This window comes from Agromyces bauzanensis, from assembly GCF_014645655.1.
GTDB classification, from domain to species: domain Bacteria; phylum Actinomycetota; class Actinomycetes; order Actinomycetales; family Microbacteriaceae; genus Agromyces; species Agromyces bauzanensis.
On sequence record NZ_BMMD01000004.1, the window covers coordinates 1 to 57,256 of the forward strand.

Here is a 57,256-nt window from a genome sequence, read left to right on the forward strand (position 1 = left end):
CTCCCGCTCCTCATCACTCAGAATCAACTCGGCCTTCGGGCGTCCCGTTCTCGGCATACCCCATTCTACAACTTAACCAGAGAATTTCAGGCGCACGACACTAGGTCGCTTGCGACATCCCCTCGGGACGCTCACCCGTCCGCGTGCGGGCTGCCGAGCGGCGTGGTCGGCGTGCCTCCGAACGGTCGATGACGAGCAGCGGGCCGAGCACGGAGGTCGCCGGGCTCACCACGACCAGCGCCTGACGGGCGGTCATCGCTAACCCATCCCTAGCAACCGCAGGCGACCGCCAATGATCCGATAGACTCGGTGATCGGCCGTCGCCGTAATCCCTGCTAACGCAAGGAAACCCAAGACAATCCGGGGCTGCCGGGGCCACTCGGTGATGGCTCGGTGGCTTCGGGAGGTCGCAGGTTCGAATCCTGTCGCCCCGACGAGTCGCCAGCGGCTCGACACGAACTTCCACACAACAGGAGATCTTCCACATGCCGACCACTTCGGTTGAGAAGCTGAGCCCCACGCGCGCCAAGCTCACCATCTCGGTGACGCCCGAGGAACTGGAGCCCAGCATCACCCACGCCTACGAGCACATCGCCGAGCAGATCAACGTGCCAGGCTTCCGCAAGGGCAAGGTGCCGCCGCCCATCATCGATCAGCGGGTCGGCAAGGCCGCCGTGCTCGAGCACGCGGTGAACGAGGGCCTCGACGGCTTCTACCGCGCGGCGGTCACCGAGCACGAGCTCCGCCCCCTCGGCCGTCCCGAGGCCGACATCGTCGAGTGGCCTGACGAGAAGGACTTCTCGGGCGACCTGCTGCTCGCCATCGAGGTCGACGTGCGCCCCGACGTGGAGCTCCCCGACTACGACGGCCTCGCGCTCACGGTCGACTCGGTCGAGGTCGGCGGCGACGAGGTCCAGGCCGAGCTCGAGCGCCTCCGCAGCCGCTTCGGCACCCTGATCACGGTCGACCGCCCCGCGACCACCGGCGACTTCGTGACCCTTGACCTGGTCGCCACCATCGACGGCACCGAGGTCGACACCGCGAGCGGCATCTCGTACGAGCTCGGCTCGGGCGAGCTGCTCGAGGGCATCGACGAGGCGCTCGAGTCGCTCACCGCCGGCGAGACCACGACGTTCGAGTCCAAGCTCCTGGGCGGCGACCACGAGGGCGAGACCGCCGAGATCACCGTCACCGTCACGGCCGTCAAGGAGCGCGAGCTCCCCGCGGCCGACGACGACTTCGCGCAGATCGCGAGCGAGTTCGACACCCTCGAGGAGCTCACGCAGAGCCTCACGGAGCAGGTCGCACGCAACAAGTCGTTCGGCCAGGGCACCCAGGCCCGCGATCTCCTCGTCGAGAAGCTCCTCGAGCTCGTCGACGTGCCCGTCGCCGACAGCGTCATCGAGGACGAGGTGCACCGCCACCTCGAGTCCGAGAGTCGCCTCGAGGACGACGAGCACCGCGCCGAGGTCACCGAGTCGAGCACCAAGGCGTTCAAGACGCAGATCGTGCTCGACAAGATCGCCGAGGCCGAGAAGGTGCAGGTGAGCCAGGACGAGCTCACCCAGTACCTCGTGCAGGGCGCGGCCCAGTACGGCATGGACCCCAACGAGTTCGTCCAGGTCCTCAGCCAGAACGGCCAGATCCCCGCCATGGTCGGCGAGGTCGCGCGCAACAAGGCGCTCGCGATCGCGCTCGGCAAGGCCAAGGTGACGGATGCCGCGGGCAACCCCGTCGACCTCTCCGAGTTCACGGCCGTGGCCGAGTCCGACGAGGCCGAGTCGGTAGCCGCCGCAGAGGCGCCCGTCGAGGAAGCCGCGACTGCGGCGCCCGCCGAGGAGAAGAAGCCCGCGAGCAAGCGCGCTGCGAAGAAGGCCGACGACGAGTAGGCACCATCGCAGGCGAGGGCCGGATGCCGCGGGGCATCCGGCCCTCCGTCGTCTCCACGGGGGATACCGTCGACTGACGAACCCGGAAGAACCACATGGACGACTGGCAGCGACGCATCGACGCCGTGTGGTCGGCCGACGATCCGCATCCTCGGCAGACCGATCGAATCCATCGCGCTCCTCGGCGCCGTCGGGTCTGAGGCGGGCGAGCTCCATGACGCGGTCGTCGCGTTCCGCGCGCGGCACCTGCCGCGGTACCGCGTGTCGATGTCTGCCTACGCGGCGGAGCTCGCGCCTCCGCCTAGGGCGAACAGCCCGGTTGGCACGTGTTGCACCGGATAGATTCGAGTGAACGCGACAACGGAAACGGAGCGACACATGGCCGAAGCGACACCCAGCCCCGGTGTTTTCGATCGACTGCTGAAGGACCGCATCATCTGGCTGGGTTCCGAGGTTCGTGACGATAACGCAAACGAGATCGCGGCGAAGCTGCTCCTCCTCGCCGCCGAGGACCCCAAGAAGGACATCTACCTCTACGTGAACTCGCCCGGCGGTTCGATCACGGCCGGCATGGCGATCTACGACACCATGCAGTTCGTTCCCAACGACATCGTCACGGTAGGCATCGGAATGGCCGCGTCGATGGGCCAGCTCCTGCTCACCGCGGGCACCAAGGGCAAGCGCTACATCACGCCCAACGCCCGCGTGCTGCTGCACCAGCCGCACGGAGGCTTCGGCGGCACCGCGAGCGACATCCAGACCCAGGCGCAGCTCATCCTCGACATGAAGCGCCGCCTCGCCGAGATCACCGCGGCGCAGACGGGCAAGACCGTCGAGCAGATCAACGCCGACGGCGACCGCGACCGCTGGTTCAACGCGCAGGAGGCCCTCGAGTACGGGTTCGTGGACCACATCCGCGAGTCGGCGCTCGACGTGTCCGGCGGCGGCGGAACCGAACAGGCGTAGGCATCGAGAGAAGAGAGAACCAGCGAATGAACATCCCTGCCTTCGGCGGCACCGCCTTCAGCGGCATGCAGGCGCCTGGCTCGCGCTACATCCTGCCGAGCTTCGAGGAGCGCACGGCCTACGGCTACAAGCGCCAGGATCCCTACGCCAAGCTCTTCGAGGACCGCATCATCTTCCTCGGCGTGCAGGTCGACGACGCATCGGCCGACGACATCATGGCCCAGCTCCTGGTGCTCGAGTCGATGGATCCCGATCGCGACATCATCCTCTACATCAACTCGCCCGGCGGCTCGTTCACGGCCATGACCGCGATCTACGACACCATGCAGTACATCCGTCCCGAGATCCAGACGGTCGTGCTCGGCCAGGCCGCGTCGGCGGCGGCGGTCATCGCCTCGGCAGGTACGCCCGGCAAGCGCCTCGCGCTGCCGAACGCTCGTGTGCTCATCCACCAGCCCGCCATGGGCGAGGCCGGTCACGGCCAGGCATCCGACATCGAGATCCAGGCGGCCGAGATCATGCGCATGCGCACGTGGCTCGAGGAGACGCTCTCGCGGCACTCGAACCGCACCAAGGAGCAGGTGAACGCCGACATCGACCGCGACAAGATCCTCTCCGCCGAGGAGTCGCTCGAGTACGGCCTCATCGACCAGGTGCTCTCGTCGCGCAAGAGCGTTCCGGCGCTCACGCGCTAGTCGACGCCCCATCGAGGCGGGCGACCGGTCCACGCAGGACGGGTCGCCCGCCTCGTCGCATGTACGGCCCGGTGCGTTGGGAGGCCCGCCGGATCGCGGCATCCGAGCCCGATCCGATGGTTCGCGGACTGCGAACCGCCTTCGGCTGCCAATCCGGGCGCGTCATGCCGCATGGCCCGATTCTCGGGCTAGGCTCGGAACAGACTGGTCGACAGGGAGGGTTCGATGGCACGCATCGGGGAGAGCGCCGATCTGCTCAAGTGCTCCTTCTGCGGAAAGAGCCAGAAGCAGGTCCAGCAGCTCATCGCCGGACCCGGCGTCTACATCTGCGACGAGTGCGTCGAACTCTGCAACGAGATCATCGAGGAGCGACTCGCCGAGGCGGGCGAGACCGAGGCCGGCGAGTTCGAGCTGCCGAAGCCCAAGGAGATCTTCGCCTTCCTCGAGGAGTACGTCATCGGCCAGGATGCCGCGAAGAAGGCACTCGCCGTCGCGGTCTACAACCACTACAAGCGCGTACGCGCCCGCACGACCCTCACCTCCGCCGACCGGGCGCATGACGACGTGGAGATCGCGAAGTCGAACATCCTGCTCATCGGCCCGACCGGGTGCGGCAAGACCTACCTCGCGCAGACCCTCGCGAAGCAGCTCAACGTGCCGTTCGCGGTCGCGGATGCCACGGCCCTCACCGAGGCCGGGTACGTCGGCGAGGACGTCGAGAACATCCTCCTGAAGCTCATCCAGGCTGCCGACTACGACGTCAAGCGAGCCGAGACCGGCATCATCTACATCGACGAGATCGACAAGATCGCCCGCAAGGCGGAGAACCCGTCGATCACGCGGGATGTCTCGGGCGAGGGCGTGCAGCAGGCGCTGCTGAAGATCCTCGAGGGCACCGTGGCTTCTGTGCCGCCGCAGGGCGGACGCAAGCATCCCCACCAGGAGTTCATCCAGATCGACACGACGAACGTGCTGTTCATCGTGGCGGGCGCATTCGCGGGCCTCGAGGACATCATCTCGTCGCGTGCCGGCAAACGCGGCATCGGCTTCGGTGCCCCCCTGCACAGCAAGGAGGACGAGGCCGACATCTTCAGTGAGGTGCTGCCCGAAGACCTGCACAAGTACGGTCTCATCCCCGAGTTCATCGGCCGACTGCCCGTGGTCGCCACCGTGCTGCCGCTCGACCGCGATGCCCTCATGGAGATCCTCACGGTGCCCCGCAATGCCCTGGTGCGCCAGTACCAGCGCATGTTCGAGCTCGACGGCGTGGAACTCGACTTCGAGCCGGCCGCGCTCGAGGCCATCGCCGACCTCGCGGTGCTGCGCCAGACCGGGGCCCGCGGCCTGCGCGCCATCATGGAGGAGGTGCTCGGGCCGATCATGTTCGAGGTGCCGTCCTCGATGGGGGTCGCGCGCGTCGTCGTCACGAAGGCCGCGGTGCTCGACAATGCGGCCCCGACCATCGTGCCGCACAAGCCCCGCCGCGCGGAGAAGTCCGCGTAGTCGATCGTCGGCGCGTCAGTCGTAGACGCGCACCAGCTGCCAGTGCGCGCCGTCGTGCTCGACGTCGAACACGTGGGTCTCGCCGTCGTCGGCGCTCGCCTGGAATCGCCAGCCTGAGAGCGACAGGGGCACGTATGTTCTGGGCATCTGTCTCGGTGAAGCGGCCGGCCTACGCGCTTGGTTCCTCATGATTCGGCGCCAATTCCGGTGGAGTCCGATGGATCCCCGCGCCCGCTTGCGCAAGATGCGGGATCTGACTCCGCACTTCACCGAGGCAGATGCCCAGAACGTATGTTCGAATGCCAGCACCGCACGGCGCGGCGCATGAAAGGTCGGGGCCAGCGGATACCTCGCGGCGGGCCGAAGTCGGGGAGCCGTCAGGCCAGGTCGTCGTCGCTGCGCGCGCCGAAGACGATCTCGTCCCAGCTCGGCATCGACGCGCGGCCCTTCTTCGCCGGACGGTTGGCCTGGGCGCTGGACGGCTTGCCGCCCCAGAGCGTGCGTGCCGCCGTTCCGGGCGTGTCGTCGGTAGTCGGCTTGGCCTCGGGCACCGACGGTGTCTCCGCGGCCGGCGCCGGCGCCTTGGGCTCCGGCGCGGCGGGCCGCTCGGCCTCGGCTCCGGCGGCTTCGCGTTCGCCGCGTCGCCGGCGGAGCGCCTCGAGCAGGTCGGCGGTCTCACTGAGCGTCGGCTTCGGCTCGTCCGCGCGCTTGATCGCCGCTCGCGCCGCCGCGGGGCTCGAGGCCGGGGCCGTCGTGCGTGCATACGGCAACGGCTCGAGATGCGGCGCGGTGTCGAACTCGGCGTGGTCGGGCTCCTCGAACGTGAACGCGCCGCTGTCGAACCGGCTGGGTTCGTCGGTGTCGGGCGCGACCGCGCGCAGCCGCGGGATCAGCCCGCCCTTGAGGTCGCCCTGCTGCGAGAGGGTGGTGGCCTCGGAGTTCAGCGGATGCAGCGCCCGGGTTCGCGGCTCGAAGCCCCAGCGCGCGTCGTGGTCGATGGTGTCGGCCGCGAACTCGAGCTTCACGATCCAGCCGCGCTCGTCGTCCTTCCAGCTGGCCCAGCGCTCGCCGTGCACGCCGAGCTTCGACAGGCGCTCGCGGATGACGCTGCCGAACGTTGCCGGGTCATCGGCGGGATCGACGTCGGCCGCGACGTGCACGGGCACGGCGAGTGCGCTCGTCACGACGTGCTCGCGCTCGGCCAGCACAGGTCCCTCGAACCGGCGGATGTAGTCGATCGACGCACCGGTGACCTGCGCGACATCCTCGCCCGACAGCCCTGAGCGGATGAGCGACTGCACCTCGCGAGGCGAGGGTTTGGGTCCGGTGGGGCTCTCGGGCTGCGCCTGCCGGATCCGGGACTGCAGCACCTCGTCGATCTCGATCCGGAAGCGTGCTCCATCGTCGGAGGCGGCGAGCAACGCGCCGTTCTCGACTCCGATTACCTTGAGTTCCTGCATAACGACAAAGCCCTTCCGTGCCATCGTCTCCGCCCAAGGATGCCATGCCGGGGAAGGCGCCGCCGGGAATAGCGCGGGCGCGCCGGAAGTTGAGCACGTAGCAGGTTGCCGGGTGGCGCGAGTGGTTTGCTTACGCACCCGAATTGATGCAGACTATGGCCGCCGAATCTTCGGCACCGAAGAAATGGATGGGAATGGCAACGGATTACGACGCACCGCGGAAGACCGAGGACGACTCCGAGTCGATCGAGGCCCTCAAGGAGCGCGTCCCCGACAAGATGTCGGGAGTGGTGGATGTCGACGACGCCGACAACCCTGGAGGCTTCGACCTGCCCGGTGCCGATCTCTCCGACGTCGAGCTCGACGTCGTCGTGCTCCCGCCCCAGGCTGATGAGTTCACGTGCGTGAACTGCTTCCTCGTGAAGCATCGCTCGCAGATCGACCACGAGACGAAGCTCGGCCCGATCTGCCTGGAGTGCGCCTCCTAGACGTCTCGCTCCGCATCGCCCGGCCGTCGTGATCCGTTGATCGCGACGGCCAGTTCGTCGGGTCGACGGCTCGAGATGAGCCAGTACGGCGTGGGGTCGCTCGGGTCGGAGATCGGCACCCGCACGACCGGCTGCACCCATCCTCGGATGACGAGGAACGCCCGCGCGTCGAGCCCGGTCCCTCGTTCGACCCGCGCGTCAGCGTCGAATGCAGCGACGGCCTCGCCCGTGTGGGCAAGCGAGATCTCGGCGCGGCCGGCGCGGAGCATCCCGTCCTGCACCTCGATGACGGGAGCCGTGAGCGTGAGCGATCCGGCCACTGCGAGGTAGAGGACGACGCCGGTGGCGATGCCGGCGGGCATCGAGACGGGCGCGAGCACCAGGATGCTCGCGGGCACGAGGAGCAGGGTCGCGATGTAGATCCAAGGCGTCGGCCACAGTCTCTCGTGGTAGTCGGGCATGGCTCTATTCGATCAGACTTCTGCACTACCCTCGAACAGTGACCGATTCCGTCGATGTGCTGATCACGGCCGACCGCCTCCCGACCTACGCCCATCCCGGCGACGCGGGTGCCGATCTGCATGCATCCGAGTCCGTCGTGCTCGCGCCCGGAGCGCGGGCCACGGTGGGCACCGGCGTCTCCATCGCCCTGCCCGACGGGTACGTCGCGTTCGTGGTGCCGAGGTCGGGCCTCGCCTTCAAGCACGGCATCACGATCGTGAACGCGCCGGGCACCGTCGACGCGGGCTACCGGGGCGAGATCAAGGTTGCGCTCCTCAATACCGACGCGGGCGAATCGTACACGATCGAGGCGGGCGACCGGATCGCGCAGCTCGTCGTGATGCCGGTGAGTCGCGCGCGGTTCGTGGAGGTCGAGCGGCTTCCCGGAAGCATGCGCGGCGAAGGGGGATTCGGTTCGACGGGATTCGGGGAGCACAGATCAGGAGTGAACGCGTGAGCGACATCGAGAACATCGACGACGTCCCCCTCGACCAGCCCAAGTCGGCGCCCGAAGACCGAGCGGTCGCCGGCCCGTTCGACGAGTCGGAGGCGAACCCGGTGCGCCCCTACGTCGACCTCGGCGGGGTCAAGGTGCTGCCTCGCGAGGGCCTGCACCTGCGGCTCGAGGTCGAGGAGGGCACGAAGCGCGTCGTGGCCGTGGGCCTCGACTACGCCAACTCCACGCTGCAGGTGCAGCCGTTCGCGGCGCCGCGCTCGAGCGGGCTGTGGCATGAGATCCGCGCGCAGATCGCCGAGCAGATCGCGCGCCAGGGCGGCACGACCACCGTCCGCGAGGGAACGTTCGGCCCCGAACTGCTCGCCCAGATCCCCGTCGCCGCAGGTGAGGGCCAGGCCGGGCACATGCGCCTCGCGCGCTTCATCGGCGTGGACGGCCCGCGCTGGTTCCTGCGTGGCGTCATCGCCGGCGAGGCAGCGGTCGACCCGACCGCTGCGGCCCAGGTCGAAGACCTCTTCCGGTCCATCGTCGTCGTGCGCGGAACCACGCCCATGCCGCCCCGCGACCTGATCCCGTTGCGCATGCCGGCCGCCGGCGCGCCCACGGCATAGCCCGATGGCCGATCCCGACGCCCGACGCGAGCCCGACGACCAGCCAGCGGATGCCGCAGGCCCCGAGCAGGACGGCGCGAACGAGTTCGGCCGGCAGCTCGCGGCCGCGGCCGAGCGCTCCGGGCTCGGCGGCATCGCCCGCGAGGAGACCCTGACGGGTCGCGACCTGCTCGGCGCACTCGGGGGCGTGCGCGGCCTCGCCGAGGCGATCCTGCCCGGCCTCGTGTTCCTCGTCGTCTACACGTTCACCAAGGAGCTCGTGCCCGCGCTCGCGGCCTCCATCGGCCTCGCCGTGATCTTCACGGTCGTGCGGCTCGTACGCCGGAGCGGACCGACGCAGGCCATCGCGGGACTCGTCGGGGTCGGGGCATCCGCTGCCCTCGCCCTCTGGACCGGGCGAGCCGAGGACAACTACGTGCTCGGCTTCTACACGAATGCCGCCTATGCCGTCGCGCTGCTCGTGTCGCTCCTCGTGGGGTGGCCGCTCATCGGCCTCATCGTCGGGTTCCTCGTCGGCGACGGCACCTCGTGGCGCACGGAACGTCGCAGGCTGCAGGCCATGCAGTTCCTCACGCTCGTCTGGATCGGACTCTTCGCGGCGCGACTCGTCGTGCAGGTGCCGTTCTATTTCGCCGGGAACGTGGAGGCGCTCGGGGCCACGCGCCTGCTGATGGGCGTGCCGCTGTACGCACTCGTGCTGGTGTTCACGTGGCTCGTCGTGCGGGCGGTGTACCCGTCGTCACCACGATCGCCTCAGTGATAGAGTTATCTCGACATCAAGATAAATACGCGTCATCCGCGAAGGAGAGGACATCGTGTCTGCAGTGAACAGTTTCGGGGCGAAGGACACGCTCCACGTCGGTGAGAAGTCCTACGAGATCTTCCGACTCGACACCGTGCCCGGCCACGACAAGCTGCCGTTCAGCCTCAAGGTCCTCCTCGAGAACCTCCTTCGCACCGAGGACGGTGCCAATGTCACGAAGGAGCAGATCGAGGCGCTGGGATCGTGGGTCCCGACGGCCGAGCCGGACACCGAGATCCAGTTCACGCCGGCCCGCGTGGTCATGCAGGACTTCACGGGCGTGCCCTGCATCGTCGACCTGGCCACGATGCGTGAGGCGGTCGCCGCCCTGGGCGGCGACCCCAACAAGATCAACCCGCTCTCGCCGGCCGAGATGGTCATCGACCACTCCGTCATCGCCGACCTCTTCGGCACCGAGAACGCCCTCGAGCGCAACGTCGAGATCGAGTACGAGCGCAACGGCGAGCGCTACCAGTTCCTGCGCTGGGGCCAGACCGCCTTCGACGACTTCAAGGTGGTCCCGCCGGGCACCGGCATCGTGCACCAGGTGAACATCGAGCACCTCGCAAAGGTCATCTACGACCGCCCTTCGACGAGCTCAGCGACCGGCGAGACCGTCATGCGCGCCTTCCCAGACACCTGCGTCGGCACCGACTCGCACACCACGATGGTCAACGGCCTCGGCGTGCTCGGCTGGGGCGTCGGCGGCATCGAGGCCGAGGCGGCCATGCTCGGCCAGCCCGTGTCGATGCTGATCCCGAAGGTCGTCGGCTTCAAGCTCTCCGGCGCCATCCCCACGGGCGTCACCGCGACCGACGTGGTCCTCACGATCACCGACATGCTGCGCAAGCACGGCGTGGTCGGCAAGTTCGTCGAGTTCTACGGTCCGGGTGTGGCCTCCGTGCCGCTCGCCAACCGCGCCACCATCGGCAACATGAGCCCCGAGTTCGGCTCGACCGCGGCGATGTTCCCCATCGACGACGTCACGATCGACTACCTGCGCCTCACGGGTCGCAGCGACGAGCAGCTCGCCCTCGTCGAGGCGTACGCGAAGGAGCAGAAGCTCTGGCACGACACCGAGCACGAGCCCGTGTTCTCGGAGTACCTCGAGCTCGACCTCGGCACGGTCGTGCCCTCGATCGCGGGCCCGAAGCGGCCGCAGGACCGCATCGAGCTCAGCCACTCGAAGGAGCAGTTCGAGGCGGACCTGGTCGACTACGCCGAGGTCACGCACGACCTCGTCGACCTCGAGTCCTCCGAGTCGTTCCCGGCGTCCGACCCGCCCAGCAACACGCCGGAGGACGAGCACAATCACTACTCCGATCACCGCCGTTCGCACGCGCCGAAGACCGCGTCCAAGCCGACGCCGGTGAAGACGCCCGACGGCAGTGGCTACACGCTCGACCACGGCGCCGTGACGATCGCGGCCATCACCTCGTGCACGAACACGTCGAACCCGTCGGTCATGCTCGCCGCGGGCCTGTTGGCCCGCAACGCGGCGCAGAAGGGCCTGAAGGTCAAGCCGTGGGTGAAGACCACCCTCGCCCCGGGCTCCAAGGTCGTCACCGAGTATTACGAGAAGGCCGGTCTCAACGACGACCTCGAGGCGCTCGGGTTCTACACCGTCGGCTACGGCTGCACGACGTGCATCGGCAACTCGGGTCCCCTCATCGAGGAGGTGTCGGCCGCGGTGCAGCAGAACGACCTCGCGGTCACCGCGGTGCTCTCCGGCAACCGCAACTTCGAGGGACGCATCAACCCCGACGTGAAGATGAACTACCTCGCGAGCCCGCCGCTCGTCATCGCGTACGCCCTCGCCGGATCGATGAACTTCGACTTCGAGGTCGACGCGCTCGGTCAGGACGCCGACGGCAACGACGTGTTCCTCAAGGACATCTGGCCCGACGCCGCCGAGGTGCAGGACACGATCGACTCGTCCATCAACAAGGACATGTTCACGCACCAGTACGCGAGCGTGTTCGAGGGCGACGTGCGGTGGCGCGGGCTCGAGACGCCGACGGGTGCGACATTCGAGTGGGACGCCGAGTCCACCTACGTGCGCAAGCCCCCGTACTTCGACGGTATGACCCTCGAGACCACGCCCGTGACCGACATCGTGGGCGCCCGAGTGCTCGCGAAGCTCGGCGACTCGGTCACCACCGACCACATCTCGCCTGCCGGCTCGATCAAGGCCGACAGCCCCGCGGGCAGGTATCTCACCGAGCACGGCGTCGACCGCACGGACTTCAACTCCTACGGATCGCGCCGCGGCAACCACGAGGTCATGATCCGCGGCACGTTCGCGAACATCCGCCTGAGGAACCAGCTCCTCGACGGCGTCGAGGGGGGCTACACGCGCGACTTCACGAAGACCGACGCGACGCCGTCGTTCATCTTCGACGCGAGCCAGAACTACCAGGCCGCCGGAACCCCGCTCGTCGTCTTCGGCGGCAAGGAGTACGGCTCCGGGTCAAGTCGCGACTGGGCGGCGAAGGGCACGAGCCTGCTCGGCGTCAAGGCGGTCATCACCGAGAGCTTCGAGCGCATCCACCGCTCGAACCTCATCGGCATGGGCGTCGTCCCGCTGCAGTTCCGGGCTGGTGAGTCGGCCGACTCGCTCGGCCTCGACGGCACCGAGATCGTCTCGATCACGGGTCTCGAGCAGCTGAACGAGGGCGTCACGCCGCGCACCGTGCACGTCGTCGCCGCGCCGAGCGAGCACTCGCCGGCCGGCAAGCAGGCCGTCGAGTTCGACGCGGTCGTGCGCATCGACACGCCGGGTGAGGCGGACTACTACCGCAATGGCGGCATCCTGCAGTACGTGCTGCGTTCGCTCGTGTAGCTCGTAGCTCGCAGCTCGCGAATCGGGGTGGTCGGCACTCGCCCACCGCCCCGGACTCTGCCCGGCCTCCCAGAATGCCCGGCGTAGACTCGATTCGATCCGCGGCACCCGCCGCGAGCACCCGGAGGCGCCACCCATGACCCTGCTCGAGACGATCTCAGGACCACGCGACCTCGACGCGCTGGACCAGGAGCAGCTCGAGCAGCTGGCCCGTGAGGTGCGCGAGTACCTCGTCGCATCCGTCTCGAAGACCGGGGGCCACCTCGGCCCGAACCTCGGCGTCGTGGAGATGACGATCGCCATCCACCGCGTCTTCGACTCGCCGCGCGACGCCATCGTGTTCGACACCGGTCACCAGTCGTACGTGCACAAGCTGCTCACGGGCCGCAAGGACCTCTCGACGCTCCGTCAGACCGGCGGGCTCGCGGGCTACCCGCAGCGCTCCGAGTCCGAGCACGACATCGTCGAGAGCTCGCACGCCTCCAGCTCGCTGTCGTGGGCCGACGGCATCTCGAAGGCGTTCGAGATGACCGGCCAGTACGACCGGCACGTGGTCGCCGTCGTCGGCGACGGCGCACTGACGGGCGGCATGACGTGGGAGGCGCTCAACAACATCTCCGACGACAACACACGCCGGCTCGTCGTGGTCGTGAACGACAACGGCCGGTCGTACGCGCCCACCATCGGCGGCATGGCCAGGTTCCTGAACTCCGTGCGCACCAAGCAGACCTACCGCGCCCTGCACCTGTCGAGCCGCCGTGCGTTCGACCGGATGGGCGGGCCCGCGCGAGCGTTCTATCGCGGCGTCCGCGGCGGCCTGCACGGGTTCCTCAGCCGGTTCACCAACAACGAGGCGCTGTACTCCAACCTCGACATCAAGTACATCGGGCCGATCGACGGACACGACGAGCGCGCCATGGAGGAGGCGCTCCGACAGGCCAAGGACTACGGGGCGCCCGTCATCGTACACGCCATCACCGACAAGGGCCGCGGTTACGAGCCCGCACGCAACGACATCGCCGACCAGTTCCACGCGGTCGGCCAGATCGACCCCGAGACGGGGGAGTCGCTCGAATCCTCGTCGGCCCCGTCATGGACGAGCGTGTTCGCCGACGAGCTCGTGCGCCTCGCCGAGCACGACGAGCGCCTGGTCGGCATCACCGCGGCGATGCTCCGCCCGACGGGACTGCACCGCATGGCCGAGCGGTTCCCGAGCCGAGTCTTCGACGTCGGCATCGCCGAGCAGCACGCCGCCACCTCTGCGGCCGGCCTCGCGTTCGGCGGCCTCCATCCCGTCGTCGCCGTCTACGCCACGTTCATCAACCGCGCCTTCGATCAGGTGCTCATGGATGTCGCGCTGCACAAGGCCGGCGTGACGTTCGTGCTCGACCGCGCCGGCGTCACGGGCCCCGACGGACCGAGTCACCACGGCGTCTGGGACCTCTCGATCCTGCAGGTCGTGCCCGGCATCCGCATCGCCGCGCCGCGCGACTCCGTGCGGCTCGCCGAGGAGCTGGCCGAGGCCGTGGCCGTCCAGGACGGCCCCACCGTGCTTCGGTTCCCGAAGGGCACGGTGGGCGTCGACTACGACGCCGCGCGTCGCACGCACGACGGCGTCGACGTGCTCGCCGAGTCGGGTCGCAGGGACGTTCTGCTCGTCACGGTCGGCCCCATGGCGGGCATCGGCCTCGAGGTCGCCGAGCGCCTCGAAGCCCACGGCATCGGCGCCACCGTCGTGGATCCGCGCTGGGTCGTCCCGGTGCCGGCGAGCGTCGTCGACCTCGCCCGCGAGCACCGCATCGTCGTGAGCCTCGAGGACGGCATCCGGGTGGGAGGCATCGGCACGCGCATCCGGCAGGACCTCCGCGAAGCGGGTGTCGACACGGCGGTCACCGAGATCGGCCTGCCCGACGAGTTCCTCGAGCACGGCTCGCGCAGCGACATCCTCGAGCGCGTCGGCCTCACGCCGCAGCACATCGCGCGCGACGTCACGGCCATGGTGCTCGGATCGAAGCTGCCGCATGCCCGTGCCGCGAGGCTCGAGCGCGTCTCGAGCGATACGCGACCGCAGCCCCGGGTCTGACGCGGGCGGTCGTCACGGCGTGAGCAGTTCGGCGTCGGGGAGCACGCGCAGCTCGAGCGTCAGGCTCGAAGGACGGTCGATGTCGATTCGGACGCCGCCGAACGGACCGTCGGGCTCGGCGACGTGGCCGTCTTCGGTGCTGACGCTCGACAGGACGAGGTTCTCGAAGTCGGGGGCGGCGATATTCGGGCGCGCCCGATCGAACGCCGAGGCGTCGAATCGGTAGGTTCCGCGCTGCACGCGCAGGGTGAGCTCGGGTGCGTCGAGTCCGCGGCGGAAGAAGAACGCGTCGACGGTGCCTGCGTCGCGTCGGCGCAGGAGCGGCTCGAACCGGTCCGGAACCCCGGAGAGGTGAAGTGGGTCGATCGTGATCGACATCTGCCGATGCGCGACGTCCGGTGCGACGACGCTGCAGGAGAGGGACACGAGATCGTCGGAGCGGATCACGAGCGCGGTGTCGCGGCCATCCGGGCGCACCTGCGCGTGCACCACGGCGAGCACATCGACGCTCACCCGGCCGACCGCCATCAGGGGACCCGATTGCCGGCCGACATCCACCTCGAACCGACCGTCGGTCGACGTGTCGGTGGCCCCGACCACCGGCGAACCCGTCTCCGGTACCACGAGGACGCGCTGTGCGGCGACGGGAACGTCGTCGAGCCGCAGCACACCCCGGACGCGCGTCATTGTACGTACGCGAACTTCGGATAGAGGGAGATGAGCACGGACTTGAAGTGGGCGGGCATGCCCGACACCTTACCCGGACCGCCGCCCTTGGTCGTTCTCGTGCTCGAGGTCTTCGACGTGTAGGCCCATTCGACGACGACCGTCGTGTGGTAGACCGTGTTGTAGTCCTGCACGAGGAACTGGTCGAAGTGGTCGCGTTCGACGACCTTCGTGGCACCGCCGTCGAACTGCGCCGAGACGATGGAGCCGAACTCCGACGGACGGTCGTAGATCACCGTCGAGGTCGGCGTGCGGATGTCGACGCCCGCACTCTCGTAGAAGGGGTCGTCGGCGCTGGCCGAATCGATCGTGCGAATGGGGCTGGACGGATCGGTGGTGAGCGACATCGTGCCCTTCGTGGTCGGAATGCCGCCCTGGCTCACGAAGGCCGATGAGCCATCGGCCTGGGTCGCGACGACTTCCGACCAGAGGAACTGGATCCACCCCGTGTCCGGCGCGAGCGCGCCCTCGTATCCGACGGTGAACCCTCCGGGGTACGCGGCGCCGCTCGGCAGCGTGAAATCGGCGCCGCTGCGCACCGAGACCTTTCCGCCCGGGATCGTGCCCGCGTGCTCTTCCGTGCCGGGTGAGCCCGGCACGACCTCCGCTGTCGGCGCCCGCGGTGCGGGTGCGTGGAGCAGGTACAAGGCGTATGCCGCCTCGTCCGAACTCATCTCGTCGGCGATGTCGGCCGCGAGTCCTCTGCCCGTGAGGCCGCCGCTGTACTCCGTGTCGTACGTGCTCGACAGCTTCGCGGTCCGCATCTGATCTCGTCCCATGGGGATGAGCGCCGAATAGACCGCTTCCTCGTCGGTGCCGAGTCGATCCATCGCGCCGTGGAGCGTGCGCGCCGCGGCCTTGTAGTCGGCGTCCGAGGCCGGCGCCGCCTTCACTGCCGAGCCCGACACCCCCAGCAGTTCGAGCGCGAGCGCGAGCTCGGTGCCGCTCATCTCCGAGCGGATGGCCGACTCGAGGTCGGCGGCGTGGGCCGTACGGTAGGCGGCCTTGAGCTTGGCGATTGCGGCGGCGTCCTTGTCGAGTTCCTGCAGAGACACGAAGATCGCCTCTTCGTCGGTTCCCCAGCGATCCATCGCTCGATGCATACGTTCGGCGAGCGCAGAGATGTCGTCGCCGCTGAGCGCGACCCGCTGCACAGTGACGGGGGCCCGTTGCACGAGCGGTCCGAGGAAGTCGCCGGTCGCGAGCATCGACTCGGCGACGGCGACGTTGCCCGCGCGTCGCTGCATCGAAACGAACCGGTCGACGACGGTCGGCACAGGTGCGCTGCGGTTCACCCCGCGTGTCGGCACCGACGGGTGACCACGGTCCGATCGCGCTCGCCCGTGCTCCATCGCGATCAACCTACTCGCAGACCCCGAGGCGTCAAGGGCCCAACGGGTACCCGAAGGGGCAGGGCGGGGCTCGCTGATTCGGGGACCCCGGGGAACGGTTCCCGGGGTCCCCGACGGGAACCGACGGATGGGAGATTCGCGACGGCAGCTCGCGCTACGCGTCGACGCCCCGGATCGGCGGGTGGTGGAACGTGTCGCCGAAGACCTGCTCCGATGCGCCGACCCGGTCGAGGTACGGTGTCAGGCCGCCCATCTGGAACGGGAAGCCGGCGCCCAGGATCATGCACAGGTCGATGTCCTCCGCCGCGGCGACCACGCGGTCGTCGAGCATGAGCTTCGCCTCGCGTGCGAGACCGTCCTGCAGCCGGGCGAGGATCTCCTCGGGCGTCGAGGGGTTCTTCCCGCCGGAGACGATCTTGAGGGCGCCCTTGTCGAAGCCCGTGACCTTGCCCTTGTCGTCCTTCTCGAGCAGCTTGCCGTAGTCGGCGAGCCGGTGCAGGTTCTCGGACCGGTAGAAGCGGTCGGGAAACGCGGCGTGGTGCGTGTCGAGCACGTGCGCGCCGACCCTGAGCCCGACCAGGTCGAGCAGTTGCGACGGCGCCATCGGCAGGCCGAGGGGCGCCATCCCCTCATCGACCGTGGCGAACGACGTGCCGTCGTCGACGGCGCGCATCGCCTCGCCGAGCAGCACCGCGAGCAGGCGGTTCACGACGAAGCCGGGGGTGTCGGCCGTGATCACCGCCGTCTTCTTGAGCTTCGCGGCGGTGACCATCGCGGTCGAGAGCGTCGCGTCGTCCGTCGCCGGGGTCTTCACGACCTCGATGAGCGGCATCACCGCGACGGGAGTGAAGAAGTGGAAGCCCACCACGCGCTCGGGGTGCGCCAGCTTCGCGCCGATCTGCTCGACCGAGAGCGACGACGTATTGGTGGCGAGCACGGCCTCGGGGGAGACGAACTGCTCCACCTCGGCGAAGACCTGCTGCTTGATCTCGAGTTCCTCGAAGACGGCCTCGATCACCCAGTCGCAGTCGGCGAAGTCGGCCTTGTCGGTGGTGCCGGTGACAAGCGCGTTCAGGCGGTTCGCCTCGTCGGGCGAGATGCGCCCCTTGTCGAGCAGCTTGTCGACCTCGGCCGAGATGTAGCCCACGCCCTTGTCGACACGCTCCTGGTCGATGTCGGTGATGACGACGGGAACCTGCAGACGGCGCACGAACAGCAGTGCGAGCTGGCTCGCCATGTACCCGGCGCCGAGCACGCCGACCTTCGTCACGCGCTTCGCGACCGCCTTGTCGGGGGCGCCGGCGGGCCGCTTCGCGCGCTTCTGCACCAGGTTGAAGGCGTACACGGATGCCTGGAGCTGATCGCCTGCGATGAGGTCGGCGAGCACCTCGTCCTCGCGCTCGAAGCCCTCGGCCCTCGTTCCGCTCTTCGCGGCCTTCAGGAGCTCGAGTGCGGCGTACGGGGACTTCGGCACGGTCCCGATGCGGCTCTTCAGCATCTTCGTGGCGATGCCGATGGCGGCATCCCACTTGACGAGTCGCTCGATCTTGCCCGGCTCATTCGGTCGCTTCACCTTCACGCGGCCCGAGACGACGTCGTCGGCCCACCTGATGGAGTCCTCGAGGAAGCTCACCGAGGGGAAGCGGACGTCGGCGATGCCGAGTTCGAGCACCTCGTCGGCCTTGAGCGTGCGGTTCTGCTTCAGCGGGTTCTCGATGACGACCTTGAGCGCGTTCTCGATGCCGATGAGATTCGGCAGGAGGTAGGCGCCGCCCCAGCCCGGGATGAGGCCGAGGAACACCTCGGGGAGCGCGACGGCCGGCACCGAGGCATCCACCGTGCGGTAGTCGGCATTGAGCGCGATCTCGAGACCGCCGCCGAGCGCGAGGCCGTTGATGAACACGAACGACGGCACTCCGAGCTCCGATGCCTTGCCGAGCGCGTAGTGGCCGAGTTGGCCCATGCGCAGGGCGACCTCACGGCTCGGGATCTCGTCGACCTTGGTGAGGTCGGCGCCCGCGGCGAGGATGAAGGGCTTTCCCGTCACGGCGACGGCGTGGATCTCACCCGCGGCGGCACGATCCCGAAGCGCGTCGAGCGTCTTCGCGTACTCGAGCAGCGAGACCGGGCCGAGCGTGTTCGGCCGGGTGTGGTCGCGACTGTTGTCGAGCGTCACGAGGGCGAGCGTCCTCCCGCCCGAGAGCGGGACGTCGCGCACGTACGAGTGCGTGACGACCTCGTCCTCTGAGAGCGCGGTGAGCGACCCGAAGTCGATCGTGGTGTAGTCGGTCATCGTGGTCGTCCTCAGGCCTTCTTCGCTGCCCTGCGCGAGTAGTTCGGGTTCTCCCAGATCATCGTGCCGCCCTGTCCGAGGCCGACGCACATGGTCGTCATGCCGTAGCGCACGTCGGGGCGCTCTGCGAACTGGCTCGCGAGCTGGTTCATGAGGCGGACACCCGAGGAGGCGAGCGGGTGGCCGACCGCGATGGCACCGCCCCACGGGTTGATGCGCGGGTCGTCGTCGGCGATGCCGTAGTGCTCGAGGAACGAGAGCACCTGCACGGCGAACGCCTCATTGATCTCGATGAGGTCGATGTCCTCGATCTTCAGGCCCGCCTTGCGGAGCGCCTTCTCGGTGGCGGGAATCGGCCCGATGCCCATGATCTCGGGGTCGACGCCCGCGAATGCGAAGCTCAGCAGCTTCATCTTGGGGGCGAGACCGAGCTCCTTGGCGACGGCGCCGGAGGCGAGCATCGCGGCGGTGGCTCCGTCGTTGAGACCCGACGCGTTGCCGGCGGTCACCCGTCCGTGGGGACGGAACGGCGTCTTCAGCCCGGCGAGTCCTTCGAGCGAGGTCTCGGGGCGCATGACCTCGTCGCGGGTCGCGAGACCCCAGCCCTCCTCGGTACGGATGGCGACGGGGACGAGGTCCTGCTGGATCTTTCCGGCCTCGTAGGCCGCGGCGGTCTTCTGCTGGCTCGCAAGGGCGAACCGATCGCTGCGCTCCTTGGTGAGCTGCGGGAACCGGTCGTGGATCCGCTCGGCGGTCGCGCCCATCACGAGCGCGTCTTCGCCGACGAGCTTCTCACTGACGAACCGCGGGTTGGGGTCGACGCCCGACCCGATCGGGTGGTGGCCCATGTGCTCGACCCCACCGGCAATGGCGAGATCGTACATGCCGAACCCGATCGAGCTCGACATCATCGCCGCAGCCGTCATGGCGCCCGCGCACATGCGGTCGATGGCGAAGCCCGGAACGGACTTCGGGATGCCGGCGAGGATCGCCGCGGACCGGCCGATCGTGAGGCCCTGGTCGCCCGTCTGCGTCGTGGCGGCGATCGCGACGTCGTCGATGCGATCCTTCGGCACGCTGGGGTTGCGTTCCAGCAATCCGACGATCGCCTTCACCACGAGGTCATCTGCCCTCGTGTTCCAGTACATGCCCTTCTCGCCGGCTCGTCCGAACGGGGTGCGGACCCCGTCGACGAAGACGACTTCAGCTCGTTCAGCCACGCTGCAGCTCCCTCGTTTCGGTCAGGATGCCTCGATCCTATGAAAGCCATCGGAGAGGGGCGGAATCGCTTGACGGAACCTACGAAGCCCCGTGCACGGCATCCTGAAGGGATTGTTCCGCGTCGACAAAGGCATCGGCGATCACCTGTGCGGTTGCCTCAACCTGCCACGGCCGCGCCCCGAGACGGCTGAGCGCCGCGGCGATCGCATCGGCGGTGGGCTCGGCCGGCGGCCACCAGGCGACGCGGCGCAGGTGGTCGGGGGTCAGCAGGTTCTCCACGGGCATCTCGAGTCGCTCGGCGACCTCGGCGACGGCCTGCTTCGCGAGCCGGAGTCGCGCGTCCGCCTCGGGATTGCGCATCGCCCAGGCGCGCGGCGGAGGCGGCGCATCGTTCGGCACGCGCACGGCCGGGAGGTCGGTGGCGGCGAGCCCGCGCTCGACGGCCGCCCACCATCGGTCGAGCTCGGTGCGGCTCGCGCGCCCCGTGAACTCCCGGAGGTCGGCGAGGGCCCGGCGGCTCTGCGGCAGCGCCTTCGCCACCGCGAGGATCGCCGCGTCGGGTACCATGCGCCCCGGCGCCACGTCGAGTTCGGCCGCCCGCGCGTCGCGCGCGAGCCAGAGCTCCCTGGCGACGGCGAGGTTGCGCTGGCCGCGCACGCCGTGGATGCCGGAGAGGCGGCGCCACGGCTCGGCGGCCGGCGACTTCGCCTCGCGGTGCAGCACGGCCTCGAACTCCTGGAGCGCGAGGTCGGCCTTGGCGGTCACGTCGAGTCGTTCGACGAGCCGATCTCGCACGTCCACGAGGAGTTCGACATCGAGCGCCGCGTACTGCAACCACGACTGCGGGAGGGGCCGCGTCGACCAGTCCGATGCGGAGTGCTCCTTCGCGAGCCTGATGCCGAGCAGTTCCTCGACGACCGAGGCGAGTCCGACCCGGGGCATCCCGAGCAGCCGCGCCGCGAGCTCAGTGTCGAAGATTCGCTCGGGGTCGAGGCCGACCTCGCGGAGGCACGCGAGGTCCTGGCTCGCGGCGTGCAGCACCCACTCGACCGGGCGAACCGCGGCCTGCAACTCGGAGAAGTCGGGGATCTCGGGCGGGTCGAAGAGGAACGTGCCAGCCTCACGGCGGAACATCTGGATGAGGTAGGCCCGTTGCGAGTAGCGAAAGCCGCTCGCACGCTCGGCATCCACGGCGACCGGCCCCTCGCCGTCGGCGATCCGCCTCACGGCATCGCCGAACTCGACGGGCGAGGCGATCACCCGGAACTCATCCACGCTTGGTCCTCCGTCGGGGCAGGGCGGTCACCCCCTCTGATCGGGGCGGCAGCCCCGCGAGCATGCACAGCAACTCACCCCAGCCTTCCACATGGGGGCCGATGTCGGCGTCGAGCGGGGTCCAGGAGGCCCGCAGCTCGATCTGGGCTCCGTCGCCCTGGCGTGCCAGCTCGCCGAATCCGGTCGAGAGGACCTTGGTCGCGGTGCCGGATGCCGCGACGTAGCGCGCGCCCCGGGCATCGAGCGCGTCAACGAGCCACGACCACGCGACATCCGCGAGGAACGGGTCGAGTCCGATGTCGGTCTCGAGCGGCGCCTGCGCGAAGCAGACCACTCGGAAGCGACCGCCCCAGGCCTCGGGCTCGCTCGGGTCGTACAGCAGCACGAACCTGCCCGTTCCGAGGTCGGAGTCATCGGCGTGCCGGGTGGGTGAGACATCCGCCGACAATGCCACCGCGTGCGGGGCGAGCGACCCGGGCGCGGGGATCTCCGACACGCGCAACTCCGGCCGTGGCGAGGCCGCACGCAGCGATTCGAGCGCGGCCTCGAACTCGGGTGGCAGATGCGTCGCGGAGTCGGGCACGTGTGCAGACTAGAGTCTCGGATGGGGCGGATGTCGGCGGCACGCCGCACGCCGCCGTGCACACGGGATCGCTTCGCAGGAAGGGGTGCAGATGAGTCGGCGCACGGGAGTCCGCGACACCGTCGGAATGGTCGCCGCGGCGACCGGATTGCTCGCGGTCGGCGTCAGCGCGGTCGTTGCGTTCATCGTCGTGCGGTTCGCGCGGAAGGTCGTCATCCCGCCTGCCGTGCGCGAGGAGGACGTGCGGATCACGGCGATCGACCTTCCGAGCGGCGAGGTCGTGCTCGCGGCATCCGACGAATCCCGCATGCGCGGCCGGTACGGGCTCTGGTTCGATCGGGAGTCGGGGCATGCCCGCCTCGGCGACGTCATCGAGGTGGACGACCGGCAGGTGCGTCGGCGCCTCGACCGGGTCGACTTCGGCCGGCTCGAGCGCGCTGAGCGCGGTCGGATCAACGGCTTCTACCACCTCGGTCCGTGGGAGCTCGACCTGCCCTACGAGAACGCCGTCGTCGAGATGCCGCTCGGTCCGGCGCCCGCCTGGGTGGTGCCCGCCGAAGGCGGTTCGGACCGATGGGTGATCCAGGTGCACGGCCGCGGCGCGAAGCGGCAGGAGGGACTGCGCGCCGTGCCGCCGGCGCACGAGGCCGGCTGGACGACGCTCCTCATCTCCTACCGCAACGACGGCGAGGCACCAGAGAGTGAGGACCGGCGATACGGGCTCGGGGGCACCGAATGGGCCGACGTGGTCGCCGCCGTGCACCACGCGATCGAACATGGCGCCGACCGCATCGTGCTCATGGGCTGGTCGATGGGCGGCGCCATCGTGCTGCAGTCGGTACTGCGTTCGCCCGCGGTGCGAGAGCGCCTCGTGGGCGTCGTGCTCGATTCGCCGGCGATCGACTGGATCGATATCCTGCGCTTCCAGGGGAAGGCCCTGGGGTACCCGCGCGGCCTCGGTGACTTCGTCTCGCGGCTCATCGGCGGGCCCTGGAGCGGTGGACTCACGGGACTCGCCGCGCCCATCGACGTGACCGACCTGGATCCCGTGGCGCGGGCCGACGAGTTCGACGTGCCCATGCTCCTCATGCACAGCGTCGACGACGGTTTCGTGCCGATCGACGGGTCGCGGCGATTCGTCGAGGCGCGGCCCGACCTCATCGAGTTCGAGGTGTTCGAGGGGGCGCGGCACACGAAGCTGTGGAACCACGATCCCGAACGGTGGACCGGTCTCGTGCGGGGCTGGCTCGAGCGCAGTTCCGAGTCGCCGGAGCGGATCGGCGAGGAGGCCGAGATCGCCGGGTAGGCCGCGGGCTCCGCTGCGGACGCGGGCATCCGCTGCGGCGGCTGCGTCCGTCTCGCGGTCAGGCTGCCGCGACGCGCTCCCGGAGCTGCCGCTTGGCGCGTCCGAGCATGCCGGTCATTCCACGCACGCGGAGCGGCGACACCGCCTCGCCGAGGCCGAGCGACTGCGGGTAGTCGTCGGGGATGCCGAACACCTCCTCGGCGGTGAGCCCCTCGAGGCCCTGGGCGAGGATCGACGCGAAGCCCCGGGTCGTCGGCGACTCGGCGGGCGCGGTGGCGTGCATGTGCACGAGCCCGTCGTCGTCGAGCTCGACGAAGATGTACACGGGCGACTGGCATTCCAGCACCCGCTCGAGCAGGTCGGGGTGGTCGGCGTATCGCGTGGGCAGCTCGGGCAGCTCGTTCGAGAACTCGAGCAGCAGCTGCAGGCGGTCCTTCACGCCGAGCGCGAGGAAATCCTCGCGGGTCTCGGCGAGCCGGGCGGGCAAGGTCATGGCATCCATCGCCTCCATTCTCGCACCAATGGCGACCGCGCTCGGCCGGCGCCGAACGTCAGCGCGCGGGCGCTTCGCCCCGCTCGTGGCCCGTCGCGATCGGGACGCGCACGGCGCTGCCCCACTCAGTCCACGAGCCGTCGTAGTTGCGCACGTTCTCGAAGCCCAGCAGGTGCGTCAGCACGAACCAGGTGTGGCTCGAGCGCTCGCCGATGCGGCAGTACGCGATGACGTCGTCGCCCGCGGCGAGCCCGACCTCGCCGCGGTAGATGGCGTCGAGTTCCTCGCGGGTCTTGAACGTGCCGTCGGGTGCGGCGGCACGGGCCCAGGGCACGGATGCCGCGGTGGGTATGTGCCCGCCGCGCAGCGCGCCCTCCTCGGGATAGGCGGGCATGTGCGTGCGCTCGCCGGTGTACTCCTCGGGCGAGCGCACGTCGATGAGGGGCTTGCCGAAGTGCGCGAGCACGTCATCCTTGAATGCGCGCACGACCGCGTCGTCGCGCTCGACCACGGGGTACTCGACCGGGGTGACCTCTGGGGCGTCTGTCGTGATCGGGCGACCCTCGGCGATCCACAGGTCGCGCCCACCGTCGAGCAGGCGCACGTCGTCATGGCCGAACAGCGTGAACACCCACAGGGCGTAGGCCGCCCACCAGTTGTTCTTGTCGCCGTAGATGACCACGGTCGTATCCCGGGCGATGCCCTTCGAGCCGAGGAGCGCGGCGAACTGCTCGCCGTTCAGGTAGTCGCGCACGACGGGGTCGTTGAGCTCGGTGTGCCAGTCGATCTTCACGGCGCCGGGGATGTGCCCGGTCTCGTAGAGCAGGACGTCCTCGTCGGACTCGACCACGACGAGGCCGGGTCGCCCGAGGTGTTCGGCGAGCCAATCGGTGCTGACGAGACGCTCGGGATGCGCGTACTCGGCGAACTTGGCGGCGGAGTCGAACTCGGCGGACATGGAACCTCCAGGGATCGTCCGGTCGGACGGGGGTGTGCGGGGAGCGGACTAGGCTGTTGACCTGTCCACCTCGAATCTACGCGGCGTGCGGGTGGAAGTCAGCATGCCCGACATCCGGTGCAACACGGGAGCCCCTCCAGATGACCACGGCTTCGAGCCATGCCCTCGTCCGACTCGTCGAGCGGAACCCGTCGATCTCCGCGGCCGAGATCGCGTCGGAGCTCGTCCCGCCGCCGCAGTTCGAGCACGCCTCCTTCGCGTCGTATCGGCCCGATCCCGACCACCCTTCGCAGCAGGCCGCCCTCGATCGGCTCAAGGAGTTCGCCGGCGCCTGGCGGGCCGCGCAGCGGCCCGGGGGCTTCTTCTCGCGCAAGCGGCCCGCACGCATCGAATTGCCGGGCGTCTACCTCGACGGGGGCTTCGGCGTCGGCAAGACGCACCTCCTCGCCGCACTCTGGCACGTCGCGCATGGCCCCAAGTACTTCGGCACCTTCATCGAGTACACGGCCCTCGTCGGCGCCCTGGGTTACGCGCAGGCCGTCGAGCTCCTCCGCGGTGCCCGCCTCATCTGCATCGACGAGTTCGAGCTCGACGACCCGGGCGACACCATGCTCATGACGCGTCTCCTCGGCGAGCTCATGGCCGGTGGCACGCGGGTCGCCGCCACGAGCAACACGCCGCCGAACGCGCTCGGCGAGGGTCGCTTCGCCGCCGCCGACTTCCTGCGCGAGATCCACGCACTCTCGGCGAACTTCGAGACCCTCCGCATCGACGGACTCGACTACCGCCGCCGCGACATCCAGGGGCATGCCGAGACGCTCACCGACGAGGCGGTCGCCCACGCCGCCGACGCGCTCTCTGGTCGCGGCCACCGCGTGTCGCTCGACCGGTTCGACGCCCTCATCGCCCACCTCGCGACCGTGCACCCGTCGAAGTACATCAAGCTCATCGATGGGCTCGAGATCATCGCGCTCCAGGGCGTGCACGAGCTGAACGACCAGAATGCGGCGCTGCGCCTCGTCGCGTTCATCGATCGGGTCTACGACGCCGAAGTGCCCATCGTCGCGAGCGGACTGCCGCTCGACCGGGTCTTCGACGACGAGATGATGGGCGGCGGGTACCGCAAGAAGTACCTCCGCTCGATGAGCCGCATGATCGCGCTCACCGCGGGCGAGCTGCCGCCCCACGACTGACTCGCAGGGGATCTCACATGGATTCCCATGCCAGCCGAAATGTGCTGTTTACGTGAACGCCGCGTCCGTAACATCATCGAAACACTTCGCGATCCCTCTCGAAACGTCCCGTCATGAGACTGGGCGGCACAGGTTCCCACCCCTGCAAATCTGAGAGAGGTTCGAGATGGATCAAGGCAACACGGCGTTCCTTCTGATAATGGCGGCTCTCGTGCTGCTCATGACCCCGGGACTCGCATTCTTCTACGGCGGCCTCGTGAAGGCGAAGAGCGTCATCAGCATGATGATGATGAGCTTCGGCGCCATCGGCCTCATCGGCGTGCTGTGGGTGCTGTACGGGTACGCGATCGCATTCCCCGGCGCTGACGGCCTGGTGCCGCCATGGTCGATCGACTGGTCGGCGCTCGGGCTGTCGAGCCTCCTCGAGACGCCCGAGGACGCGGCGTACCCGCCGCTCGCCTTCGTCGCGTTCCAGGCGACCTTCGCGATCATCACGGTCGCGCTCATCTCGGGCGCCATCGCCGACCGCGCCAAGTTCGGTGCGTGGATGATCTTCGCCGGCGTGTGGGCGACGCTCGTCTACTTCCCCGTGGCGAGCTGGGTGTTCAACTTCGGCCTCGCCGACGACGGGTCGTTCGCATACGGCGGGTGGACCACCTACGGCATGCAGGAGTTCTTCGGCGTCGGCGTACTGGACTTCGCGGGCGGTACCGCGGTGCACATCAATGCCGGTGCTGCGGCGCTCGCTCTCGCGTTGGTTCTCGGCAAGCGCGTCGGATTCCAGAAGGGCGCGCACGTCCCGCACAACCCGCCGTTCGTGCTCCTCGGCGCCGGCCTGCTGTGGTTCGGCTGGTTCGGCTTCAACGCGGGTTCGGAGCTCGCCGCCGACGGCACTGCGGCCGTCGCATGGATCAACACGCTCGCCGCTCCCGCTGCGGCGCTGCTCGCGTGGCTCGTGGTCGAGAAGATCAGGGACGGCAAGCCCACGTCCGTCGGCGCCGCTTCGGGTGCCGTCGCCGGTCTGGTCGCCATCACCCCGGCCTGTGCGTTCGTGACGCCGTCCTGGGCGATCGTCCTCGGCATCATCGCCGGCGCCGTGTGCGCCCTCGCGATCGACCTGAAGTTCAAGTGGGGCTTCGACGACTCGCTCGACGTCGTGGGCATCCACCTCGTCGGCGGCCTGATCGGTACCCTCTACCTCGGCTTCTTCGCCAACGGCACGGGCCTCATCTACAGCGGCGACGCGACGCAGCTCCTGGTCCAGGCGATCGCCGCCCTCTCGGTGCTCGTGTACTCGTTCGTACTCGCCTACGCCATCGGCTGGATCATCCAGAAGACGATCGGCTTCCGCGTGAAGAACGAGGATGAGATCGCCGGCATCGACACCATCGTCCACGGTGAGGAGGGCTACAAGCTCGAGACCGTCTAGACCGGCCGGTCTTCGGTCCCTGAGCTCGTCGAAGGGCCGCGAGGGCGGTGGGGTAGTGTGCGGGTGTGCCAGACACCAGCCGCTTCCTCACCGCCCTCGGGCGTGTCATCCGGTCCTTCTCGGCGGGACGCTCCGGGGCTGCGAGGACGGATGTCGCGAGCCGCGCGTCGACCACGACCGGCGTGCTCTCACCTGGGCAGGCGGGACCCGACGCTACGATCGAGCTGGACCCACGCGCCATCCGCCGCGTGCGGCTCGCCTACGCGCCGGCGCGCGACGGCGAACCCGACCCGGGCGAGATCGTGTGGACCTGGGTGCCGTACGTGGAGAACGACGGGCGCGGCAAGGACCGCCCGGTCGTGATCGTTGCGACATCCGGCTCAGGGAATTTCCTCGCGGTGCAGCTCACGAGCAAGCCGCGCGACGGCGATCGTGACCACGTGCCGCTCGGCGACGGCGCCTGGGACACCGAGGGCAGGCCGAGCTGGGCGCGCATCGATCGTGTCTTCCGCGTGCGCGCCGGCGGCATGCGCCGGGAGGCGGCATCGCTCGACGCGGAGCGTTATGCGCGGCTCGCGTCGGCGCTCCGCGAGCGGTACGGCTGGCACTGACCCGACCCGGAAGGGCGTGGCGGCTCGCTCAGTGACGCGGCGGTCGGTGCTGTTAGCCGCGCGGCCCCCTCATCGCCGCCGTGGACCCCAGCGGGCACGGGGGAGACGGAGAACGCCCCCAGTGGAGTGGGGGCGTTCGTGGGCGATGCCGGGCTCGAACCGACGACCTCTTCCGTGTGAAGGAAGCGCGCTACCAGCTGCGCCAATCGCCCATCAGGGTGCGGCTCGAACTCGTCGCCACCGCGGGTTCGATACTAGCCGACAGGGGCAGGCGAATGCACATCGGAACGGACCGCCGGACGGTCGACGGCGATGACACGCCCGGAAGCCGGGACGGATTGGCCTGATGACCGAGCCGAACGAGCCAGGCGACCCCCTCGGTTTGTGATTCGTTCATCCAATCCGTTAGAGTCTCTCTGTCGCTGAAACACGTGACAACGCGGATGTGGCGCAGTTGGTAGCGCATCACCTTGCCAAGGTGAGGGTCGCGAGTTCGAGTCTCGTCATCCGCTCTGATCAGGCCGGCGCAAGCCGGTTTGTTCGTTGGTGGTGAACCCAAGCAACGGTGGATTGGCCGAGAGGCGAGGCAGCGGCCTGCAAAGCCGTATACACGGGTTCGAATCCCGTATCCACCTCCAAGCCGAGTCCTCGCACTCGACTCGGGCGATTGGCGCAGCGGTAGCGCGCTTCCCTGACACGGAAGAGGTCACTGGTTCGATCCCAGTATCGCCCACCAGACGTGAACGGCCCCGATCCACTGATCCGGGCCGTTTCCCGTTCCGGAGAGGCGGAGTTTCCGGGGCTGGCGGACGTCGGGCCTTACGGCAGAGGGGACACCCCGCTGCCCGCGATACGCTGCACCGGATGGCCCCCCGTCATTGGGGCGGACGGGCGTTCGCAGGGTGCGCCATGGCGATGGGGGGATCATGCCGCCGGCACGGAAACTCGCGACAGTGACGTTCACTGCGGCCGGACTCGCGCTCCTTGCAGCCTGCGTCGGTTCCGCGCGAACCGGTGACCGGGATTCCGGGGGTCAGCCGACACCGGCTGCCGCCGCGCTGACGTTCACGGCATCCGGCGACATCGGGGCGACCGCGGAGTCGGCGGAGACGCTCGAGCAGATCCGTTCACTCGACCCCGATCTGCACCTCGCCCTCGGTGATCTCTCGTATGGCGGGACCGGAGAGGAGGGCGTGTGGTGCGAGTTCGTCACGGAACGGGTCGGCGCAGGCATCCCGTTCCAACTCCTGTCGGGCAACCACGAATCCGACGGGCGTAACGGTGACATCGACGCCTTCGCGGACTGCCTGCCGAATCGCCTTCCCGGCCTGGCCGGCGAATACGCCCGGCAGTACTCCCTCGACGTTCCTGCGGACACCCCGCTCGTGCGGTTCGTGATGATCTCGCCCGGCCTCACCTTCAGTGATGGCCCGTGGTCGTACGCCCCCGGGTCCGAGCGCTTCGAATGGACGAGGGAGGCCATCGAGGGCGCGCGCGAGGCCGGGATCCGATGGGTCGTCGTGGGCATGCACAAGCCATGCCTCTCGGTCGGGGACTACGGGTGCGACCCGGAACCGGAGCTCATCGACCTCCTCGTCTCCAGCGGCGCCGACCTCGTGGTCAGCGGACACGAACACCTCTACCAGCGGACCGTGCAGCTCGGCCTCGGCGACGCGTGCGCCTCGATCGCGCCCCAGCGCATCAGCGGGGCGTGTGTGGCCGATGACGGGGCCCCGCTTGATCAGGGCCGTGGCACCGCGTTCGTCACCGTCGGCACCGGAGGGGCGGCGCTGCGCGACGTCCACACCGACGATCCCGACGCGGCGTACTTCAGCGCATGGTCGGGGGCCAATACCGAACCGAGCTGGGGCAACCTCGAGGTCCGCCTCTCGGAATCGCTCCTCGAGGCGGAGTTCGTCGCTGCCGTCGGCTCCTTCGACGACAGGTTCCGGATCGTCGCTCGCGATTGACGAGGCCGGTCACTCACCAACATGCCGGGCCGAAGTCGACGTGCGCCCAGAATGCCGGTCAGAGCTCGTCGCCGGGCAGATCGGCGGCTTGTCGGATCCAAATCGCAATGCGTCCGTCGTCGAACTCGTCGTCCTCCTGGAGATCGAGATAGCGCACTCGCTCGTGCTTGGATTCCCCGGAGGACGGGGATCCAGGCTTGACCCATTCAGCCAGGTCACTCGCACGTACCGGGTGAAGCAGTGGTAGCTGAGGAACCATCCGTTGCCTTCGATGCCGTAGTGCGGCGAGTTCCAGCGCACCGCCATGCGGACATCGGGGACCGTCCGCACGACGAGGTCGTGCAGGCGCTGACCAACGTGCTGTTTCCAGCCCGGCATCGCACGGAGATACGCGTTGACGGGCTCGTCGCCGTCGCCCTTCGGGATCTGCGGGTTGCCGCCGGCCAACAGTCGCGGCTCCGCTGAGGTCTGCTCTGCCATACGCGGGATGCTAGTCCTCCTCGCACGGAGCCTCCGACGTTGGGCGTCGAGTCCGAGATGAGCCGGGTGCCGCAGCTGCCGCGTCGGCGTGCCACGACGCCATTCAGGCGGAGCTGGAATCCCGTGACGTCGCCGCGATCGAGGTGTCGCGTCCTTCGAGGTCGTCCCGGCCGGCGGCGACGCCTACCAGGCGACCGGGGCCGCGGTCTTCGAGGGCACCGACGGATCGACGCACCATGCCGACGCACGATGCACGGTCAGGGCCGACGACGGCTCGTTGCGCGCGACGGCCATTCGGATCCAGGACTGGCGCTACTTCTCGGCCGCCACGTCGTCGAACACGACCTCGGTCGCGTTGACGCGGCGGTCTTCCACCGGGGTCGGGGCCTCGAGGTGCAGGGCACCGCTCGGCACGATGCCGGGACACCTCGCGCGGTGTGCTGGGGTGATCGGCAGAGTCGGCCACGGCCGGCTCCTGGTGCAGATGCTCGCGAGCTCGGGAGCCGCCCCCGCGATTGCGAGCCGAAGCTCCTTGGTGCGACGCGCCGGCCGGATGAACCAGCCGTTGTCGCGCAGGTGGCGATTGATCTCTCCCGAGATCGCCTCTCGCCTCCTTCGCCCGCCGAACGGCGCCGTCGCGTGAGGCCCCTCCCCGGCAGAGAAGTATCGAGAATCGCTTCTCGAGACACGATTGCCAGAAGCGAGAAGACGCGCGAGGCGTGAGCCGCGGCGGGTGGCGTGATCCGGTCGCACTACAGTTGAAGGGTTCGTCTCGACTCACAGGGAGTGGATCACAGTGGCCGACGGCTTCGAGCTCTTCACTGATCGATCCGTTGTCGCGATGCGCGTCAACGGCGAGCTCAAGGACCTCGCCACGACGGTGACCGACGCCGATGTCGTCGAGCCCGTGACGATCGACTCACCCGACGGCCTGAGCATCCTTCGGCACTCGACCGCGCACGTGCTCGCGCAGGCCGTGCAGGCGGTGAACCCCGAGGCGAAGCTCGGCATCGGCCCGCCCGTCACCGACGGCTTCTACTACGACTTCGACGTGACCGAGCCGTTCACGCCCGACGACCTCAAGGCCCTCGACAGGGAGATGGCCCGCATCGTCCGCTCGGGGCAGCGGTTCGTGCGGCGCGTCGTGTCCGACGACGAGGCCCGCGCCGAGCTCGCGAACGAGCCGTACAAGCTCGAGCTCATCGGGCTGAAGGGCCACGCGACCGGCACCGAGCAGTTCGAGGAGAGCGAGACTGTGGAGGTCGGCGGCGCCGAGCTCACGATCTACGACAACGTCGACCCGAAGTCGGGGGAGACCGTCTGGAAGGATCTCTGCCGCGGACCGCACCTGCCGAACACCCGGACGATCGGCAACGGCTGGGCGCTCTCCCGGGTGGCGGCCGCGTACTGGCGCGGGTCCGAGAAGAACCCTCAGTTGCAGCGCATCTACGGCACCGCATGGCCGACGAAGGACGAACTTCGGGTCCACCAGCATCGCCTCGAGGAGGCGGCCAGGCGCGATCACCGCAAGCTCGGCACCGAACTCGACCTCTTCTCGTTCCCGGAGGAGATCGGGTCGGGCCTGCCGGTCTTCCACCCCAAGGGCGGCATCATCAAGCGCGAGATGGAGGACTACGTCCGCCGCCGCCACATCGAGGAGGGCTTCCAGTACGTCTCGACGCCGCACATCGCGAAGGCGCACGTCTTCGAGCTGTCGGGCCACCTGCCGTACTACAAGGACACCATGTTCCCGCCGATGGAGCTCGAGAACAGCGAGTACTACCTGAAGGCGATGAACTGCCCGATGCAGAACCTCATCTTCCGGTCGCGCGGCCGCTCCTATCGCGAGCTGCCCCTGCGCTTCTTCGAGTTCGGCACCGTCTACCGCTACGAGAAGTCGGGCGTCGTGCAGGGGCTCACCCGGGTGCGCGGACTCACCCAGGACGACTCGCACAGCTACGTCACGCCCGAGCAGGCGCCCAGCGAGATCGAGCACCTCCTCGACTTCGTGCTCGGCCTGCTGCGCGACTTCGGGCTCGACGACTTCTACCTCGAGCTGTCCACCCGCGACGCGGACTCCGACAAGTTCAAGGGCTCCGACGAGCAGTGGGAGGACGCGACGGACGTCCTGCGCGAGGTCGCCGAGGCATCCGGGCTCGAGCTCGTGCCCGACCCGGGCGGCGCCGCCTTCTACGGGCCGAAGATCTCGGTGCAGGCGCGCGACGCCATCGGCCGCACCTGGCAGATGTCGACCATCCAGTACGACTTCAACCAGCCCGAGGGCTTCGGCCTCGAGTACACCGCGGCCGACGGCACGCACCAGCAGCCGGTCATGATCCACTCGGCGAAGTTCGGCTCGATCGAGCGGTTCTTCGGCGTGCTCACCGAGCACTACGCAGGCGCGTTCCCGGTCTGGCTCTCGCCCGTGCAGGTGGTCGGCATCCCGGTGGCCGACGAGTACGCCGAGTACCTCGGCGGCATCATCGACGAACTCCGTCGCGCGGGCGTGCGCGCCGAGCTCGACACGAGCGACGACCGCATGCAGAAGAAGATCCGAACGCACACCCAGCAGAAGGTGCCCTTCCAGCTCATCACGGGCGAGATCGACCGCGCCGGCGCGACCGTGAGCTTCCGGTTCCGCGACGGCAGCCAGGAGAACGGCGTGCCGATCGCAGAGGCCGTCAGGCGCATCCTGGCGGCCATCGACGATCGCCGCCAGGTGATGACGAAGGACGATCTCTGACGTGGGCGCCTACCAGGCCGACGAGTTCGAGGGCGTGCCGACGGATGCCGCGGCCGACATCGCCGGGGTCCCCGACGCGTTCCAGCGGCTCTGGACCCCGCATCGACTCGTCTACATCCAGCACGGACAGCAACCCAACGAGCACGCCTGCCCGTTCTGCCGCGCGCCCGAGCTGAGCGACGAGGAGTCGCTCATCGTCGCGCGCGGCACGCACGCGTTCGTGCTGCTCAACCTGTACCCCTACAACAGCGGTCACCTGCTCGTGTGCCCATACCGCCACGTCGCCACGTACGACGAGGCGTCGCCCGAGGAGGTCGCCGAGATCGGCGAGCTCACCCAGGTCGCCATGCGCGTCGTGAAGCAGGTCTCGAGGTGCGACGGCTTCAACATCGGCATGAACCAGGGTCGCATCGCCGGCGCGGGCATCGCCGAGCACCTGCACCAGCACATCGTGCCGAGGTGGGCGCTCGATTCCAACTTCTTCCCGATCATCGCCGGAACGAAGGCGCTGCCGCGCCTGCTCGGCGAGGTCCGGCACGAGATCGCCGAGGCCTGGCCGGCCTGACCACCCGGCGCCGGGCGCGGCATCCGTTGGCCACCGTGTCCAGTGAGCGGCACCACGACTTCCATCGCGGCGTCTGCCGCCCTCACCCCGACGATTAGGATTGACCCATGACCGAGCACTCCGTCCCCGCGCCCGCCGCCACCTCGCAGACCGGCTCGAGCCGCGTCAAGCGCGGCCTCGCCGAGATGCTGAAGGGCGGCGTCATCATGGACGTCGTCACGCCCGAGCAGGCGCGCATCGCCGAGGACGCCGGCGCCGTGGCGGTGATGGCGCTCGAGCGCGTGCCCGCCGACATCCGCGCGCAGGGCGGCGTCGCCCGCATGAGCGACCCCGACCTCATCGAGGCGATCATCGCCGAGGTCTCCATCCCCGTCATGGCGAAGGCGCGCATCGGGCACTTCGTCGAGGCGCAGGTGCTGCAGGCGCTCGACGTCGACTACATCGACGAGTCCGAGGTGCTCTCGCCCGCCGACTACGTGAACCACATCGACAAGTGGCAGTTCAACACCCCGTTCGTGTGCGGTGCCACCAACCTCGGCGAGGCGCTGCGCCGCATCAACGAGGGCGCCGCCATGATCCGCTCGAAGGGCGAGGCCGGCACGGGCGACGTGTCCGAGGCCACCAGGCACATCCGCAAGATCACGGGCGAGATCAACCAGCTGAAGTCGATGACGCGCGACGAGGTCTACGTCGCCGCCAAGGAGCTGCAGGCCCCCTACGAGCTCGTGCTCGAGGTCGCCGAGACCGGCAAGCTCCCGGTCGTGCTCTTCACTGCCGGTGGCGTCGCGACGCCGGCGGATGCCGCGATGATGATGCAGCTCGGCGCCGACGGCGTCTTCGTGGGCTCGGGCATCTTCAAGTCGGGCAACCCCGAGCAGCGCGCCGCAGCCATCGTCAAGGCCACCACCTTCTACGACGACCCGTCGGTGATCGCGGATGTCTCGCGCGGCCTGGGCGAGGCCATGGTCGGCATCAACGTCGGCGACCTCGCCGCTCCGCACCGGCTCGCCGAGCGCGGCTGGTGACGACGCTCCGCAGCGAATCGATCGGCGCGGGGGAGACGGCTGCGGTCGGCCCCCGGGTCGGCGTCCTTGCGCTCCAGGGCGACTTCCGCGAGCACGCGCACCTGCTGGCGCGGCTGGGCGCCCACGTGTCGCTCGTGCGTCGGCCGGAGGAGCTCGCGACAGTCGACGGCCTGGTGATCCCGGGCGGCGAGTCGACCGTCATGGACAAGCTGTCGCGCGCCTACGGACTCGCCGAGCCGTTGAAGCGCGCCATCGCCGGCGGCCTGCCCGTGTACGGCACCTGTGCCGGCCTCATCATGCTCGCCGACACGATCCTCGATGCGATCGCCGGCCAGCAGACGCTCGGCGGGCTCGACGTGGTGGTGCGGCGCAACGCATTCGGCTCGCAGAACCAGTCGTTCGAGACCGATCTCGACATCCCCGCGCTCGGCGACGAGCCGGTGCACGCGGTGTTCATCCGCGGGCCGGTCGTCGAATCGGTCGGACCGGCGGCGACGCCGCTCGCTGCCCTGCCTGACGGACGTGTCGTCGCGGTCGAGCAGGGCAACCTCCTCGGCACCAGCTTCCACCCCGAGATCACGGGGGAGTACCGCTTCCACGAGTACTTCCTCGGGACGGTGCGAAACCGTACGCTGAACGGATGACTCGGTACATCGCGCTCCTGCGCGGCGTGAACGTGGGCGGCATCACCATCCGCTCGGCGGACCTGCGGGAACTGTTCGAGGGACTCGGGTTCGACGGCGTGCGCACCGTGCTCGCGAGCGGCAACGTCGCGTTCACGGCCGAGGGAGCGGATGCCGCGGCGCTCAAGTCCCGCATCGAACGCGCGCTCTCCGACCGCTTCGGCTACGACGCCTGGATCGTGCTCATCACGCACGACGACCTCCGGGCCGCCATCGACGGATTCCCCTTCGATGCCGAGGACGCGCACCGGCAGCCGTACGTCGTCTTCACCTCGGAGCCAGCCGTGCTCGACGAACTCCTCGATGACCCCGGCCGCTTCGACCCCGACGTCGACCCGATCGCCGGCGGGCACGGCGTCGTCTACTGGAATCCGGTGAAGGGCACCACCGTCGACACTCCCTTCGCCAAGCTCCTCGGCAGGGCGAAGTTCAAGCCGACGACCACCAACCGCAACCTCCGTACGCTGCACAAGCTCGTCGACTGACGTCGCGACCTCGTTTCGGGGATGACCCGGAGGCGATCGGCCGCGGCATCCGCTTCGCTGGAGGTCATGACCGAACGCCTTCCCTCGACCGGCGCGCCCGCCGCGCCCGACGCCCCCGCCACCCCCTGCCGCAGCGACGAGGTGGTGCTGATCCACCTGGTGTTCCGCCGACTGTTCGGCGATGCACCGGGACTCGTGCGCGACGTGGCGCCCGGCGATGTCGATCGGGCGGCCTTCCTGGCCCGGCACCTGCTCGGCCTCACCGAGATGCTGCACACGCACCATCGCGCGGAGGACGCCTTCTTCTGGGACCGGATGGCCGAGCGCGCGCCCGCGTGCGGACTGCACGTGACCGCCATGCGCCGCCAGCACGAGGCGCTGTCCGACGAGCTCGACGTCGTCGACGCGCTCGTCGACGACTGGAAGGCCGAAGCCGACGTCATCGCCGCCGAACACCTCGCGGTCGCGCTCGACCAGGTCGATCGCGCGCTCGCCGTGCACCTCGACGACGAGGAGCGCGACGCCTTCCCGGTGCTCGACGAGGTGTTGAGTGAGGTCGAGTGGGACGAGATCAGCGCCGAGGTGGGGCGTGAGCGGCCGGCGCTTCCGCTGTTCCTGCTGGTCGGGCTGATCATGGACAGCCTCCCCGAGAGCGAGCGCGACGCGTGGATTGCACGCGAGCTGCCCTGGCCGATGCGCGCGGCGTACCGGCTGGTGGGCCGGCGGAGCTACGAGCGACAGCTGCAGCGCCTGCGCCCCGCCGCGTCCTCGCCGAAGGGCTCCCGTCCGCTGGCTTAGAATGTCGGGGTACCGACCACCCAGACGGGAGACACATGTCCGGGCATTCCAAGTGGGCGACGACCAAGCACAAGAAAGCGATCATCGACTCGCGCCGTGCGAAGTCGTTCGCGAAGCTCATCAAGAACATCGAGGTGGCCGCCAAGATGGGCGGCGCCGACCTCTCCGGCAACCCGACGCTCGTCGACGCCGTGCAGAAGGCGAAGAAGACCTCCGTTCCGAACGACAACATCGACCGTGCCATCAAGCGCGGCGCCGGGCTCACCGGTGAGTCCATCGAGTACACGACCATCATGTACGAGGGCTACGGGCCGAACGGCGTCGCCCTCCTCATCGAGTGCCTCACCGACAACCGGAACCGCGCCGCCGCCGAGGTGCGCACGCTCATGACCCGCAACGGCGGCACGATGGCCGACCCGGGCTCGGTCGCCTACAACTTCGCGCGCAAGGGCGTCATCGTCGTGCCGGCCGACGGCACGACCGAAGACGACGTGCTCGCCGCCGTCCTCGACGCCGGCGCCGAGGAGGTCACCGACGAGGGCGAGACCTTCGAGGTCATCACCGAGGCATCCGACATGGTGGCCGCCCGCACCGCACTCCAGGCGGCGGGCATCGACTACGACTCCGCCGACGCCGCGTTCGTGCCCAACCTCAAGGTCGAGATCGACGCAGACACCGCACGCAAGGTGTTCCGGCTCATCGACGCCCTGGAAGACAGCGACGACGTGCAGAACGTCTACAGCAACTTCGACCTGTCGCCCAAGGTCCAGGCCGAGCTCGAGGCCGAGGACTAGGCCGTCGCCGTGCGCGTGCTCGGCATCGACCCCGGCCTCACGCGCTGCGGCGTCGGAGTGGTCGACGTCGAGCCGAACCGCACCGCGCGGCTCGTCGACGTCGTCGTGCTGCGATCGCCCGCCGGCCTCGACACGCCCAGGCGACTGGCCCGCATCGCCGACGGGATCGAGGCGATCCTCGATGAGCATCGTCCGGAGGCGGTCGCGCTCGAGCGGGTCTTCGCGAGGTCGGATGTCTCGACCATCATGGGCACCGCCCAGATCTCGGGCGTGGCCATGCTCATCGCCGCGCGCCGGGCGCTGCCCGTGGCCATGCACACGCCGAGCGAGGTGAAGGCTGCGATCACGGGCTACGGGCGCGCCGACAAGGCGCAGGTCGGCGCGATGGTCGCGCGAATCCTCGGCCTCGATGCGGTCCCGAAGCCGGCGGATGCCGCCGATGCGCTCGCCCTCGCCATCTGCCACGCCTGGCGCACCGGGGGAGTGGCGGGCGCTGCGATGGTCGAGGCGGGATCGGCGACGACGGCGGATGCCGCGGCGCCCACGCCGGCTCAGCGCGCGTGGCTCGCCGCGGAGCGTTCCGCCGCCGTGTCGGGGGCGGCCCGTAGGCTGAAGGAGTGATCTCCTCTCTTCGAGGCCGCGTGCTCGCCGCGGCCGGCAGCTCGATCGTGATCGAGGTCGGCGGCGTCGGCCTCCACGTGAACGCCACGCCCGCGCTCGCGCTCGCGAGCCGCGAGGGCAGCGACCTCACGGTGCACACGAGCCTCATCGTGCGGGAGGACGCACTGACGCTGTTCGGCTTCGCGACGCGCGACGAACTCGAGGTCTTCGAGCTGCTGATCGGCGTCACGGGCGTCGGCCCCAAGTCGGCGCTCGGGGTGCTCTCGGCGCTGTCTCCCGAGCAGGTCGCCGCCGCGGTGCAGGCCGACGACGACGCCGTGTTCCGCAAGGTCAGCGGCATCGGGCCGAAGACCGCGAAGCTCATCACGGTGTCGCTCGCCGGCAAGCTCGTCGCAACGACGACGAGGCGGGCGCCGGCCGCGATCAGCACCGGCGGCGTGGCCGAGAGCGTGCTCGCCGCGCTCACGGGCCTCGGCTGGTCGGAGCGCGTGGCGGCCGAGGCCGTCGAGGAGACCATGGCCGCGGCATCCGACACCGAGACCGCGTCCGTGCCGGCGCTCCTGCGCCTCACGCTGACGCGACTCGGTCCCGCGCAGCAGGCCGGACGGGCGCGATGACCCGCAACGAGACCGGCGAGGACGACCTCGACCTCACCGATCCCAAACTCGCGTCCGAGGCCGAGCTGGCATTCGAAGGCGCGCTGCGTCCGCGCAGCCTCGCCGAGTTCGTCGGCCAGACCCGCGTGCGCGGGCAGCTGCAGCTCCTCCTCACGGCGGCCACCCTGCAGCAGCGCACGCCCGACCACATCCTGCTCGCCGGGCCTCCCGGGCTCGGCAAGACGACGCTCGCCATGATCGTCGCGCACGAGGCCGGCCGACCCCTGCGCATGTCGAGCGGGCCGGCGATCCAGCACGCCGGAGACCTCGCGGCCGTGCTCAGCTCGCTCGTGCCGGGCGAGGTGCTCTTCATCGACGAGATCCATCGCATGGCGCGCTCGGCCGAGGAGATGCTCTACCTCGCCATGGAGGACTTCCGCATCGACATCATGGTCGGCAAGGGCGCAGGCGCCACGTCGGTGCCGCTCGATCTCTCGCCGTTCACGCTCGTCGGCGCCACGACGCGTGCGGGCCTCCTGCCCAACCCGCTGCGCGACCGGTTCGGATTCACCGCACACCTCGAGTTCTACGACGAGGCCGAGCTCGAGCAGGTGCTCGCGCGGGCCGCCTCGATGCTCGGACTCGCCATCGACGGCGAGGCGATCGCCGAGATCGCAGGGCGGTGCCGCGGCACGCCCCGCATCGCGAACCGGCTGCTGCGCCGGGTGCGCGACTACGCGCTCGTTCACCCGTCGACCGGTTCGGGGCGGCGCGCCGACGTCGACGCGGTCCGCGCGGCCCTCGACCTGTATGACGTCGACGCGCTCGGGCTCGACCGGCTCGACCGCGCGGTCATGCAGATCATCCTCACCCGCTTCGACGGCGGCCCGGTCGGCCTCAACACCCTCGCCGTCTCGGTCGGCGAGGAGGCCGAGACCATCGAGGCGGTCGTCGAGCCGTTCCTGGTCCGCATCGGACTCATCACGCGCACCCCGCGCGGCCGGGTCGCCACGCCAGCGGCGTGGCGGCACTTCGGGCTGCCGAACGGCCCGTCGGAAGGCGCAGCCACCCTTCCCATCGATGACCTATAATCCTTGGAGGCTTCGTCCTCAACGCCGTCGACTTCGTGCGGCATGCCGCACACCGGAAGGTTCCAACCCCTCATGACGTTCGATCCGTTCACCATCATCATGCTCGCCGTTCTGGCGGTGCTGATCTTCTTCATGTTCCGCAACTCGCGCAAGCGGCAGGCCGACGCGCGCGAGTTGCGGACGAAGGTCCAGCCGGGTGCGAAGGTGATGACCAACTTCGGCGTCTTCGGCACCATCCTCTCGATCGACGAGGACGAGAACCAGGTGCTCCTCGAGACTTCGCCCGGCACGGTACTCACCGTGCACCGCCAGGCGGTCGCGCGCGTCGTCGAGCCGGTAGCGGCCGCCTCCGCGACCGAGGTGGAGCCGGTCGCGGGCGACGGTGAGCCCGAGTACGGCGAGCGTGTCGACGACACCCCGACCGACGAGACGCCCGACACCAAGAAGTCGGACGACTGAGGCTCCCCACCGAGGCTCGGCCCGCGCGTGATCGCGCGGGCTCTTGCAGAGAAAGCAGAACACGTGGCTGCACCATCGAAGCGGTCATCGAGGCCGACCCCCGTTCGCAAGGCCTGGCGATCCCTCACCTGGCTCGGCGTCATCATCGTCGGCCTCTTCGCCATCAACGCGGCGGGCGTCATCTGGGGCGGCGGATCGTGGACGCCGAAACTCGCGCTCGACCTCGAGGGCGGCACCCAGATCATCCTCGAGCCCCAGGTCGAGACCGGCGCGTCCGTGTCTCAGGAGCAGCTCGACCAGGCGGTCTCGATCATCCGGCAGCGCGTCGACGCGTCGGGCGTCGCCGAGGCCGAGATCAACACCGAGGGCTCGAACGTCGTCGTCCGCATCCCAGGTGAGCTCGACGACCAGACCCGCAACCGCATCGAGTCGTCGGCCAAGCTCGAGCTCCGCGCCGTGCTGCTCGCGGATGTCGCGACCAACCAGTCCATCGACCCCAGCGCGAGCCCCGAGCCGACCGAGCCCGCCGAGGAGCTCGAGTCGACGCCGACCGCCGAGCCGACCGACGGCAGCGACCTCGCCTGGGTCACGCCGGCGCTGCAGGACCAGTTCGACAACTTCGACTGCGCCGCGCTCGACGAGGCGGACGCCAACGTCGCGCCCGCCGATGAGCCGCTCGTCACCTGCGACGTCGCGCGCAGCGTGAAGTACCTCCTCGGCCCCGTCGAGGCGAGCGGCGAGAACATCGTCGACGCCACGAACGGCATGGTGACGACCCAGACGGGCGCCAGCACCGGACAGTGGGCGGTCAACATCCAGTTCGACGAACAGGGCACCGAGGACTTCGCCGCGGTCTCGACGCGCCTCTACGGCCTCCAGGCCGAGGGTGCGAGCCCGCGCGACCAGTTCGCCTTCGTGCTCGACGGCGCGGTGCTGACGGCGCCGCAGATGAACGGGGCCATCACCGACGGTCGTCCCCAGATCACCGGCAGTTTCACGCAGGAGTCGTCGAAGACGCTCGCCGACCAGCTGAAGTTCGGCGCCCTGCCGATCAGCTTCACGGTGCAGTCATCCGACACGATCTCGGCCACGCTCGGTACCTCGCAGCTGCAGTCGGGCCTCATCGCAGGCCTCATCGGCCTCATCCTGGTCGTGATCTACACGCTCTTCCAGTACCGCGCCCTCGGCTCGGTGACGATCGCCTCTCTCGCGATCGCGGCACTCATCACCTACCTGATGATCACGATCCTGTCGTGGCGCGAGGGCTATCGCCTCTCGCTTGCCGGTATCGCGGGTCTCATCGTCGCGATCGGCTTCACCGCGGACTCGTTCATCGTGTACTTCGAGCGCGTGCGCGACGAGATGCGCGACGGCCGTTCTCTGGTCGGCGCCGTCGAGGCCGGCTGGAAGCGCGCGTTCCGCACCATACTCGCCTCGAAGGGCGTCAACCTCCTCGCCGCGGTCGTGCTGTTCATCCTCGCGGTCGGCAGCGTGAAGGGCTTCGCCTACACGCTGGGCCTCACCACGATCATCGACGTGGTTGTCGTGATCCTGTTCACGCACCCGATGCTGCAGCTGCTCGCGCAGACCAGGTTCTTCTCGAGCGGCAACCCCTGGTCGGGCCTGGACCCGAACGCGCTGGGCGCGGTCTACCGCGGTCGGGCGGAGTTCCGCAAGCCCGTCGCGGTTCCCGCGACCAAGGTCGCGTCGAGCTCGAAGGAGGCGCAGAAGCGCCAGACCATCGCAGAACGCAAGGCCACCGCGGGCGTCGGCAGCGGCACGGGCGAAGGCAAGGAGTCCTGATGGCCAACCGGCTGACCACATTCGGCAACGACCTCTACGCGGGCAAGCGCTCATTCAACTTCGTCGGCGGCCGCAACAAGTGGTACGCGATCGCGGCGGTGCTGATCATCCTGTCGGTGCTCGTCCCCGTGCTCCGCGGCGTCAACTTCAGCATCGAGTTCCGCGGCGGATCGCAGTTCCAGATCGCCGGCATCGAGAACGCGGAGCCGGGCCCCGCGATCGACGCCGTGGCATCCGTGGTACCCGACGCGGCCACGCACGTGACCATCGTCGGCGGCGATGGCGTGCGCGTGCAGACCGACCAGCTCGAGCAGTCCGAGTCGCGCGCCGTCACCACGGCCCTCGCCGAGGCCTACGACGTGCCCGAGTCCGAGGTCACGTCATCGTTCATCGGCCCGAGCTGGGGAGCGGATGTCACGAGGCAGGCGCTCGTGGGCCTCGCCGCGTTCCTCCTGCTGGCGGCCATCATCATGGCGCTGTACTTCCGCACCTGGAAGATGTCGCTCGCGGCGATCCTCGCGCTCCTCGGCGATCTCATCGTGACCGTCGGCATCTACGCCGCCGTCGGCTTCGAGGTCAGCCCCGCCGCGACCATCGGCATCCTCACCATCCTCAGTTACTCGCTGTACGACACCGTCGTGGTCTTCGACAAGATCCGCGAGAACACCTCGGAGGACGGCATGGAATCGCGGCGCACGTTCGCCGAGTCCGTGAACCTCGCCGTGAACCAGACGCTCGTGCGCTCGATCAACACGAGCGTGGTGGCGGCCCTCCCGGTCGCCGCGATCCTCTTCATCGGCGCCGGCGTGCTCGGAGCCGACACGCTCCGCGACATCTCGCTGGCGCTGCTCATCGGCATCATCGTGGGCACGTGGTCCACCGTGTTCATCGCCGCGCCGTTGTACTCGCAGCTGCGCGAGGGCGAGCCGGCGATCAAGCGCCACGACCAGAAGGTGCTGAAGGAGCGCGAACGCGCAGGCGCGTCATCCGACACCTCGGCGGAGGCGGTGCCGACCGGATGACGTTCGCCTCGGGCGAGCGTGGCGCGAACCAGGGCTCGGAGCGGCGATAATTGAGTCTCGGAGGTGTGCGCATGACTGAGGCGGGAGTCAACTCGACCGCTTCGCTGCGCCGTCTGGTGCCCCGCATCTTCTCGCGGGCCCAGCCGTCGGGTGCCGTCGAGACGCTCATGCGCACCGTGCGGATGCACCACCCGAAGGCCGACCTCGTACTGGTCGAGCGCGCCTACACCGTCGCCGAGCGCGCCCACGAGGGGCAGAAGCGAAAGAGCGGCGAGCCGTACATCACGCACCCGATCGCGGTCGCCCAGATCCTGGCCGATCTGGGTATCGGCCCGAAGACGATCGCCGCGGCCCTCCTGCACGACACCGTGGAGGATACGGCGTACACGCTCGACCAGGTGCGCGCGGACTTCGGCGACGAGATCGCCATGCTGGTCGACGGCGTCACGAAGCTCGACAAGGTCAAGTACGGCGACTCGACGCAGGCCGAGACGGTGCGGAAGATGATCGTGGCGATGTCGAAGGACATCCGCGTGCTGATCATCAAGCTCGCGGATCGCCTGCACAACGCCCGCACCTGGGGATTCGTGCCCGCCCAGTCGGCGACGCGCAAGGCCACGGAGACCCTCGAGATCTATGCCCCGCTCGCCCACCGCCTCGGCATCCAGGCGATCAAGCTCGAGCTCGAGGACCTCTCGTTCGCGGTGCTGTATCCGAAGCTCTACGCCGAGATCGAGAGCCTCGTGAGGCAGCGCACGCCGCAGCGCGAGGAATTCGTGCAGAACGTGATCGACTTGGTCACCGACGATCTCAAGGCCGCGAAGATCCGCGGCAAGGTGATGGGGCGGCCCAAGCAGTACTACTCGATCTACCAGAAGATGATCGTGCGCGGCCGGGACTTCGACGAGATCTACGACCTCACCGGCATCCGGGTGCTCGTGAACTCGGTTCGCGACTGCTACGCCGTGCTCGGCGCGATCCACGCGAGGTGGACACCACTGCCCGGGCGATTCAAGGATTACATCGCGACGCCGAAGTTCAACCTCTACCAGTCGCTGCACACGACGGTCATCGGGCCGAAGGGGCGGGCCGTCGAGATCCAGATCCGCACCCACGACATGCACCAGCGCGCCGAGTTCGGCGTCGCGGCGCACTGGAAGTACAAGGAGCGGATGAACTCGGGGCGCACCACCGAGATTGCGGGCGCCAACGAGACCGACATGGCGTGGCTCGCGCACATCTCCGACTGGCAGGCCGAGACCGCCGACCCGGGCGAGTTCCTCGACTCGCTGCGGTTCGAGATCGGCGCGAAGGAGGTTTACGTCTTCACGCCGAAGGGCCGTGTGATCGGCCTGCCGGCAGGCGCGACCCCGGTCGACTTCGCGTACGCCGTGCACACCGAGGTCGGCCACCGCACCATGGGGGCGAAGGTGAACGGCCGCCTCGTCCCGCTCGAGAGCGAGCTGAACAGCGGCGATGTGGTCGAGGTGTTCACCTCGAAGAACCCCGACTCCGGTCCGAGCAAGGACTGGCTGACGTTCGTCAAGAGTCCCCGTGCGCGGAACAAGATCCGGCAGTGGTTCACCAAGGAACGCCGCGACGAGGCGATCGAGCAGGGTCGTGACGCGATCGCCCGCGCGATGCGCAAGCAGAATCTCCCGCTCCAGAAGCTCATGAGCCAGGAGTCGTTCGCCGAGGTCGCCGCGCTGCTCAAGTACGACGACGTCTCGTCGTTGTATGCGGCGGTCGGCGAGGGGCACATCTCCACCCAGTCGGTGCTCGAGAAGGTCGTCGCCCTCGTGCGGGATGTGGAGGAGGGCGACGAGCCCGAGCTGCCGATCCCGGTGCGGTCGCGACCGCTGCCGCGCAGTTCGGACTCGGGCGTGCTCGTGCGCGGCGCACCCGACATCCTCGTGAAGCTCGCCCGCTGCTGCACGCCCGTGCCGGGCGACGAGATCGTCGGCTTCATCACGCGCGGCTCGGGCGTCTCGGTGCACCAGGCCAACTGCCACAACGTGCAGGGCCTCATGCGCGAGCCCGAGCGCATGATCGACGTGGAGTGGGCGCCGAGCTCGAAGAGCGTGTTCCTCGTGCAGATCCAGATCGAGGCGCTCGACCGCGCGGGCCTGCTCTCCGACGTCACGCGCGTGCTCTCTGAGCATCACGTGAACATCCTCTCGGCGAACGTGTCGACCTCGACCGACCGGCTCGCGTTGAGCCGCTTCGTCTTCGAGATGGGCGATACGACGCATCTCGACCGCGTGCTGAACGCCGTCCGGCGCATCGACGCCGTGTACGACGTCTACCGCGTGAGCGACGGCTGACGGAGTTCACCCTTCGGGGCCGCCGCCTCGGCGCGACCGAGGCGTGAGAGTGCAAGCGACTTGTGCGGCATGCGGGTCGCGGCGTCCAGTCGGGCATGCAGGGCAGACGTGAGCCAGGGCCGGTCCGCGATGAGCGCGGTCACCACCGCCTCGCCGCCGGTCGCGTCGTAGTCGGGGTCGCGCAGAACGTCGAATCCGGTGCGCACGACGGACGTACAGCGGATGCCGCCGAGGTCGACGATCTCGGACTCGTCGATCTTCACCTCCCGCACGGACATACGGGGCTCGCCGAGCACCGCGATGCGCGCGCTGTGCGGCACGCAGAACTGGGCGACCGAAGGCGGGACGGGCAGGGCGCCGTGCACCCACGCGGCGGACCTCCGTTCGATGACGAGGGGACGCGGCATCCTGAGCGCGACGACCGCGGCACGGAAAGCCGGCAGGTCGGGCTCGTCGATCGGCGCCCAGCCGTCGTCGATCGCGAACAGCTCGCCGTCGAGGCGTGCCGCGCAGAGCTCGGCGATGGGGAGATCGACGGTGCCGAGCACCATGGGAAGCCTGGCCATTCGCCCATGCTCGGGCACCGCCCCGCCTCAGGACGGGTCGGTGGGCTCGACTGTGGAGAACCCGGCCGGGTCGACGCATCCGCGGACGAGTCGGGCCCGTCCCGGCGACAGGCCCGCGACAGACTCAGCCGCCGACCGCCTTCAGCCATGCCCGGCGCGCGTCCAGGGCCTCCCGCGCGGCGTCCGCCGCGCGCCGGTCGCCCGCGGTCTCCGCGGCGGCCAGCTCCGACTCGAGCTTGGCGATGGCGTCCTGCAACTGGCCGAGCATGCCCTCGGAGCGGGCCTTCTTCTCGGGGTCCTCGCGCTCCCATTGCTGGTCCTCGAGCGAGCGCACGTGCGTCTCGACCTTGCGCAGGCGGTCCTCGACGGGCCGCACCTGGTCGCGGGGCACGCGACCGATGTCGTCCCAGCGCCGCTGGATGCGGTTGAGCGCGGCGCGGGCCGCCTTGGGATCCGTCTCGGCGAGCAGTTTCTCGGCCTCTTCGAGCAGCGCGAGCTTCTCGGTGAGGTTGGCGCGATACTCCTCGTCCTCCTTGGCGTCGACCTCGGCCTTCGCTTGGAAGAGCACGTCGCCGGCGGCCTTGAACCGGGCCCACAGGGCGTCATCGACCTTCTTGCCCGCGCGGCCGGCCTGCTTCCACTCGTCGAGGAGGCTGCGGTAATCGGCCACGGCGTCGGCGCCGCGCGGGGCGAGCGCCTCTGCACGCTCGATCAGGCGCTGCTTCCTGGCGCGCACGTCGCGGTGCGCCGCGTCGAGTTCCGCGAAGAACGCCTTGCGGTGTTGCTCGATGGTGGAACGGGCCGTGCGGAAGCGTTTCCAGAGCTCGTTGGCCTCGTTCTTCGGCAGGCGCGGGCCCTCCTGCTGGTGCTGCTGCCAGCTCGCGAAGAGCGCGTCGAGCTCGGCTGTCGCCTGCTTCCACTGCGTCTTGGCCGGATCCTGTGCGGCGAGCGACTCGGCCCGCTCCACGATCCGCGTGCGCTGCGCGATGGCCTCGCCGATGGCGGCCTTGGCCTCGGCCTGCTGCTGCTCCGTGAGTTCCTTCGTCGTGCCCGACAGGGCCTCGAGCCGACGGGCGAGCGATTCGAGGTCGCCGACCGCCTTGGCAGCGGCGACCGACTCGCGCAGGGAGGCGACGGCCTTCGCGACATCCGCCGCCGGTGCCCCACGGCGGACGCGCTGCTCGAGGAGTCCGACCTGGCCGGCGAGGTCGGCGTACTTGCGCTCGAAGTAGGCGAGCGCCTCTTCAGGCGTCGCGTCGGGGTACTGGCCGACCTCGCGCTCGCCGTCGGCGGTGCGTACGAAGACGGTGCCCGTCTCGTCGACGCGGCCCCACGGTTGCTGCTCTGAATCGGTCACGGCCTCACCCTGTCGTGGTCGGATGCCGCCCGCGGCGGCGATGACGGCATCAAGCCTATTGCACCGCTCGCGGGCGGCGCCGGACGTCACTCGATCGTGAACCCGGCGATCGTCACGGCCACCGCAGGTGCCCCGTCGGTCGCTCCATCGGCGGTGCCCGCGTCGGTGATCCCCGCTCGCAACTCGTCGAGTCCGTTCGTGACGCGGCCGACGACGGTGTAGCCGCCGGCCTCGTCGGGGGTCAGTGTGGTGTCCTCGTAGACGATGAAGAACTGGCTGCCGTGGCTGTAGCCGTCCAGGGGTTGGCGAGCCATCGCGATGGTGCCGGCCGGGTAGAGGTTGTCGGCCGGCGCGTTCTCGACCGGGCCGTAACTGTACCCGGGACCGCCGGTGCCGTCGCCGACCGGGTCGCCGCACTGGAGCACCCAGATGTTGTCCTTCGTCAGGCGGTGGCAGGTCGTGCCGTCGTAGAAGCCCGACTGGATGAGGCTGATCTCGCTCGAGACGGCCTGCGGGGCGGCCGCGCCGTCGAGTTCGACGCCGAGCGGGATGTCGTTGAGCGTGAGCGTGCCCGTCCACGTGCGGCCTTCGGCGATGTCGGCCGAGGGGACGTCGCCCTCGTTCTCGCCGGCGGGCGGAGTCGGCGTGGCGGTCGGCTCGGCCTCGGGCGTGCCCGGGCCGCCGTTGAAGTAGAGCAGCTGGGCGGCGGTCGCGAGCGCGAGCACGGCGACGACCGCGATGACGTTGTCCCTGGTGCGTCGGCGCTGCTTGCGGGCGTGCACTTCCTGGCGGGCCTGGTAGGTGCGGAGGCGCGCTCGTTCCTCGCGCGCCTGACGGTCGTTCGATGCCACGCATGCTCCTTCTCGGGACTCCTGCGTGCCGACTCTACGCAAGGCCCGGTTTCGGCACCAATCGCCCCGGAGGGGGCGGACTTCGGTGTCGGATGCCGCGGCTACGCTTGACGGCATGGTGGACTCCGGCCCGGGGCTGCGCTCCGGCGCGACCCCGCTCGCGGTGCGCATGCGCCCGAGGAGCCTCGACGAGGTCGCCGGCCAGCGCCACCTCCTCACCCCGGGGTCCCCGCTCGTGGCGCTCGCGAGCGACCGCTCGGGCGAGTCCGGCTCGGTGTCGGTCATCCTCTGGGGGCCACCCGGCACCGGCAAGACCACGCTCGCCCAGGCCATCGCACGTTCCTCCGGTCGCAAGTTCGTGGAGTTCTCCGCGGTCACCGCAGGCGTCCGCGACGTCCGGCAGGTCATGGAGGAGGCGCGTGCCAGCCGTGACCTCTACGGCCTGTCCACCGTGCTCTTCCTCGACGAGATCCACCGGTTCACGAAGGCGCAGCAGGACGCACTGCTGCCCGGCGTCGAGAACGGCTGGGTCATCCTGGTCGCTGCGACGACCGAGAACCCGTCGTTCTCGGTGATCTCGCCGCTCCTGTCGCGGTCGCTGCTGCTCACCCTCGAGCTCCTCACCGACGACGACCTGGGCGTGCTCGTGGACCGCGCGGTCGACGACCCGCGCGGACTCGCCGGTCGCGTCCGGTTGGAGCCCGAGGCGAGGGCTGCGATCATCCGGCTCGCCTCGGGCGATGCGAGGCGAGCCCTCACGGCGCTCGAGGCCGCCGCGGTCGCCGCGTCGCAGACGGCGACCGAGGGCACCGATGAGCCGACGGATGTCGCGGAGCCGGTGAAGCCCGAGATCACCGCCGACGTCGTGGCGCGCGCCGTCGACCGCGCGCTGCTCCGGTACGACCGGAACGGCGACGAACACTACGACGTCATCAGTGCGTTCATCAAGTCGGTGCGGGGGAGCGACGTCGACGCCGCCCTGCATTACCTCGCGCGCATGATCGAGGCGGGGGAGGACCCGCGGTTCATCGCCCGCCGCATCATCGTGCTCGCCTCGGAGGACATCGGCATGGCCGATCCCGCAGCGCTCGGCGTCGCGGTGGCGGCCGCCGACGCCGTGCAGTACATCGGCATGCCCGAGGGCCGGATCCCCCTCGCGCAGGCGGTCGTGCACCTCGCGACGGCGCCGAAGTCGAACGCGGCCTACCTCGGCATCGACCAGGCGATCGCCGACGTCCGCGCCGGCAAGGCCGGCCCCGTGCCGTCGCACCTCCGCGACGCGCACTACCCCGGGGCGAAGCGGCTGGGCCACGGCAAGGGCTACGTGTACCCGCACGACGATCCCATCGGCGTCGTACCCCAGGAGTACCTGCCCGAGTCGCTGCGCGGCGCCGTGTACTACGAGCCCACCGAGCACGGGAACGAGCGTGAGGTGTTCGCGCGCCTGGCCAAGCTCCGGCGCATCGTGCGCGGAGGCCGTTGAGCTTGGTGCGCCACATCGGCCCCGCGTGATAGCATATCCGTCGGCCTGAAGCCAGATTCTCGAGCGCGGCTGCGAGAGAGTCAACGGCGAATGGGTGCGACCTGTAGCCGGTCCGCCCTTGGTGAATCCCTCTGACACAGACTTCCGGTGCCACGATCGCGCCGTGAATTCACACTTGAGATTCTTCCGAAAGGACATTCGTGTCGAACCAGTCACGTAGCAAGACCCGCCTCTCCCGTGCGCTCGGCGTCGCCCTCACCCCGAAGGCCGCCCGATACATGGAGAAGCGCCCCTACGCTCCCGGCGAGCACGGCCGCACCAAGCGCAAGGCCGACTCTGACTACGCGGTGCGTCTGCGCGAGAAGCAGCGCCTGCGCGCCCAGTACGGCATCCGCGAGAAGCAGCTGCGCATCGCCTTCAACGAGGCGCGCCGCACCGACGGCCTGACGGGTGAGAACCTCGTCGAGCTCCTCGAGATGCGCCTCGACGCGCTCGTGCTCCGTGCCGGCTTCGCCCGCACCATCGCGCAGGCCCGCCAGTTCGTGGTGCACCGCCACATCCTCGTCGACGGCAGGATCGTCGACCGTCCCTCGTTCCGCGTGAAGCCGGGCCAGACCATCGGCGTCAAGCAGCGCTCCGAGGGCACCGAGCCGTTCCAGGTCGCCGCTGCCGGCGGCCACGTCGACGTGCTGCCCAAGCTCCCGGGCTACATCGACGTGCAGCTCGACCAGCTCCAGGCGACGCTCGTCCGTCGTCCGAAGCGCGCCGAGGTCCCCGTGACCTGTGACGTCCAGCTCGTCGTCGAGTACTACGCCGCTCGCTGATCCGCGAGATCGGACAGGGGCCGCGGGGACATCCCGCGGCCCCCGTTCCGTCTTCGGCGGCATCCGCCGCCACTAGACTGTATGGATGTGCGCCGGGCAGTGGTCGCGCGGCTTCGGATCGGTCAGAGGGAGCACTTCGTGAAGAGCATGCTGTGGTTCGCCGTGGGCGTCGCAACCGGCTTCGTCGCCGCGCACCAGCTCAACCAGACCAAGCAGGGCCGGGAGTTCTTCTCGTCGATCGACGCCAAGGCGAGGGCCTTCGGCAAGGCCATCGCCGAGGGCTACCACGAGCGCGACGCCGAGCTGCGCGCAGAGGGCGACGCCTCGTCCACGAGCTGAAGGCCGGCCCCACGACCCGCCCGCGCGACGCCGGGCAGCTGAACCAGAACGGAATCATGCAGACTGCAGACATCCGCCAGCGATGGCTGGACTTCTTCGCCGCGCGCGGCCACACCGTTGTGCCCTCGGCCTCGCTCGTGTCCGACGACCCGACGCTCCTGTTCACGGTCGCCGGCATGGTGCCCTTCGTGCCGTACCTCACTGGACTCGTGCCCGCGCCGTACCCGCGCGCGACCAGCGTGCAGAAGTGCATCCGGACCAACGACATCGAAGAGGTCGGAAAGACCCCTCGGCACGGCACGTTCTTCCAGATGAACGGCAACTTCTCGTTCGGCGACTACTTCAAGGAAGGCGCCATCGCGTTCGCGTGGGAGCTGCTCACCACCCCCGAGGCGGACGGCGGCCTCGGCTTCGACCCGCAGGACCTCTGGGTCACCGTCTACAAGGACGACGACGAGGCCATCGAGCTCTGGAAGAAGGTCGCCGGCCTGCCCGACGAGCGCATCCAGCGCCTCGACAAGGACACCAACTACTGGCACACCGGTCAGCCCGGCCCGGCGGGGCCCTGTTCCGAGATCTTCTTCGATCGCGGCCCGGCATACGGCGTCGACGGAGGGCCGGCGACCGACGACGATCGCTACGTCGAGATCTGGAACCTCGTGTTCATGCAGTACCTGATCGACGACGTGACATCGAAGACCGACTTCCGCATCGTGCGGGAACTGCCGAAGAAGAACATCGACACCGGCATGGGCCTCGAACGCGTCGCCTTCATCAAGCAGGGCGTCGAGAACATGTACGAGATCGACCAGGTGCGCCCGGTGCTCGACCGTGCGGCGGAGCTCTCCGGCCGCACCTACGGCACGAACCACGACGACGACGTGCGCATGCGCGTCATCGCCGACCACGTGCGCTCCTCGCTGATGCTCATGAGCGACGGCGTCGCCCCGTCGAACGAGGGCCGCGGGTACATCCTGCGTCGCCTCCTCCGTCGCACCATCCGCGCGATGCGCCTGCTCGGGGTCGACGGCGCGACCTTCCGCGAACTCTTCGCAGCCTCGCGCGACGCCATGAAGTCGGCCTACCCCGAGGTCGCGCACGACTACGCGCACATCGAGAAGCTCGCGCTCGGCGAGGAGGAGACGTTTCTGCGCACGCTGGTGGCCGGCACGTCGATCCTCGACACCGCCGTCGCGGCGACGAAGCAGTCGGGCCGGGAGGAGCTCGCAGGCGACACCGCGTTCCTCCTGCACGACACCTACGGGTTCCCGATCGAGCTCACGCTCGAGATGGCCGAGGAGGCCGGCCTCGCGGTCGACCGCGGCGCGTTCGACGAGTTGATGACCGCACAGCGCACGCGCGCGAAGGCCGATGCGAAGTCGAAGAAGAAGGTGCTCGCCGACCTCTCGGTGTACGGGCAGTTCCGCGCGCGGGGCGAGACCATCTTCACGGGCTACACCGACCTCACGACCGAGTCCACCGTGCTGGGCCTCATCGTCGACGGGCGGGAGGTGCCCGTCGCGACCGCCGGGCAGACGGCCGAGGTCATCCTGGCCGAGACGTCGCTCTACGCGGAATCGGGCGGCCAGGCTCCCGATCAGGGGCGCATCGTCGGCGACGGCTTCGAACTCCAGGTGATCGACGTGCAGAAGCCCGTCAAGGGGCTCACCAGCCACACCGTGAAGGTCGTCTCCGGTGAAGTGGGCGTCGGCGTGCCCGCGACGACGCTCGTGGACGAGGACTACCGGCGCGGCGCCACCCAGGCGCATTCCGGAACGCACATCGTGCACGCCGCGCTGCGTCAGGTGCTCGGGCCGACGGCGCACCAGTCCGGTTCGTTCAACAAGGCGGGCTACCTGCGCCTCGACTACGGGTGGAACTCGGCGCTCTCGACGGCCACGCGCAGCGAAATCGAGGAGATCTCGAACAACGCCATCCGCGACAACCTCCAGGTCGTGGCTCGCGAGATGCCGCTCGACGAGGCCAAGTCGCTCGGCGCCATGGCGCTCTTCGGCGAGAAATACGGCGATGTCGTGCGCGTCGTGGACATCGGCGGGCCGTGGTCGCGCGAGCTCTGCGCGGGCACGCACGTGTCGACGAGCGCCGAGATCGGCATGATCAACATCGTCGGCGAATCCTCCGTCGGCGCGTCGAACCGCCGTGTGGAGTCGCTCGTCGGCCGTGACGCGTTCACGCGGTTCGCCGCGGAGCGCGCGCTCGTCAACGAGCTCACCACGAGCCTGAAAACCCGCCCCGAGCAGCTGGTCGATCGGGTCGGCGAGCTCGTGGCGAGCCTGAGGGCTGCGGAGAAGAAGATCCAGGCGTACGAGGCCCGTGCGCTCAGCGATCGCGTCCCGGCGCTCGCCGCGAACGCGGTGCGGTCGGGCGACGTGCTCCTCGTCGCCGAGACGGTGGGGCGGCTCGGCTCGGGCGACGCGCTGCGCTCGCTCGCCACCGCCGTGCGCGGGAAGCTCGGCGACGCGGCATCCGTCGTCGCCCTCGCGGCCGAGGTGGGCGGCAAGCCCGTCGCGATCGTCGCGACCTCGCCCGCGGCCCGAGAGGCCGGCGCGAACGCCGGCGCACTCGCCAAGACGATGGCGGCGGTGCTCGGCGGCGGCGGCGGCGGCAAGGCCGACCTCGCGCAGGGCGGCGGCAGCGACCTCTCGGCCATTCCCGCAGCACTCGACGCAGTGCGGCGCGAGTTCGGCCGGTAGTCGGCGCATGCGATCGGGCGTCAGGCTCGGCATCGACGTGGGGCGCGCGCGCATCGGCGTCGCCCGGTGCGATGCCGGAGCCCTCCTCGCAGTGCCCGTCGAGACGGTGCCTCGCGCCGCCGAGGGCGATGCCGACGTGCGCCGAGTCCTCGAGCTGGCAGACGAGTTCGGAGCCTTCGAGCTGGTGGTGGGGCATCCGCTGTCGCTGTCGGGGCAGCCGACGGCGTCGACCGATGACGCCGTCGGGTTCGCCGAGCGCCTCGTGGCCGCGGGTGCCGCCGTGCGGCTCGTCGACGAACGACTCTCGACGGTGAGCGCCCAGCAGGCGCTGCGGGCCTCGGGGCGCTCGGCTCGGAGCCGGCGACCGGTCGTCGATCAAGTTGCAGCGGTTATCATTCTGCAACACGCCATCGACTCGGAGCGGGCGTCGGGCGCCGAGCCCGGACGGCTGCTCACGACAGACGAAGGGTCGTCCCCCCTGTGACCCATCTCCCTCCCGCCTCGCCGGGCGGCAGACGCGATCGGCCTCCGATGACCCGTCGCGAAGTGCGAGAGGCCGAGCAGCGGGCAGCCGCGCTGCTCGCCCAGCAACAACTGGAGCAGGAGCAGGCGGCTGCCGCGCAATCTCCCGCCGCTCCGCCACCTCAGCACTACCCGACGCCGGAGCAGCCTGCCGCCGCCCGACCCGCAGGGCCGCTCGACGCCCCCCGTCGACCCGTGTACGACCGGGGTCCCGTGCAGCAGCAGGCGGCCGAGCAGTGGGCGGCCGAGCAGCAGGCGGCCGCGCAGCAGGCGGCCGAGCAGCAGGCGGCCGCGCAGCAGGCGGCCGCGCAGCAGGCGGCCGAGCAGCCACCGCAGCCGCAGCAGCAGTGGCAGCCCGAGCAGCAACTCGGGCCGTCGGAGACCACGTTCCGTTGGCAGCTCGACGACCCCGACCCCTCGGGGCAGCCTCGCGAGCAGCAGGACCCGCTGCCGTGGAACGACGAGCTGCAGGGTTGGTCGGGCGACCCCGATGACGAGTCGTCGGGGCGGCTGAGCCGCGCCGAGCGACGTGCGCTCAAGCGCGAGGACTACGACGACGAGCGGTCACGCCGGAGGGGCCCGTGGGGATGCCTCGTCGGACTCCTCATCGTCGCCGCGCTCGGCGCGGGCGCCTTCGTCTTCCTGCAAGACCCGATCAACTCCCTCATCGAGCGCTTCACGCCCGCCGAGGACTTCGAAGGCTCGGGCACGGGTGAGCTCGTCTTCATGATCTACGAGGGCGACACCGGGTCGGACATCGCCGAGAACCTCGTCGACGAGGGCGTCACCGCCTCCTACGACGCCTTCTACAACCTTCTCCTCGCACAGACACCGGAGCCCGAGTTCCACCCGGGCGCGTACCGGCTCGCGGAGCAGATGAGCGCGCAGGCCGCGCTCGACGCGCTCCTCGACCCGGCGAACAAGCTCGAGAACACGTTCGTGATCCAGGAGGGGATGTGGGCGAAGAACGCGCTGGCAGAGGCCGCCTTCGTCACGGGCATCCCCGTCGAGGAGCTGCAGGCCGCTGCCGCGAATCCGCAGGTGTACGGCCTGCCGGCCGAGGCCACGAGCATCGAGGGCTTCCTGTTCCCGGCGACGTACACGGTCGAGCCGAACATCACGGCCGACGCGCTCGTGAAGATGCTGGTCGACCGCTCATTCGAGGCGCTCGATGCGGCGGGCGTGGCGCCGGAGGACCGATGGCGAACGATCGTCAAGGCGTCGCTCATCGAGCGTGAGGCAGGACTGCGCGACGACTACTACAAAGTCTCCCGGGTCATCGAGAACCGCCTGAATCCCGAGCTCTTCGACAGCGGCCTCCTGCAGTTCGACTCGACCGTCCACTACGGCATCGGCGACGACTCGGTCGTCACGACGACGGACGCCGAGCGCGCCGACCCGGCGAACCCGTACAACACGTACGTCCATCCGGGCCTGCCGCCCGGCCCGATCGGCAACCCGGGCGACCTCGCGATCGACGCGGCCCTGCACCCCGCCGAGGGACCGTGGCTGTACTTCGTGACCGTCGACCTCGACACCGGCGAGACCGTGTTCTCGGCGACGATCGACGAGCACGATGCGGCCGTCGAACGGTTCCTCGCGTGGCTCGAGGAGCACCCGGAGTACGGGAACTGATGCGCCGGCTCGCCGTGCTCGGGTCTCCGATCGCCCATTCGAAGAGCCCCGGGCTGCACCGCGCCGCCTACCGAAGGCTGGGGCTCGATTGGGAGTACACCGCGATCGAGATGCGGGGCGCCGGGCTCGCTGAATTCATCGACGGGCTGGATGCCACGTGGCGCGGGCTCTCGCTGACGATGCCGCTCAAGCAGGACGTGCTGCCGCTCGTCGACGACCTCGACGAGTTGGCGACCATCACCGGGGCGGCCAACACCGTGCTCTTCGATGACGGCGTGCGGCATGGGTTCAACACCGACGTCGGCGGCATCGTCCGCACGCTCGGCGAGGCGGGCGTGGGCATGGTGCGCCACGGCCTGATCCTCGGCGGCGGCGCGACCGCGGCGTCCGCCCTCGCCGCGGTGGCGGAGCTGGGCGCCTCGCACGTGCGCGTGCTGGTGCGTCGCCCCGGTGCCGCGGCCGAGCTCGCGAAGCTCGGCGGGCGCCTCGGGCTCGTCGTGGAGGAGGGTCGGCTCGACGAGCTCGCGGGGATCGAGGACGCGGAGCTGGTCGTGAGCACCGTGCCGGGCGGAACCGACCTCGGCGTGGGGCCGCGCGCCGCGCTCGCACGGCGCGCGACGCTCCTGGACGTGGCATACGACCCGTGGCCGTCGCCGCTCGGTGCGAGCTGGATCGCGGCGGGCGGGATGGTCGTGCATGGCCTCGGGATGCTCCTGCACCAGGCTCTCCTGCAGGTGCGGATCTTCGTCAACGGCGACCCGTTCGCGGAGCTGCCCGACGAGGGAGCCGTGCTCGCCGTCATGCGCGAATCCGTCTGACACGGCTGTGGAAGGATAGGGAGCATGCTCCGTTGGCTCACCGCCGGAGAGTCGCACGGGCCTGAGCTCGTCGCGATCCTCGAGGGTCTTCCCGCCGGTATTCCAGTCTCGCTCGACGCGATCCGCGCCGACCTCGCTCGGCGCAAGCTCGGCTACGGCCGCGGCGCGCGCATGAAGTTCGAGCAGGACGAGCTCGCGATCTCGGGCGGCGTCCGGCACGGCGAGAGCCTCGGCAGCCCGATCGCCCTGCGCATCGGCAACACCGAGTGGCCGAAGTGGCAGGAGGTCATGAGCCCCGAGCCCGTGGACCCGGGCACGCTCGGCCGCGGTCGCGGGGCGCCGCTCACGCGACCCCGGCCCGGGCACGCCGACCTCGTCGGCATGCAGAAGTACGGCTTCGACGAGGCCCGCCCGGTGCTCGAGCGGGCGAGCGCCCGAGAGACGGCGGCCCGAGTCGCCCTCGGCGCGGTGGCACGAGCCTTCCTCGGCGAGCTCGGGATCCGCCTCGTGTCGCACACGATCGCGATCGGCCCTGTGCGCGTGCCCGAGGACCGCCCGCTCCCCATGCCGGGAGACGTCGAGCGCCTCGACGCCGACCCCCTCCGATGCTTCGATCCCGAGACCTCCGAGCGAATGGTCGCCGAGGTCGACTCCGCCCATAAGGACGGCGACACCCTCGGTGGCGTGGTCGAGGTGCTCGCCTACGGCGTGCCGCCGGGCCTCGGGTCGTACGTGCACTGGGATCGCCGGCTCGACGCCCAGCTCGCCGGCGCGCTCATGGGCATCCAGGCGATCAAGGGCGTCGAGGTGGGCGACGGCTTCACGACCACGACGCGCCGAGGCTCGGCCGCGCACGACGAACTGCACCAGAGCGACGGGCGCATCGTGCGGGCGAGCGACCGCGCCGGCGGCACCGAGGGCGGCATGTCCACGGGCACCGTCCTGCGGGTG

53 protein-coding genes and 4 tRNA genes (1 of these 57 cut by a window edge) are annotated in these 57,256 nt (G+C 69.6%); 40 read left to right on the forward strand and 17 right to left on the reverse strand.

Features of this window, described 5'->3' with window-relative positions; genetic code table 11:
* Positions 1–100: 100 nt before the first annotated feature.
* The gene (locus tag IEX31_RS04945) at positions 101–256 is read right to left on the reverse strand and encodes a hypothetical protein (protein ID WP_188742346.1); all 156 of its coding nucleotides are present in this window, start codon (positions 254–256) and stop codon (positions 101–103) included.
* Between the two features lie 229 nt (positions 257–485).
* Between IEX31_RS04945 and tig the strand changes: the two genes are divergently transcribed.
* The 4 genes from tig (at position 486) to clpX (ending at position 5,053) form a co-directional block, all read left to right on the forward strand.
* Positions 486–1,889: a trigger factor gene (gene tig / locus IEX31_RS04950; protein ID WP_188742347.1), complete on the forward strand. Its 1,404-nt coding sequence runs from the start codon at positions 486–488 to the stop codon at positions 1,887–1,889.
* Positions 1,890–2,267: 378 nt separating this feature from the next.
* Positions 2,268–2,855: an ATP-dependent Clp protease proteolytic subunit gene (locus IEX31_RS04955; RefSeq protein WP_188742348.1), complete on the forward strand. Its 588-nt coding sequence runs from the start codon at positions 2,268–2,270 to the stop codon at positions 2,853–2,855.
* 26 nt (positions 2,856–2,881) lie between these two features.
* Positions 2,882–3,550, forward strand: coding sequence for an ATP-dependent Clp protease proteolytic subunit (locus IEX31_RS04960; RefSeq protein WP_188742349.1), 669 nt, complete (start codon positions 2,882–2,884; stop codon positions 3,548–3,550).
* Positions 3,551–3,775: 225 nt separating this feature from the next.
* A complete protein-coding gene (clpX, locus tag IEX31_RS04965; RefSeq protein ID WP_188742350.1) occupies positions 3,776–5,053 on the forward strand; it encodes an ATP-dependent Clp protease ATP-binding subunit ClpX in 1,278 nt (425 codons plus the stop codon).
* Between the two features lie 15 nt (positions 5,054–5,068).
* On the opposite strand, the gene IEX31_RS19235 is transcribed toward clpX, so the two are convergent.
* On the reverse strand, positions 5,069–5,200 hold the full coding sequence (locus IEX31_RS19235) for a hypothetical protein (RefSeq protein WP_268236949.1): 132 nt from the start codon (positions 5,198–5,200) through the stop codon (positions 5,069–5,071).
* Positions 5,201–5,430: 230 nt separating this feature from the next.
* Entirely contained in the window at positions 5,431–6,513 is a 1,083-nt protein-coding gene (gene sepH / locus IEX31_RS04970) for a septation protein SepH (protein WP_188742351.1), read from the reverse strand.
* A gap of 194 nt (positions 6,514–6,707) precedes the next feature.
* On the opposite strand from sepH, the gene IEX31_RS04975 reads away from it, so the two are divergent.
* Positions 6,708–7,001 (forward strand): DUF4193 domain-containing protein, encoded by a 294-nt coding sequence (locus IEX31_RS04975; protein ID WP_056729312.1) that lies wholly within the window; start codon positions 6,708–6,710, stop codon positions 6,999–7,001.
* Here the strand turns inward: IEX31_RS04975 and IEX31_RS04980 are convergent.
* On the reverse strand, positions 6,998–7,462 hold the full coding sequence (locus IEX31_RS04980; protein WP_188742352.1) for a DUF3093 domain-containing protein: 465 nt from the start codon (positions 7,460–7,462) through the stop codon (positions 6,998–7,000). The two genes, IEX31_RS04975 and IEX31_RS04980, sit on opposite strands and share 4 nt — an antisense overlap.
* Positions 7,463–7,500: 38 nt before the next feature.
* Between IEX31_RS04980 and dut the strand changes: the two genes are divergently transcribed.
* The 5 genes from dut to dxs all read left to right on the forward strand — a co-directional run bounded on the left by dut (position 7,501) and on the right by dxs (position 14,297).
* The gene (gene dut / locus IEX31_RS04985) at positions 7,501–7,959 is read left to right on the forward strand and encodes a dUTP diphosphatase (protein WP_188742353.1); all 459 of its coding nucleotides are present in this window, start codon (positions 7,501–7,503) and stop codon (positions 7,957–7,959) included.
* Positions 7,956–8,570 carry a DUF3710 domain-containing protein gene (locus tag IEX31_RS04990; protein WP_188742354.1) on the forward strand — a complete coding sequence of 205 codons (615 nt, stop codon included), beginning with the start codon at positions 7,956–7,958 and terminating at the stop codon, positions 8,568–8,570. The genes dut and IEX31_RS04990 overlap by 4 nt, the downstream gene beginning before the upstream one ends.
* A 4-nt stretch (positions 8,571–8,574) precedes the next feature.
* Positions 8,575–9,330, forward strand: coding sequence for a DUF3159 domain-containing protein (locus IEX31_RS04995; protein ID WP_188742355.1), 756 nt, complete (start codon positions 8,575–8,577; stop codon positions 9,328–9,330).
* A 55-nt stretch (positions 9,331–9,385) separates the two neighbouring features.
* The gene (gene acnA, locus IEX31_RS05000; RefSeq protein WP_188742356.1) at positions 9,386–12,214 is read left to right on the forward strand and encodes an aconitate hydratase AcnA; all 2,829 of its coding nucleotides are present in this window, start codon (positions 9,386–9,388) and stop codon (positions 12,212–12,214) included.
* Between the two features lie 136 nt (positions 12,215–12,350).
* A complete protein-coding gene (dxs, locus tag IEX31_RS05005; RefSeq protein ID WP_188742357.1) occupies positions 12,351–14,297 on the forward strand; it encodes a 1-deoxy-D-xylulose-5-phosphate synthase in 1,947 nt (648 codons plus the stop codon).
* A gap of 12 nt (positions 14,298–14,309) precedes the next feature.
* On the opposite strand, the gene IEX31_RS05010 is transcribed toward dxs, so the two are convergent.
* From IEX31_RS05010 to IEX31_RS05035, 6 genes are all read right to left on the reverse strand, one after another.
* The gene (locus tag IEX31_RS05010) at positions 14,310–14,984 is read right to left on the reverse strand and encodes a hypothetical protein (protein ID WP_188742358.1); all 675 of its coding nucleotides are present in this window, start codon (positions 14,982–14,984) and stop codon (positions 14,310–14,312) included.
* Positions 14,981–16,318, reverse strand: coding sequence for a hypothetical protein (locus IEX31_RS05015; protein ID WP_188742359.1), 1,338 nt, complete (start codon positions 16,316–16,318; stop codon positions 14,981–14,983). Before IEX31_RS05015 ends, IEX31_RS05010 begins: the two co-directional genes overlap by 4 nt.
* A 211-nt stretch (positions 16,319–16,529) precedes the next feature.
* Complete coding sequence (locus IEX31_RS05020) at positions 16,530–18,668, reverse strand: 3-hydroxyacyl-CoA dehydrogenase NAD-binding domain-containing protein (RefSeq protein WP_188742360.1); 2,139 nt, start codon at positions 18,666–18,668, stop codon at positions 16,530–16,532.
* Between the two features lie 11 nt (positions 18,669–18,679).
* Positions 18,680–19,888 carry a thiolase family protein gene (locus IEX31_RS05025; RefSeq protein WP_188742361.1) on the reverse strand — a complete coding sequence of 403 codons (1,209 nt, stop codon included), beginning with the start codon at positions 19,886–19,888 and terminating at the stop codon, positions 18,680–18,682.
* Between the two features lie 79 nt (positions 19,889–19,967).
* Positions 19,968–21,164 (reverse strand): HRDC domain-containing protein, encoded by a 1,197-nt coding sequence (locus IEX31_RS05030; protein WP_188742362.1) that lies wholly within the window; start codon positions 21,162–21,164, stop codon positions 19,968–19,970.
* Positions 21,157–21,747: a DUF3000 domain-containing protein gene (locus IEX31_RS05035; protein ID WP_188742363.1), complete on the reverse strand. Its 591-nt coding sequence runs from the start codon at positions 21,745–21,747 to the stop codon at positions 21,157–21,159. Before IEX31_RS05035 ends, IEX31_RS05030 begins: the two co-directional genes overlap by 8 nt.
* A 91-nt stretch (positions 21,748–21,838) precedes the next feature.
* Here IEX31_RS05035 and IEX31_RS05040 point away from each other — a divergent pair, with 91 nt between their 5' ends.
* The gene (locus IEX31_RS05040; protein WP_188742364.1) at positions 21,839–23,053 is read left to right on the forward strand and encodes an alpha/beta hydrolase family protein; all 1,215 of its coding nucleotides are present in this window, start codon (positions 21,839–21,841) and stop codon (positions 23,051–23,053) included.
* Between the two features lie 58 nt (positions 23,054–23,111).
* On the opposite strand, the gene IEX31_RS05045 is transcribed toward IEX31_RS05040, so the two are convergent.
* Together IEX31_RS05045 and IEX31_RS05050 are read right to left on the reverse strand one after the other, a co-directional pair.
* Positions 23,112–23,555: a SufE family protein gene (locus tag IEX31_RS05045; RefSeq protein WP_373285501.1), complete on the reverse strand. Its 444-nt coding sequence runs from the start codon at positions 23,553–23,555 to the stop codon at positions 23,112–23,114.
* 49 nt (positions 23,556–23,604) lie between these two features.
* Complete coding sequence (locus IEX31_RS05050; protein WP_188742365.1) at positions 23,605–24,504, reverse strand: sulfurtransferase; 900 nt, start codon at positions 24,502–24,504, stop codon at positions 23,605–23,607.
* A 140-nt stretch (positions 24,505–24,644) separates the two neighbouring features.
* Here IEX31_RS05050 and zapE point away from each other — a divergent pair, with 140 nt between their 5' ends.
* The 3 genes from zapE (at position 24,645) to IEX31_RS05065 (ending at position 27,737) form a co-directional block, all read left to right on the forward strand.
* Entirely contained in the window at positions 24,645–25,697 is a 1,053-nt protein-coding gene (gene zapE / locus IEX31_RS05055) for a cell division protein ZapE (RefSeq protein ID WP_188742366.1), read from the forward strand.
* Positions 25,698–25,863: 166 nt separating this feature from the next.
* Positions 25,864–27,126 carry an ammonium transporter gene (locus IEX31_RS05060; protein ID WP_188742367.1) on the forward strand — a complete coding sequence of 421 codons (1,263 nt, stop codon included), beginning with the start codon at positions 25,864–25,866 and terminating at the stop codon, positions 27,124–27,126.
* Between the two features lie 65 nt (positions 27,127–27,191).
* Positions 27,192–27,737 carry a type II toxin-antitoxin system PemK/MazF family toxin gene (locus tag IEX31_RS05065; protein WP_229662123.1) on the forward strand — a complete coding sequence of 182 codons (546 nt, stop codon included), beginning with the start codon at positions 27,192–27,194 and terminating at the stop codon, positions 27,735–27,737.
* A 139-nt stretch (positions 27,738–27,876) separates the two neighbouring features.
* On the opposite strand, the gene IEX31_RS05070 is transcribed toward IEX31_RS05065, so the two are convergent.
* Positions 27,877–27,949 (reverse strand) — tRNA-Val (locus tag IEX31_RS05070).
* Between the two features lie 227 nt (positions 27,950–28,176).
* Between IEX31_RS05070 and IEX31_RS05075 the strand changes: the two genes are divergently transcribed.
* From IEX31_RS05075 to IEX31_RS05090, 4 genes are all read left to right on the forward strand, one after another.
* Positions 28,177–28,249: transfer RNA gene (locus tag IEX31_RS05075), tRNA-Gly, on the forward strand.
* A gap of 52 nt (positions 28,250–28,301) precedes the next feature.
* Positions 28,302–28,375: transfer RNA gene (locus IEX31_RS05080), tRNA-Cys, on the forward strand.
* 23 nt (positions 28,376–28,398) lie between these two features.
* Positions 28,399–28,473 (forward strand) — tRNA-Val (locus IEX31_RS05085).
* Positions 28,474–28,690: 217 nt separating this feature from the next.
* Positions 28,691–29,707, forward strand: coding sequence for a metallophosphoesterase (locus IEX31_RS05090; protein WP_188742368.1), 1,017 nt, complete (start codon positions 28,691–28,693; stop codon positions 29,705–29,707).
* A 9-nt stretch (positions 29,708–29,716) separates the two neighbouring features.
* On the opposite strand, the gene IEX31_RS05095 is transcribed toward IEX31_RS05090, so the two are convergent.
* Positions 29,717–30,187, reverse strand: a complete 471-nt coding sequence (locus IEX31_RS05095) for a DUF1801 domain-containing protein (protein ID WP_229662124.1) — start codon at positions 30,185–30,187, stop codon at positions 29,717–29,719.
* An 841-nt stretch (positions 30,188–31,028) separates the two neighbouring features.
* Here IEX31_RS05095 and thrS point away from each other — a divergent pair.
* The 14 genes from thrS (at position 31,029) to IEX31_RS05165 (ending at position 45,196) form a co-directional block, all read left to right on the forward strand.
* Positions 31,029–32,930 (forward strand): threonine--tRNA ligase, encoded by a 1,902-nt coding sequence (gene thrS / locus IEX31_RS05100; protein ID WP_229662135.1) that lies wholly within the window; start codon positions 31,029–31,031, stop codon positions 32,928–32,930.
* 1 nt (position 32,931) lies between these two features.
* Entirely contained in the window at positions 32,932–33,495 is a 564-nt protein-coding gene (locus IEX31_RS05105; protein ID WP_188742370.1) for an HIT family protein, read from the forward strand.
* 107 nt (positions 33,496–33,602) lie between these two features.
* Entirely contained in the window at positions 33,603–34,520 is a 918-nt protein-coding gene (gene pdxS / locus IEX31_RS05110) for a pyridoxal 5'-phosphate synthase lyase subunit PdxS (RefSeq protein WP_188742371.1), read from the forward strand.
* Complete coding sequence (gene pdxT / locus IEX31_RS05115; protein WP_373285503.1) at positions 34,514–35,164, forward strand: pyridoxal 5'-phosphate synthase glutaminase subunit PdxT; 651 nt, start codon at positions 34,514–34,516, stop codon at positions 35,162–35,164. The genes pdxS and pdxT overlap by 7 nt, the downstream gene beginning before the upstream one ends.
* Positions 35,161–35,688: a DUF1697 domain-containing protein gene (locus IEX31_RS05120; protein ID WP_188742372.1), complete on the forward strand. Its 528-nt coding sequence runs from the start codon at positions 35,161–35,163 to the stop codon at positions 35,686–35,688. Before pdxT ends, IEX31_RS05120 begins: the two co-directional genes overlap by 4 nt.
* A gap of 66 nt (positions 35,689–35,754) precedes the next feature.
* Complete coding sequence (locus IEX31_RS05125) at positions 35,755–36,486, forward strand: hemerythrin domain-containing protein (protein ID WP_188742373.1); 732 nt, start codon at positions 35,755–35,757, stop codon at positions 36,484–36,486.
* Positions 36,487–36,521: 35 nt separating this feature from the next.
* On the forward strand, positions 36,522–37,280 hold the full coding sequence (locus IEX31_RS05130; protein ID WP_188742374.1) for a YebC/PmpR family DNA-binding transcriptional regulator: 759 nt from the start codon (positions 36,522–36,524) through the stop codon (positions 37,278–37,280).
* A gap of 9 nt (positions 37,281–37,289) precedes the next feature.
* Positions 37,290–37,901, forward strand: coding sequence for a crossover junction endodeoxyribonuclease RuvC (gene ruvC, locus IEX31_RS05135; RefSeq protein WP_188742375.1), 612 nt, complete (start codon positions 37,290–37,292; stop codon positions 37,899–37,901).
* The gene (gene ruvA / locus IEX31_RS05140) at positions 37,898–38,518 is read left to right on the forward strand and encodes a Holliday junction branch migration protein RuvA (RefSeq protein ID WP_188742376.1); all 621 of its coding nucleotides are present in this window, start codon (positions 37,898–37,900) and stop codon (positions 38,516–38,518) included. The genes ruvC and ruvA overlap by 4 nt, the downstream gene beginning before the upstream one ends.
* On the forward strand, positions 38,515–39,588 hold the full coding sequence (gene ruvB, locus IEX31_RS05145) for a Holliday junction branch migration DNA helicase RuvB (protein ID WP_188742377.1): 1,074 nt from the start codon (positions 38,515–38,517) through the stop codon (positions 39,586–39,588). Before ruvA ends, ruvB begins: the two co-directional genes overlap by 4 nt.
* 72 nt (positions 39,589–39,660) lie before the next feature.
* Positions 39,661–40,047: a preprotein translocase subunit YajC gene (yajC, locus tag IEX31_RS05150; protein WP_188742378.1), complete on the forward strand. Its 387-nt coding sequence runs from the start codon at positions 39,661–39,663 to the stop codon at positions 40,045–40,047.
* A gap of 63 nt (positions 40,048–40,110) precedes the next feature.
* Entirely contained in the window at positions 40,111–41,850 is a 1,740-nt protein-coding gene (gene secD, locus IEX31_RS05155; protein ID WP_229662125.1) for a protein translocase subunit SecD, read from the forward strand.
* Entirely contained in the window at positions 41,850–42,872 is a 1,023-nt protein-coding gene (gene secF, locus IEX31_RS05160) for a protein translocase subunit SecF (RefSeq protein ID WP_188742379.1), read from the forward strand. The genes secD and secF overlap by 1 nt, the downstream gene beginning before the upstream one ends.
* A 71-nt stretch (positions 42,873–42,943) precedes the next feature.
* A complete protein-coding gene (locus IEX31_RS05165) occupies positions 42,944–45,196 on the forward strand; it encodes a RelA/SpoT family protein (protein ID WP_188742380.1) in 2,253 nt (750 codons plus the stop codon).
* Here IEX31_RS05165 and IEX31_RS05170 read toward each other — a convergent pair.
* From IEX31_RS05170 to IEX31_RS05180, 3 genes are all read right to left on the reverse strand, one after another.
* Positions 45,175–45,762, reverse strand: a complete 588-nt coding sequence (locus IEX31_RS05170; RefSeq protein ID WP_188742381.1) for a hypothetical protein — start codon at positions 45,760–45,762, stop codon at positions 45,175–45,177. The two genes, IEX31_RS05165 and IEX31_RS05170, sit on opposite strands and share 22 nt — an antisense overlap.
* A gap of 124 nt (positions 45,763–45,886) precedes the next feature.
* A complete protein-coding gene (locus tag IEX31_RS05175; RefSeq protein ID WP_188742382.1) occupies positions 45,887–47,119 on the reverse strand; it encodes a DUF349 domain-containing protein in 1,233 nt (410 codons plus the stop codon).
* Between the two features lie 86 nt (positions 47,120–47,205).
* Positions 47,206–47,970: a peptidylprolyl isomerase gene (locus tag IEX31_RS05180; RefSeq protein ID WP_229662126.1), complete on the reverse strand. Its 765-nt coding sequence runs from the start codon at positions 47,968–47,970 to the stop codon at positions 47,206–47,208.
* Between the two features lie 115 nt (positions 47,971–48,085).
* On the opposite strand from IEX31_RS05180, the gene IEX31_RS05185 reads away from it, so the two are divergent.
* From IEX31_RS05185 to aroC, 8 genes are all read left to right on the forward strand, one after another.
* Complete coding sequence (locus IEX31_RS05185; protein WP_188742384.1) at positions 48,086–49,453, forward strand: replication-associated recombination protein A; 1,368 nt, start codon at positions 48,086–48,088, stop codon at positions 49,451–49,453.
* A 200-nt stretch (positions 49,454–49,653) separates the two neighbouring features.
* A complete protein-coding gene (gene rpsD, locus IEX31_RS05190) occupies positions 49,654–50,277 on the forward strand; it encodes a 30S ribosomal protein S4 (RefSeq protein ID WP_188742385.1) in 624 nt (207 codons plus the stop codon).
* A 138-nt stretch (positions 50,278–50,415) separates the two neighbouring features.
* Complete coding sequence (locus IEX31_RS05195) at positions 50,416–50,616, forward strand: hypothetical protein (RefSeq protein WP_188742386.1); 201 nt, start codon at positions 50,416–50,418, stop codon at positions 50,614–50,616.
* Positions 50,617–50,672: 56 nt separating this feature from the next.
* Positions 50,673–53,330 carry an alanine--tRNA ligase gene (gene alaS, locus IEX31_RS05200; protein WP_188742387.1) on the forward strand — a complete coding sequence of 886 codons (2,658 nt, stop codon included), beginning with the start codon at positions 50,673–50,675 and terminating at the stop codon, positions 53,328–53,330.
* Positions 53,331–53,337: 7 nt separating this feature from the next.
* Positions 53,338–53,814, forward strand: coding sequence for a Holliday junction resolvase RuvX (gene ruvX / locus IEX31_RS05205; protein ID WP_188742388.1), 477 nt, complete (start codon positions 53,338–53,340; stop codon positions 53,812–53,814).
* Positions 53,815–53,861: 47 nt separating this feature from the next.
* Positions 53,862–55,487: an endolytic transglycosylase MltG gene (gene mltG / locus IEX31_RS05210; RefSeq protein WP_188742389.1), complete on the forward strand. Its 1,626-nt coding sequence runs from the start codon at positions 53,862–53,864 to the stop codon at positions 55,485–55,487.
* On the forward strand, positions 55,487–56,305 hold the full coding sequence (locus tag IEX31_RS05215; protein ID WP_188742390.1) for a shikimate dehydrogenase: 819 nt from the start codon (positions 55,487–55,489) through the stop codon (positions 56,303–56,305). Before mltG ends, IEX31_RS05215 begins: the two co-directional genes overlap by 1 nt.
* A gap of 24 nt (positions 56,306–56,329) precedes the next feature.
* Positions 56,330–57,256, forward strand: the 5' portion of a protein-coding gene (aroC, locus tag IEX31_RS05220) for a chorismate synthase (protein WP_188742391.1). The gene runs 294 nt beyond the window's last position; only the first 927 of its 1,221 coding nucleotides appear in the window; its start codon is at positions 56,330–56,332; its stop codon lies beyond the right edge, outside the window.

Excerpts from the sequence above, each read along its gene's own strand:
- IEX31_RS04945 (WP_188742346.1), bottom strand. The coding sequence starts at position 256 with ATGACCGCCCGTCAGGCGCTGGTCGTGGTGAGCCCGGCGACCTCCGTG.
- tig (WP_188742347.1), top strand. The coding sequence starts at position 486 with ATGCCGACCACTTCGGTTGAGAAGCTGAGCCCCACGCGCGCCAAGCTC.
- IEX31_RS04955 (WP_188742348.1), top strand. The coding sequence starts at position 2,268 with ATGGCCGAAGCGACACCCAGCCCCGGTGTTTTCGATCGACTGCTGAAG.
- IEX31_RS04960 (WP_188742349.1), top strand. The coding sequence starts at position 2,882 with ATGAACATCCCTGCCTTCGGCGGCACCGCCTTCAGCGGCATGCAGGCG.
- clpX (WP_188742350.1), top strand. The coding sequence starts at position 3,776 with ATGGCACGCATCGGGGAGAGCGCCGATCTGCTCAAGTGCTCCTTCTGC.
- IEX31_RS19235 (WP_268236949.1), bottom strand. The coding sequence starts at position 5,200 with ATGCCCAGAACATACGTGCCCCTGTCGCTCTCAGGCTGGCGATTCCAG.
- sepH (WP_188742351.1), bottom strand. The coding sequence starts at position 6,513 with ATGCAGGAACTCAAGGTAATCGGAGTCGAGAACGGCGCGTTGCTCGCC.
- IEX31_RS04975 (WP_056729312.1), top strand. The coding sequence starts at position 6,708 with ATGGCAACGGATTACGACGCACCGCGGAAGACCGAGGACGACTCCGAG.
- IEX31_RS04980 (WP_188742352.1), bottom strand. The coding sequence starts at position 7,462 with ATGCCCGACTACCACGAGAGACTGTGGCCGACGCCTTGGATCTACATC.
- IEX31_RS04995 (WP_188742355.1), top strand. The coding sequence starts at position 8,575 with ATGGCCGATCCCGACGCCCGACGCGAGCCCGACGACCAGCCAGCGGAT.
- dxs (WP_188742357.1), top strand. The coding sequence starts at position 12,351 with ATGACCCTGCTCGAGACGATCTCAGGACCACGCGACCTCGACGCGCTG.
- IEX31_RS05010 (WP_188742358.1), bottom strand. The coding sequence starts at position 14,984 with ATGACGCGCGTCCGGGGTGTGCTGCGGCTCGACGACGTTCCCGTCGCC.
- IEX31_RS05020 (WP_188742360.1), bottom strand. The coding sequence starts at position 18,668 with ATGACCGACTACACCACGATCGACTTCGGGTCGCTCACCGCGCTCTCA.
- IEX31_RS05040 (WP_188742364.1), top strand. The coding sequence starts at position 21,839 with ATGAGTCGGCGCACGGGAGTCCGCGACACCGTCGGAATGGTCGCCGCG.
- IEX31_RS05045 (WP_373285501.1), bottom strand. The coding sequence starts at position 23,555 with ATGGATGCCATGACCTTGCCCGCCCGGCTCGCCGAGACCCGCGAGGAT.
- IEX31_RS05050 (WP_188742365.1), bottom strand. The coding sequence starts at position 24,504 with ATGTCCGCCGAGTTCGACTCCGCCGCCAAGTTCGCCGAGTACGCGCAT.
- zapE (WP_188742366.1), top strand. The coding sequence starts at position 24,645 with ATGACCACGGCTTCGAGCCATGCCCTCGTCCGACTCGTCGAGCGGAAC.
- IEX31_RS05060 (WP_188742367.1), top strand. The coding sequence starts at position 25,864 with ATGGATCAAGGCAACACGGCGTTCCTTCTGATAATGGCGGCTCTCGTG.
- IEX31_RS05095 (WP_229662124.1), bottom strand. The coding sequence starts at position 30,187 with ATGGCAGAGCAGACCTCAGCGGAGCCGCGACTGTTGGCCGGCGGCAAC.
- thrS (WP_229662135.1), top strand. The coding sequence starts at position 31,029 with ATGCGCGTCAACGGCGAGCTCAAGGACCTCGCCACGACGGTGACCGAC.
- pdxS (WP_188742371.1), top strand. The coding sequence starts at position 33,603 with ATGACCGAGCACTCCGTCCCCGCGCCCGCCGCCACCTCGCAGACCGGC.
- IEX31_RS05120 (WP_188742372.1), top strand. The coding sequence starts at position 35,161 with ATGACTCGGTACATCGCGCTCCTGCGCGGCGTGAACGTGGGCGGCATC.
- IEX31_RS05125 (WP_188742373.1), top strand. The coding sequence starts at position 35,755 with ATGACCGAACGCCTTCCCTCGACCGGCGCGCCCGCCGCGCCCGACGCC.
- IEX31_RS05130 (WP_188742374.1), top strand. The coding sequence starts at position 36,522 with ATGTCCGGGCATTCCAAGTGGGCGACGACCAAGCACAAGAAAGCGATC.
- ruvB (WP_188742377.1), top strand. The coding sequence starts at position 38,515 with ATGACCCGCAACGAGACCGGCGAGGACGACCTCGACCTCACCGATCCC.
- yajC (WP_188742378.1), top strand. The coding sequence starts at position 39,661 with ATGACGTTCGATCCGTTCACCATCATCATGCTCGCCGTTCTGGCGGTG.
- secF (WP_188742379.1), top strand. The coding sequence starts at position 41,850 with ATGGCCAACCGGCTGACCACATTCGGCAACGACCTCTACGCGGGCAAG.
- IEX31_RS05165 (WP_188742380.1), top strand. The coding sequence starts at position 42,944 with ATGACTGAGGCGGGAGTCAACTCGACCGCTTCGCTGCGCCGTCTGGTG.
- IEX31_RS05170 (WP_188742381.1), bottom strand. The coding sequence starts at position 45,762 with ATGGCCAGGCTTCCCATGGTGCTCGGCACCGTCGATCTCCCCATCGCC.
- IEX31_RS05185 (WP_188742384.1), top strand. The coding sequence starts at position 48,086 with ATGGTGGACTCCGGCCCGGGGCTGCGCTCCGGCGCGACCCCGCTCGCG.
- alaS (WP_188742387.1), top strand. The coding sequence starts at position 50,673 with ATGCAGACTGCAGACATCCGCCAGCGATGGCTGGACTTCTTCGCCGCG.
- ruvX (WP_188742388.1), top strand. The coding sequence starts at position 53,338 with ATGCGATCGGGCGTCAGGCTCGGCATCGACGTGGGGCGCGCGCGCATC.
- mltG (WP_188742389.1), top strand. The coding sequence starts at position 53,862 with ATGACCCGTCGCGAAGTGCGAGAGGCCGAGCAGCGGGCAGCCGCGCTG.
- IEX31_RS05215 (WP_188742390.1), top strand. The coding sequence starts at position 55,487 with ATGCGCCGGCTCGCCGTGCTCGGGTCTCCGATCGCCCATTCGAAGAGC.